Origin of the sequence: Shinella sp. G-2, from assembly GCF_050172695.1 — a bacterium.
Classification (GTDB): Bacteria; Pseudomonadota; Alphaproteobacteria; order Rhizobiales; family Rhizobiaceae; genus Shinella.
In genome coordinates this window covers 1-57671 of the sequence record NZ_JBBEYH010000006.1, presented here as the reverse complement: position 1 = coordinate 57671, position 57671 = coordinate 1, and the positions used below count along the sequence as shown (strand labels likewise).

General features: G+C 63.5%; 54 protein-coding genes (1 of these 54 running past the window's edge). 29 read left to right on the top strand and 25 right to left on the bottom strand.

The annotated features are described in order from the left end of the window. The 6 genes from V8U06_RS12550 to V8U06_RS12525 all read right to left on the bottom strand — a co-directional run. A protein-coding gene (locus V8U06_RS12550) for an ABC transporter permease (protein ID WP_427140907.1) crosses the window boundary here: on the bottom strand, positions 1-315 show its 5' end (the start). 468 nt of this gene lie to the left of the window's left edge; 315 of the gene's 783 nt are visible here — the first part of the coding sequence; it begins with the start codon at positions 313-315; the stop codon falls past the left edge of the window. Between the two features lie 2 nt (positions 316-317). Further along, positions 318-1496, bottom strand: a complete 1179-nt coding sequence (locus tag V8U06_RS12545; RefSeq protein ID WP_427140906.1) for an ABC transporter permease — start codon at positions 1494-1496, stop codon at positions 318-320. Then, the gene (locus tag V8U06_RS12540; RefSeq protein ID WP_371826673.1) at positions 1493-2566 is read right to left on the bottom strand and encodes an ABC transporter ATP-binding protein; all 1074 of its coding nucleotides are present in this window, start codon (positions 2564-2566) and stop codon (positions 1493-1495) included. The genes V8U06_RS12545 and V8U06_RS12540 overlap by 4 nt, the downstream gene beginning before the upstream one ends. A gap of 177 nt (positions 2567-2743) precedes the next feature. Then, a complete protein-coding gene (locus V8U06_RS12535) occupies positions 2744-3796 on the bottom strand; it encodes an ABC transporter substrate-binding protein (RefSeq protein WP_427140905.1) in 1053 nt (350 codons plus the stop codon). A 190-nt stretch (positions 3797-3986) separates the two neighbouring features. Then, complete coding sequence (locus V8U06_RS12530) at positions 3987-4727, bottom strand: SDR family NAD(P)-dependent oxidoreductase (RefSeq protein ID WP_226922532.1); 741 nt, start codon at positions 4725-4727, stop codon at positions 3987-3989. A 76-nt stretch (positions 4728-4803) separates the two neighbouring features. Beyond that, positions 4804-5484: a GntR family transcriptional regulator gene (locus V8U06_RS12525; protein ID WP_427140904.1), complete on the bottom strand. Its 681-nt coding sequence runs from the start codon at positions 5482-5484 to the stop codon at positions 4804-4806. A 185-nt stretch (positions 5485-5669) separates the two neighbouring features. On the opposite strand from V8U06_RS12525, the gene V8U06_RS12520 reads away from it, so the two are divergent. Then, positions 5670-6734 carry a phosphotransferase gene (locus tag V8U06_RS12520; protein ID WP_427140903.1) on the top strand — a complete coding sequence of 355 codons (1065 nt, stop codon included), beginning with the start codon at positions 5670-5672 and terminating at the stop codon, positions 6732-6734. Positions 6735-6736: 2 nt separating this feature from the next. Beyond that, the gene (locus tag V8U06_RS12515) at positions 6737-8053 is read left to right on the top strand and encodes an aspartate aminotransferase family protein (protein WP_427140902.1); all 1317 of its coding nucleotides are present in this window, start codon (positions 6737-6739) and stop codon (positions 8051-8053) included. A 52-nt stretch (positions 8054-8105) separates the two neighbouring features. On the opposite strand, the gene V8U06_RS12510 is transcribed toward V8U06_RS12515, so the two are convergent. Further along, positions 8106-9113, bottom strand: a complete 1008-nt coding sequence (locus V8U06_RS12510) for a LacI family DNA-binding transcriptional regulator (RefSeq protein WP_427140901.1) — start codon at positions 9111-9113, stop codon at positions 8106-8108. 135 nt (positions 9114-9248) lie between these two features. On the opposite strand from V8U06_RS12510, the gene V8U06_RS12505 reads away from it, so the two are divergent. After that, positions 9249-10085, top strand: a complete 837-nt coding sequence (locus V8U06_RS12505) for a phytanoyl-CoA dioxygenase family protein (protein WP_427140900.1) — start codon at positions 9249-9251, stop codon at positions 10083-10085. An 89-nt stretch (positions 10086-10174) separates the two neighbouring features. Here the strand turns inward: V8U06_RS12505 and V8U06_RS12500 are convergent, their stop codons facing one another. Genes V8U06_RS12500 through V8U06_RS12490 form a run of 3 tightly spaced genes read right to left on the bottom strand, consistent with a single transcriptional unit; the run spans position 10175 to position 13643 of the window. Next, positions 10175-10882, bottom strand: a complete 708-nt coding sequence (locus V8U06_RS12500; RefSeq protein WP_427140899.1) for a sulfite exporter TauE/SafE family protein — start codon at positions 10880-10882, stop codon at positions 10175-10177. Continuing rightward, a complete protein-coding gene (locus V8U06_RS12495; protein WP_427140898.1) occupies positions 10879-12279 on the bottom strand; it encodes an amidohydrolase family protein in 1401 nt (466 codons plus the stop codon). The genes V8U06_RS12500 and V8U06_RS12495 overlap by 4 nt, the downstream gene beginning before the upstream one ends. Beyond that, positions 12276-13643 carry a uracil-xanthine permease family protein gene (locus tag V8U06_RS12490; protein ID WP_427140897.1) on the bottom strand — a complete coding sequence of 456 codons (1368 nt, stop codon included), beginning with the start codon at positions 13641-13643 and terminating at the stop codon, positions 12276-12278. The genes V8U06_RS12495 and V8U06_RS12490 overlap by 4 nt, the downstream gene beginning before the upstream one ends. A gap of 139 nt (positions 13644-13782) precedes the next feature. Here V8U06_RS12490 and V8U06_RS12485 point away from each other — a divergent pair, with 139 nt between their 5' ends. Beyond that, positions 13783-14784, top strand: a complete 1002-nt coding sequence (locus tag V8U06_RS12485) for a LacI family DNA-binding transcriptional regulator (RefSeq protein ID WP_427140896.1) — start codon at positions 13783-13785, stop codon at positions 14782-14784. A gap of 128 nt (positions 14785-14912) precedes the next feature. Here the strand turns inward: V8U06_RS12485 and V8U06_RS12480 are convergent, their stop codons facing one another. From V8U06_RS12480 to V8U06_RS12455, 6 genes are all read right to left on the bottom strand, one after another. Beyond that, positions 14913-15659 (bottom strand): SDR family NAD(P)-dependent oxidoreductase, encoded by a 747-nt coding sequence (locus V8U06_RS12480; protein WP_427140895.1) that lies wholly within the window; start codon positions 15657-15659, stop codon positions 14913-14915. Between the two features lie 65 nt (positions 15660-15724). After that, positions 15725-16693, bottom strand: coding sequence for a substrate-binding domain-containing protein (locus tag V8U06_RS12475; protein ID WP_427140894.1), 969 nt, complete (start codon positions 16691-16693; stop codon positions 15725-15727). Between the two features lie 42 nt (positions 16694-16735). Continuing rightward, positions 16736-17722 carry an ABC transporter permease gene (locus V8U06_RS12470; protein WP_427140893.1) on the bottom strand — a complete coding sequence of 329 codons (987 nt, stop codon included), beginning with the start codon at positions 17720-17722 and terminating at the stop codon, positions 16736-16738. Next, positions 17700-19223: a sugar ABC transporter ATP-binding protein gene (locus V8U06_RS12465; protein WP_427140892.1), complete on the bottom strand. Its 1524-nt coding sequence runs from the start codon at positions 19221-19223 to the stop codon at positions 17700-17702. The genes V8U06_RS12470 and V8U06_RS12465 overlap by 23 nt, the downstream gene beginning before the upstream one ends. 42 nt (positions 19224-19265) lie before the next feature. After that, complete coding sequence (locus V8U06_RS12460) at positions 19266-20045, bottom strand: SDR family NAD(P)-dependent oxidoreductase (RefSeq protein WP_427140891.1); 780 nt, start codon at positions 20043-20045, stop codon at positions 19266-19268. Positions 20046-20209: 164 nt separating this feature from the next. Continuing rightward, positions 20210-22111 carry a sigma-54-dependent Fis family transcriptional regulator gene (locus tag V8U06_RS12455; protein WP_427140890.1) on the bottom strand — a complete coding sequence of 634 codons (1902 nt, stop codon included), beginning with the start codon at positions 22109-22111 and terminating at the stop codon, positions 20210-20212. Positions 22112-22409: 298 nt separating this feature from the next. Between V8U06_RS12455 and V8U06_RS12450 the strand changes: the two genes are divergently transcribed. Together V8U06_RS12450 and V8U06_RS12445 are read left to right on the top strand one after the other, a co-directional pair. Further along, positions 22410-23474, top strand: a complete 1065-nt coding sequence (locus V8U06_RS12450; RefSeq protein WP_427140889.1) for an SDR family oxidoreductase — start codon at positions 22410-22412, stop codon at positions 23472-23474. Between the two features lie 12 nt (positions 23475-23486). Further along, positions 23487-23870, top strand: coding sequence for a hypothetical protein (locus V8U06_RS12445; protein WP_427140888.1), 384 nt, complete (start codon positions 23487-23489; stop codon positions 23868-23870). A 96-nt stretch (positions 23871-23966) separates the two neighbouring features. On the opposite strand, the gene V8U06_RS12440 is transcribed toward V8U06_RS12445, so the two are convergent. Continuing rightward, complete coding sequence (locus V8U06_RS12440) at positions 23967-24749, bottom strand: helix-turn-helix transcriptional regulator (protein ID WP_427140887.1); 783 nt, start codon at positions 24747-24749, stop codon at positions 23967-23969. 188 nt (positions 24750-24937) lie between these two features. Between V8U06_RS12440 and V8U06_RS12435 the strand changes: the two genes are divergently transcribed. From V8U06_RS12435 to V8U06_RS12390, 10 genes are all read left to right on the top strand, one after another. Next, positions 24938-26476 carry a sugar ABC transporter ATP-binding protein gene (locus V8U06_RS12435; protein ID WP_427140886.1) on the top strand — a complete coding sequence of 513 codons (1539 nt, stop codon included), beginning with the start codon at positions 24938-24940 and terminating at the stop codon, positions 26474-26476. Beyond that, positions 26476-27522 carry an ABC transporter permease gene (locus tag V8U06_RS12430; RefSeq protein ID WP_427140885.1) on the top strand — a complete coding sequence of 349 codons (1047 nt, stop codon included), beginning with the start codon at positions 26476-26478 and terminating at the stop codon, positions 27520-27522. Before V8U06_RS12435 ends, V8U06_RS12430 begins: the two co-directional genes overlap by 1 nt. A gap of 26 nt (positions 27523-27548) precedes the next feature. Beyond that, on the top strand, positions 27549-28649 hold the full coding sequence (locus V8U06_RS12425; protein ID WP_427140884.1) for a substrate-binding domain-containing protein: 1101 nt from the start codon (positions 27549-27551) through the stop codon (positions 28647-28649). 51 nt (positions 28650-28700) lie between these two features. After that, entirely contained in the window at positions 28701-29618 is a 918-nt protein-coding gene (locus V8U06_RS12420) for a polysaccharide deacetylase family protein (RefSeq protein WP_226922519.1), read from the top strand. 50 nt (positions 29619-29668) lie between these two features. Continuing rightward, positions 29669-30889, top strand: coding sequence for an L-2-hydroxyglutarate oxidase (gene lhgO / locus V8U06_RS12415; RefSeq protein WP_427140883.1), 1221 nt, complete (start codon positions 29669-29671; stop codon positions 30887-30889). Between the two features lie 118 nt (positions 30890-31007). Continuing rightward, positions 31008-32390 (top strand): PLP-dependent aminotransferase family protein, encoded by a 1383-nt coding sequence (locus V8U06_RS12410; RefSeq protein ID WP_427140882.1) that lies wholly within the window; start codon positions 31008-31010, stop codon positions 32388-32390. A gap of 81 nt (positions 32391-32471) precedes the next feature. Further along, complete coding sequence (gene eutA / locus V8U06_RS12405; RefSeq protein WP_427140881.1) at positions 32472-33233, top strand: ectoine utilization protein EutA; 762 nt, start codon at positions 32472-32474, stop codon at positions 33231-33233. Between the two features lie 23 nt (positions 33234-33256). Beyond that, entirely contained in the window at positions 33257-34435 is a 1179-nt protein-coding gene (locus V8U06_RS12400; protein WP_427140880.1) for a M24 family metallopeptidase, read from the top strand. Positions 34436-34475: 40 nt separating this feature from the next. Then, a complete protein-coding gene (locus V8U06_RS12395; RefSeq protein ID WP_427140879.1) occupies positions 34476-35624 on the top strand; it encodes a M20 metallopeptidase family protein in 1149 nt (382 codons plus the stop codon). A 219-nt stretch (positions 35625-35843) separates the two neighbouring features. Beyond that, the gene (locus tag V8U06_RS12390; RefSeq protein ID WP_427140878.1) at positions 35844-37577 is read left to right on the top strand and encodes a caspase family protein; all 1734 of its coding nucleotides are present in this window, start codon (positions 35844-35846) and stop codon (positions 37575-37577) included. A gap of 93 nt (positions 37578-37670) precedes the next feature. Here V8U06_RS12390 and V8U06_RS12385 read toward each other — a convergent pair whose 3' ends face one another. The 6 genes from V8U06_RS12385 to V8U06_RS12360 all read right to left on the bottom strand — a co-directional run bounded on the left by V8U06_RS12385 (position 37671) and on the right by V8U06_RS12360 (position 41809). After that, entirely contained in the window at positions 37671-38408 is a 738-nt protein-coding gene (locus V8U06_RS12385; RefSeq protein ID WP_427140877.1) for an MBL fold metallo-hydrolase, read from the bottom strand. A gap of 11 nt (positions 38409-38419) precedes the next feature. Beyond that, positions 38420-39160 (bottom strand): amino acid ABC transporter ATP-binding protein, encoded by a 741-nt coding sequence (locus V8U06_RS12380; RefSeq protein WP_427140876.1) that lies wholly within the window; start codon positions 39158-39160, stop codon positions 38420-38422. A gap of 24 nt (positions 39161-39184) precedes the next feature. Next, positions 39185-39862 (bottom strand): amino acid ABC transporter permease, encoded by a 678-nt coding sequence (locus V8U06_RS12375; protein WP_427140875.1) that lies wholly within the window; start codon positions 39860-39862, stop codon positions 39185-39187. A gap of 15 nt (positions 39863-39877) precedes the next feature. Next, on the bottom strand, positions 39878-40717 hold the full coding sequence (locus V8U06_RS12370; protein WP_427140874.1) for a transporter substrate-binding domain-containing protein: 840 nt from the start codon (positions 40715-40717) through the stop codon (positions 39878-39880). 118 nt (positions 40718-40835) lie between these two features. Continuing rightward, positions 40836-41138, bottom strand: a complete 303-nt coding sequence (locus tag V8U06_RS12365; protein WP_226922508.1) for a GYD domain-containing protein — start codon at positions 41136-41138, stop codon at positions 40836-40838. Continuing rightward, positions 41135-41809, bottom strand: a complete 675-nt coding sequence (locus V8U06_RS12360) for a cysteine hydrolase family protein (protein WP_427140873.1) — start codon at positions 41807-41809, stop codon at positions 41135-41137. The genes V8U06_RS12365 and V8U06_RS12360 overlap by 4 nt, the downstream gene beginning before the upstream one ends. A gap of 108 nt (positions 41810-41917) precedes the next feature. Between V8U06_RS12360 and V8U06_RS12355 the strand changes: the two genes are divergently transcribed. The 13 genes from V8U06_RS12355 to V8U06_RS12295 all read left to right on the top strand — a co-directional run bounded on the left by V8U06_RS12355 (position 41918) and on the right by V8U06_RS12295 (position 56093). After that, positions 41918-42826 (top strand): LysR substrate-binding domain-containing protein, encoded by a 909-nt coding sequence (locus V8U06_RS12355; RefSeq protein WP_427140872.1) that lies wholly within the window; start codon positions 41918-41920, stop codon positions 42824-42826. A 31-nt stretch (positions 42827-42857) separates the two neighbouring features. Further along, positions 42858-43769, top strand: a complete 912-nt coding sequence (locus tag V8U06_RS12350; protein ID WP_427140871.1) for a LysR substrate-binding domain-containing protein — start codon at positions 42858-42860, stop codon at positions 43767-43769. Positions 43770-43967: 198 nt separating this feature from the next. Next, entirely contained in the window at positions 43968-44654 is a 687-nt protein-coding gene (locus tag V8U06_RS12345; RefSeq protein WP_427140870.1) for a helix-turn-helix domain-containing protein, read from the top strand. Between the two features lie 13 nt (positions 44655-44667). Further along, positions 44668-46254, top strand: a complete 1587-nt coding sequence (locus tag V8U06_RS12340; RefSeq protein WP_427140869.1) for an ABC transporter substrate-binding protein — start codon at positions 44668-44670, stop codon at positions 46252-46254. Between the two features lie 59 nt (positions 46255-46313). After that, positions 46314-47339 (top strand): ABC transporter permease, encoded by a 1026-nt coding sequence (locus V8U06_RS12335; protein WP_427140868.1) that lies wholly within the window; start codon positions 46314-46316, stop codon positions 47337-47339. Continuing rightward, positions 47336-48169, top strand: coding sequence for an ABC transporter permease (locus V8U06_RS12330; protein ID WP_427140867.1), 834 nt, complete (start codon positions 47336-47338; stop codon positions 48167-48169). Before V8U06_RS12335 ends, V8U06_RS12330 begins: the two co-directional genes overlap by 4 nt. After that, positions 48166-49056, top strand: a complete 891-nt coding sequence (locus V8U06_RS12325) for an ABC transporter ATP-binding protein (protein WP_427140866.1) — start codon at positions 48166-48168, stop codon at positions 49054-49056. The genes V8U06_RS12330 and V8U06_RS12325 overlap by 4 nt, the downstream gene beginning before the upstream one ends. Next, on the top strand, positions 49053-49865 hold the full coding sequence (locus V8U06_RS12320) for an ATP-binding cassette domain-containing protein (protein ID WP_427140865.1): 813 nt from the start codon (positions 49053-49055) through the stop codon (positions 49863-49865). The genes V8U06_RS12325 and V8U06_RS12320 overlap by 4 nt, the downstream gene beginning before the upstream one ends. Further along, positions 49858-50355, top strand: coding sequence for a GAF domain-containing protein (locus tag V8U06_RS12315; RefSeq protein ID WP_427140864.1), 498 nt, complete (start codon positions 49858-49860; stop codon positions 50353-50355). The genes V8U06_RS12320 and V8U06_RS12315 overlap by 8 nt, the downstream gene beginning before the upstream one ends. Beyond that, on the top strand, positions 50355-52427 hold the full coding sequence (locus V8U06_RS12310) for a hydantoinase/oxoprolinase family protein (RefSeq protein ID WP_427140863.1): 2073 nt from the start codon (positions 50355-50357) through the stop codon (positions 52425-52427). The genes V8U06_RS12315 and V8U06_RS12310 overlap by 1 nt, the downstream gene beginning before the upstream one ends. 12 nt (positions 52428-52439) lie before the next feature. Continuing rightward, positions 52440-54104 (top strand): hydantoinase B/oxoprolinase family protein, encoded by a 1665-nt coding sequence (locus V8U06_RS12305; protein WP_427140862.1) that lies wholly within the window; start codon positions 52440-52442, stop codon positions 54102-54104. Between the two features lie 58 nt (positions 54105-54162). Next, the gene (locus tag V8U06_RS12300; protein WP_427140861.1) at positions 54163-54975 is read left to right on the top strand and encodes an aspartate/glutamate racemase family protein; all 813 of its coding nucleotides are present in this window, start codon (positions 54163-54165) and stop codon (positions 54973-54975) included. Positions 54976-54989: 14 nt separating this feature from the next. After that, a complete protein-coding gene (locus V8U06_RS12295) occupies positions 54990-56093 on the top strand; it encodes a M24 family metallopeptidase (protein ID WP_427140860.1) in 1104 nt (367 codons plus the stop codon). Between the two features lie 221 nt (positions 56094-56314). Here the strand turns inward: V8U06_RS12295 and folD are convergent, their stop codons facing one another. Both folD and V8U06_RS12285 read right to left on the bottom strand, forming a co-directional pair. Continuing rightward, complete coding sequence (gene folD, locus V8U06_RS12290) at positions 56315-57205, bottom strand: bifunctional methylenetetrahydrofolate dehydrogenase/methenyltetrahydrofolate cyclohydrolase FolD (protein WP_427140859.1); 891 nt, start codon at positions 57203-57205, stop codon at positions 56315-56317. A 3-nt stretch (positions 57206-57208) separates the two neighbouring features. Further along, the coding region (locus V8U06_RS12285; protein ID WP_427140858.1) for a formyltetrahydrofolate deformylase at positions 57209-57671 on the bottom strand (463 nt) is incomplete at its 5' end.

Sequence of the window (57671 nt, the reverse complement as noted above, 5' to 3'; positions counted from 1 at the left end):
CATGGGCAAAAGGAAAAGCGTGCGCATCGTGCCGCGGAAAAGGATGATCCGGTTGCGCAAGCCGAGCGATGCGGCGGTGCCGAGAGCGGTGGCAAGGAGCGTCGTGCCCGTGCCGATGATCAGGCTGTTGACGATCGCCCGGCGCCAGGCATCGGCGAAGAACAGTTCCTCGAACCAGCGCAGCGACCAGGACGGGATCGGATAGGTGAGGATGACGCTGGAGGTGAAGGCGAGCGGCAGGATCGCAAGGAGCGGGGCGACGAGGAAGACGATCGTCAGGATGGCGAAGGTGGCCTTGGCGACTTTCATCGGCATGGTCAGCCCCTCCCCGGTTCGTCGCTGGAGAGCCGTGCATAGACGCTGTAGAGCAACAGCGTGGCGACGAGCAGCACCATGCCGAGCGCGCCGGCCATGCCCCAGTTCGCCGAGCCCGTGGCGTAGAAGGCGATGATGGAAGAAATCATCTGGTCGCCCGGCCCGCCGATCAATGCCGGCGTGATGTAGTAGCCGATAGCCGAGATGAAGACGAGCAGGCCGCCGGAGGCGACACCACGCAGGCTGAGCGGCAGAAGGATGCGCAGGAAGGCGCGCAGCGGATGGGCGCCGAGCGAAGCGGCGGCCGGCATCAGGTTCTTCGGGATGGTGATCAGCACGGAATAGATCGGCAGCACCATGAAGGGGAGCAGCACATGGGTCATGGCGATGATGACGCCCGTGCGGTTGAAGATCAGCGCCAGCGGCGCATCGATGAGGCCGATGCCGCGCAGCAGATCGTTGATGAGGCCCTGCTCCTGCAACAGGATGAACCAGGCGGCCGTGCGCACCAGAAGCGAGGTCCAGAGCGGCAGCAGCACCGCACCGAGCATCAGGTCGCGTTTCCAGCCGGTCAGCGAGGCTGCGATGATGGCATAGGGGTAGCCGATCACCGCGCAGAAGAACGTAACGAGCCCGGCAATCCAGAAGGTGCGTGCAAGGATGACACCGTTGACCGACTGGTCGGCCGGCAGGTGTTCGATTTCACCGGCGGCATTGCGGCCGAAATCAACGGCCGCGAGCAGGTTGCGATCCGTATAGGGTGAGAGCGCATCGGCGATCGCCAGCCAGAATTCCGGCTTTTCCCAACGCTTGTCGATAGAAACGAGGTCCGCGGGCGGATTTGCGGTGTCGGCAAGGGCGCTCGTCGTCTTGCCCATCAGCGTACGGAAGCCGGAGCGGGCACTGTTGAGCCGGCGTACCATGTCGCCGAGGGCCTGGTCGTCGTCGACGGCTTTCAGATCCTCCATCAGCGCGGTCTGCATGGGCATCGAGGGCGGCGACTTGCGATCCCAGTCGGCCAGAATCTCTGCGCTGCGCGGCAGGAGCTTCAGCACGGCCGGATCCGACACGGCCTGCGACATCATGCTGAACAGCGGCCAGACGAAGAAGCCGATGAGGAAGACAAGCAGCGGCGCCAGCAGGAAAAGCGATCGCCCGGTGCGGGAGGATGCCGTCGTCATGGCGCGATGACCCGGCAGTCGCCGGCGGAAAACGCGGCATAAACCTTGGTGCCCGGCGGAAACTCGCGAGACCGGCGGCCAAGCTTGGCGATCAGAGGGGAGCTGGCGTTCTGCAGTTGCACGCGCAGGTGATCGCCCTGATAGACACTGTCGGTGACTTCCGTTTCGAGCACATTGCGCGCCTCGCTCCGTTTCTCGCTGAGATCGACGCGTTCCGGGCGGATCGACAGGAAAACGGATTGCCCGGAAGCGACGGTGCCGGCCACGGCCGAGACGATCTGCGCACCCGAGGCAAGACGCACGGTCGCCTCCTGTCCCTCGACGGCCTCGACGACGCCTTCGACGAGGTTCGTCTCCCCGATGAACTCGGCAACGAAGCGCGTCGCCGGCTCGTCATAGACCTGACGGGGGGAGCCGATCTGCTCGATCTTGCCCTTGTTGAACACGGCGACACGGTCCGACATGGTGAGAGCTTCGGACTGGTCGTGTGTCACGAAGACGATGGTGAGGCCGAGGCGGCGGTGCAGATCGCGGATATCGAGTTGCATCTGCTCGCGCAATTGTTTGTCCAGTGCGCCGAGCGGCTCGTCCATCAGCACGACCCGCGGTTCGAAGACCAGTGCGCGGGCAAGCGCTACACGCTGCTGCTGGCCGCCGGAAAGCTGCGAGGGGCGACGATCGGACAGGGCCGAAAGCTGAACCATGTCGAGCGCCCGCTTGACCCGCTCACCGGCCTCGGCCTTGCCGATACCGCGCATTTGTAGAGGAAAAGCGATGTTCTCTCCGACCGACATGTGGGGGAAGAGCGCATAGCTCTGAAAGACGACACCCATGTCCCGCTTGTGTGTGGGGACGGCGTTGATGGCTGTTCCATCGAGCAGAATGTTGCCCGATGTCGGTTGTTCGAACCCCGCCAGCATCATCAGGAGCGTCGTCTTGCCGGAACCGGAGGGGCCGAGCAGGCTGACGAACTCGCCCTTCTCGATGCCGAGGTCAAGGTTTTCGACCACGCAGAGCGAGCCGTAGAATTTGGTGATGCGGTCGAAGCGAATGAATTCGGCCAAGCTCATGACTCCATCGAGACGGTTGCACGCGGCGGGTCGCCCCTCACCCGCATGCCACTCCTCTTCCCAAGGGCGGAGAAAAGGAGACGATGCACTGTTCGACACCTGTGGGTAGGCCCCGTCACGGCCCCTCCCGCTCAGGGAAGAGGCCGCGCGAGTGAGGGCCTAGCCCTCAGCGCAGCGTTACTGCGCCAGCCAGGCGTTGAAGCGCTGGGTCAGCGTTTCGGAATTGTCGATCCAGAAGTCGACATTGAGCGCAATCGCGTCCGTCATGTTCGCCGGGTCGGTCGGCAGGTCCTTGGCGAATTCCGCCGGCACCTTCGCGGCCGCATCCTTGTTCGGCAGACCGTAGGCAACGTATTGCGGCAACTTCGCCTGATTTTCCGGCAGGCTCGCGAAGGCGATGAAGTCCTGTGCCGCGTCCTTGTTCTCGGCGTCCTTCAGCACGACCCAGCTGTCGACGGCGTAGATGCTGCCCGGGAAAACGACCTTGAAATTCTTGCCTTCCGAACGATTGATGCCGGTGATGCGGCCGTTATAGGCCGAGGTCATGGCGACTTCACCCGAGGCGAGGAACTGCAGCGGCTGTGCGCCGGATTCCCACCAGACGATATTCGGCTTCAGCTCGTCGAGCTTCTTGAAGGCGCGCGCGACGCCCTCTTCCGTGCCGAGCACGTCATAGAGTTCGTCCTTGGAAACGCCGTCGGCGAGCAGCGCGAATTCGAGCGTGTATTTCGGCCCCTTGCGCAGCGAACGCTTGCCGGGGAACTTCTCGACATTCCAGAAGTCCGCCCAGGATGTCGGGCCTTCCGCCAGCTTTGCGCCGTCATAGGCGATCGCGGTGGACCAGACGATGGCGCCGACGCCACAGTCGTTGACGGCGCTGTCGAGGAACTTGTCCTTGCCGCCCATCTTGTCCCAGTCGATCTTCTCGTAGAGACCGTCTGCACAGCCGAGCGCCAGTTCCTCGGCCTCGACCTGCACGGCATCCCAGTTCGGTGCGCCGGCCTTGACCTTCGACTGGATGACGCCGATGCCGCCGTCCCAGGCCTCGTCGAGCACCGGCTTTCCGGTCTTCTCGGCGAACGGCTTGAAGTAGATCTCGCGCTGGCCGTCCTGATAGTTGCCGCCCCAGGAAACGACGGTAAGGTCCCGCGCGAAGAGCGGCGCGGCGATGCCGGCCGACAGAATGACGGCAGCCGCCGCCAGGATACCCGATTTCAGAATTGTCTTCATGGCACTCCCCTTTTCTTCTGTAGTGGAGCCAGCGGCTCCGATGACGATTTCATGCGGACCGTCGACCTCGCCTTTGCGGCGATGGCTGCGGCCTTCACGGTCGCCGCGCCCTTTCCCCTGGGCGTTTGCGACCGATTGATGCATTCCGGTCATTGCCGGTCAACGGGATTTTTTCCCTTTTTGACCGCTGTCAGACGTGCTGCCCTCCATTGATGTGGATTTCAGCTCCGTTGATATAGGAGGACTGTTCCGTGCAAAGGAAATGGATGGTCTCCGCCACTTCACGCGGTTCGCCCAGCCGCCCCATCGGCACTTCCGCGGCGACCAGTTCGTCGGTTCCCGGCGAGAGGATGGAGGTTTCAATTTCACCCGGCGCGATGGCATTGGCGCGCACGCCGCGCTTGCCGAATTCATGCGCCATCTCGCGCGTCAGCGCCGCCAACGCGGCCTTGGAAGCCGCATAGGCGACACCCGCAAAGGGGTGCACGCGCGAGCCGGCAATGGACGTGACGTTGACGATCGATCCTTTGGCCGCTTCCAGTTCCGGCATCAGTGCGCGGGCGATCAGCGCCGTCGAGACAAGATTGACATTGAGCACCTGGGTCCAGACATTCGCTTCGGTATCGATGACGCCGAGGCGGCTCCGGCCCGGCCCCTTCGGCGAAATGCCGGCGTTGTTGACGAGCGCATGAAGCTTGCCGTTCGGCAGCCGCTCGCGCACGGTTGCGGCGAGACGGTCGATCTGGGTAAGGTCTGCGAGATCCGCCTGAATATGGCTCTCGCGGGCTGAGGGCCAGGCGCATTCTTCGGAGAAGGCCTGTCGGGAAACGGTGAGGATGCGCCAGCCCTTGGACTGGAAAAGCTTCACCGTCGCATGGCCGATGCCGCGGCTTGCACCCGTCAGCAACATGTAGCGGCGTTCTTCGGTCATGCACGAGCCCTTCCATTGATGCTTGATACATCGTAATCGGCGGTGAGCGAATTGCAAGCCTCCAGTTCAGGCGCCATCAGGCGCGGCGCGATTTCCCCTCTCCGCCATGCTCGATACGATCGAGGATCGGCTTTCCGCCAAGCAGGATATCGTCGACGATGGCCATGGAGGCGGCGGCGGAATCGTGCCGCTTCAGCGCCTCGACCACCGGATAATGATGGTCGATCATTGCCCGTCCACCCGCCAGATAGGCGTCGGAGATATGCGGCCCCATCTGCAGCCAGAGCCTTCGCAGAATGGTGGTCAGCACGGAAAGGCCGGCGATCTGCGGCAGCATGAAGTGGAAAGCCTGATTGAGTTGTGTGCCCCTCAGACGGTCTCCGGCGGCAATCGCCGCCTCGTTTTCCCGCAGAATTTGCTCCAGTGCGTGGATATCGGCGCTTGTCGCCACCTGCGCGGCCGTTTCCGCGGCGAGCCCTTCCAGGCGGACGCGGATGGCGCGGATTTCCCGGTAGCGGCTTTCGCTGAGGCCGGAAACGCGAATGTCGCGCGGCGAGCGGAAGGTGATGGCCTCGTCATTGGCAAGGCGCAGGATCGCATCGCGGATCGGCGTGACGCTGGTGCCGAACTGCTCGGCGAGATCGCGGATCTTGAGCCGGTCGCCGGGCTGGAAGCGACCCTGCATCAGCGCATCGCAAAGCGCTGCATAGACCACGCTGTTGAGGTTCTCATATTCCAGTGTGGCGAATTCGGGCATGGAACTGATCCGCAAAATCGAATAGGAAGATACTTGATGCATCTTTTTTGACGTGTTTCAAGTATGACTGGCGCCATGGGTATTCTCGGAGAAAGGGACTGGCGTTGCAATGCTGGCCGACGGGCCATCAACAGTGCCTTAGCCATTCTCGATGTCCCGCGGGAGACCGCCAGAACGGAGTAGACATGACGGAACCCGCGCCCGCCGCCAGGAAACCGGATACCGAAAAGCCGGACTCGATGTCTGCGACATGGAGCATGACCGCGATCGCGGATGCCGAAGCCGCCGTCTCCGAGGCCTATGGGCTTGCCGGCGCCGTGAAACGCCTTTCCAGCGAACGCGACGAGACCTTTCTCTTCACCCGCGCTGACGGCACCGACTTCATTTTGAAAATCGCCAACCCCGCCGAGGACCCGGCGGCGCTCGAATTCCAGGACGGCGCCCTGCTGCATCTCGAAGCCGTGGCCCCTGCCGTGCCCGTGCCGCGGCTGGTGCCCACAGTGTCGGGCGAGCCGAGCCGCACGCTGTCCACGGGCGATGGTCCGCGTATCATGCGCCTGCTCACCTTCCTCGACGGTGAATTGCAATACCGCACGCCGGCCTCGGAAATGCAAAGTCGCAATGTCGGCCGGGCGCTCGCCGAGCTCGGGCGCGGGCTTGAGCACTATGACGGTCGCCCGCCGGCGGGAAAGCTGATGTGGGACATTTCCCACACGCTGGATCTTGCCGCCGTCGTCGGCGATGTCGCCGAAGAACGCCGCGCTCAGGTGCAAGCCGTGCTGGCCGAATTCGAGCGGTCGCTGCCGGCCATCGCCGCGCTGGAACGTCGCCAGATCATCCATAACGACTTCAATCCGCACAACATCCTGCTGGATCCGGCCGAGCCGACCAATGTCGTCGGCATCATCGATTTCGGCGACATGGTGCATGCTCCGCTGATCAACGACCTCGCCGTCGGCATCTCCTATCACCTGGCGACCGAGAACTGGGCGGCCCGCACCGGCGCCTTTCTCGACGGCTTCCTCTCGGCGCGCGCCCTGCAGCCTGCCGAGATCGAGCTGCTGCCGCTCCTCATGCGCTGCCGCCTCGCCATGTCGATCATCATCGCGGAATGGCGCTCGTCCCTTTTCCCGGAAAACCGGGCTTACATCATGCGCAACCACGCCACCGCCTGGCGCGGCCTGCAGAACATTGCCGATCTCACTGCGGCCGGGCTGAAACAGCTCGCGCCCAACCTGACCGAGGCCTGATCATGTCGATGGTGAATGCATTTTCGCGCGAGGATTTCGAACGGCTGAGCGAGGCCGAACGGGCGCTGATCGCCCGCCGGGAGAAAGTGCTCGGTCCCGCCTATCGCCTGTTCTACGAAAAGCCGCTCCATCTCGTGCGCGGCGAAGGCGTCTTCCTCTATGACGCTGCCGGCGAGCGCTATCTCGACGCCTACAACAATGTCGCATCGCTCGGCCATTGCCATCCGCGCGTCGTGGAGGCGATCACCCGCCAGACCGCCGTGCTCAACACCCACACGCGTTATCTGCACGAGGGCATCGTCGACTATGCGGAAACGCTGACGGCGACCTTCCCGGACACGTTGAGCCAGGCCATGTTCACCTGCACGGGCAGTGAAGCCAACGATCTTGCCGTGCGCATCGCCCGGTTCGTCACCGGCGGCACCGGCATCATTGCCACGGATCTTGCCTATCACGGCCTGACGGGCGCGGTCGCCGAATTCTCGCCGTCGCTCGGCGAGTCCGTGACGCTCGGCCCGCATGTCCGCACCGTGCCGGCGCCGGACAGCTACCGCCATTCGCCCGAGGAGATGATGGAGAAGTTCGGCCGCGATGTCCGCGCCGCCATCGCCGACCTCAAGCGCCATGGCATCAAGCCGGCCATGCTGATCACCGATACGATCTTCTCGAGCGACGGCATCTTCGCTGGACCCCGCGGCTTCCTGAAGCCGGCAGTCGACGCCATTCGCGAGGCTGGCGGCCTTTTCGTCGCCGACGAGGTGCAGCCGGGCTTCGGTCGCACGGGCGAGGCCATGTGGGGCTTCGAGCGCCACGGCGTCGCGCCCGACATGGTGACGATCGGCAAGCCGATGGGCAACGGCTACCCCATGGCCGGCATCGTGCTGCGGCCGGAGGTCGTCGCCGATTTCGGCCCGAAGGCGCGCTATTTCAACACGTTCGGCGGTAACCCCGTCGCCGCGGCTGCCGGCAAGGCGGTACTCGATGTCATTCGCACCGAAGGCCTGCAGCAGAGCGCGCTGGACGTCGGCCGCCACCTGATGGACGGCCTGAGGAGCCTTTCCGGCCGCTATGGCGCCATCGGCGACGTGCGCGGTTCCGGCCTCTTCGTTGGCGTCGAGATCGTCGCCGATGCGGCCGCCAAGAGCCCCGATGCGACCCTCACCACCCGCATCGTCAACGGCCTGCGGGAGCGCCGTATCCTTATCAGCGCCTCCGGCCCTCGCGCCAATGTCCTGAAAATCCGCCCTCCCCTCGTCTTCTCCCGCGAGAATGCCGACATGGTGGTGGATGCGCTGGGTGACGTCCTGAAGACCCTCTAGTTTGCGGGCTGCGGCTTGACGATGAAGCCCAGCCATGAGGGGCGACCCGCGCTCAGTGCGATTTGCGACCGACCGAGCCCCGGGCGACGAATGTACATCCGACTTTATGCGTGCCGCGGTGCATCGAGCGAGCCTTCCTGGCGAGTTGCTCGATGGCCCAGGCGCCCATGGGGCGGTGCGGAAGCTCCAGGGTCGTCAGTTGCGGACGAAGATGGCGTGAAAGCTCGTCGTCATCGTAACCGACGACGGAAATGTCGCCGGGGATGCGCAAACCCGCCTCACTGATCGCACCGAAACACCCCATCGCCATCTTGTCGTTTTGACAAAAGATCGCCGAGGGCGGCTCGCGAAGCGACAGAAGCTTTTGGGTCGCCTCGTATCCGGAGGTCGGCGTCCAGTTTCCCTCCACCACCAGACGGTCGTCATAGGCGAGCCCGGCCTCTGCCAGCGCCTCGCGATAGCCGGTCAGCCGGTCCTGGGCGGCCTCCATGAAGCTCTCTCCGACAATCGTGCCGATGCGTCTGTGGCCTTTCCGGATGAGAGACGCCGTCGCCATTCGCCCGCCCGTCACTTCATCGGGAACGACAGCGGGAAAGCGGTTGTCGCTGGTGTAGCAATTCAACAGAACCAGCGGCACGGGAAGGTCGTCGAAAACCGGATCGAGCGATACGCGACGGGTAAACACGGACATATAGACGATGCCCTGCGCGCCGGCCTGAAGAAGGCGCGCCAGAGCCTTGCGCTCGTGCTCGGCCCGCCCCTGCGTCTGCGCGACAAGAATGGTCACGTCCTTTTCCCAGGAGGCATGCCGGGCGCCCTCGATGGCGTTGACGGCTTCGGGCGTGGTCGCGAGCTGGTCGACGATGAAGCCGATGCAGCCTTCTCTCAGATCCTCCAGCCCGGCGCGTCGTATGGGACTTGCGAGCCCGTAACCGAGGGTTCGCGCGACATCCAGCACGCGGGCCCGAAGGTCGGGAGAAATCTTGATGTCCATCACGTTGTTGAGGACGACGGAGACCGTGGCCTGCGAGCAGCCTGCCGCCTTTGCGACATCCATCATGGTCACCCGCTTTGTTGTCTGTCGACCGCTCATGCTTCCCCCGTTCCCGTCCTTCTACACCAACTAATAAAAATCGGCCATTGACTAATAATTATTAGTCGCAGTAGCCTTGCCGGAAATCGGGAGGAGAACCGAATGAACACGAAACCGGCATTCGACTACGACATCGCCGCCCAAATGACGCAGCTGACGGCAGACGGCATCATCGGACTGAAGGGTGCTTTCAGCCCGGAATGGGCCGATGCGATGCGCGAGGACATGATGACCGCCTTCTGGGAGGCGATCCAAAGGCCCGGTGGCGCAGTCGGCCGGGGGCCGCGGCGTTGGTATGTCGAAATCCACCCGCAAGCTTTCCGCGGGTTTGTCGACCTCATCGTCCATCCATGGGTGGTGGATGTCTGCACCAACGTGCTCGGACCGGACTACCAGATCGTGGAGATCGGCCTCGACGTGCCGTTCCAGGGCGCGAAATACCAGCCCTGGCACCGCGATTTCCCCTCTCCCGTCGACACCTATCGCGACCGTCAGATCACCTCGCTCGCTTTCAACCTTACCGGTGTCGACGTCACCGAAGACATGGGTCCGTTCGAAGTGGCGCCGGGAACGCAATATGATGACGGTCGCGCGTGGAAGCACGAAATGTTCCCGGACAAGGCGCTGTGGGGGCGTTTCCAGGAGCGCGCCACGCGCAAATACCCCCAACGGGGCGACATATCGTGCCGCTCGGCCCTGACGGTCCATCGGGGCACCGAACATCAGTCCCCGATTGCGCGGCCCGTCATGGTGCTTGGGGTCGACAGGCCGGGCGCCGGACACGCAGAGCTGCACGACATGATGGTGACGCGTGACTGGTACGATGCACTTCCCGAAATCGCCAGGAAACACCTCGTCTGCCGCGTCGTCGACGAGCTCGTGCCGATCAGCCAGAAACACGACATCGAAGGTCTGGTGATGGGGGCAGATCCAAGCTGACCGATTTGGCCGCGTCGAGGCTGGCAAACCGGGGCTCTCCAAAGAGAAGGAAGGCGAAGAGCCGGCGCGAAGCCTTGGCGTCAAACGGTTCAGCGCAAGATAAGGAACAATCCGCTCACGATGGCGAATGCGAGGACGCCGAGCCGCAGCCCGCGCCCGCCGATGCGGTGATGCGCCAGCCGGGAAGCAGCGCTGCCCAGGAGGACCGGCGGCGTCAGGTAGAGAGCGGCAAGCAGTTGCTCCGAGCCGATGCGCCCCGAAAAGGCCAGCACCACCAGCGACATGATCTCGCCGACGAAGAAGCAAAGCGCGACCGTCGCCCTCAGGACGGGCGCTTTGGCATGCTGGTAGAGGAGAGCGAGCGGCGGCCCGCCGATGCCGGTCGCGGTTTCGGTGACACCCGTGAACAGGCCGACGCCCAATGCGCTCGGCTTGTTCGGCGAGAAAGGCGGGGCGACCAGCGCGGCGCCTGCGGCAACCACGGTGAAGATGCCGACGGCAAGGTCGAGCTGGTCGACCGAAAGGGCCGCCAGCAACCAGAGGCCGGCGAAGGTCCCCGCGAAACGCCCGATGCTGATCCACGTCGCGCCCGACCAGTCGACATGGTCGCGCTCGCGAACTGCGACGTGCAAGTTGAGCGGCAGCATCAGCAACAGGAGGGTGACGGGCAGGAGTTCTGGTTTCAGCATGCCGACGACAGGCGCCACGATCAGCGCGAAACCGATGCCGAGCGATCCCTGGATGAAGGCTGAAACGAAGGTGACGACCGCCAGGATGGCGATAAGATTCATGCTCATTGGTACTGTCCGAGACCTCGATGGGCTTGCGAAACGGGGTGGATACGCTGGATCGGAGCCTTGGCGATGGCCGCTGCCGTATCGCCGCGAACCTCTGCCAGAAGAGCACGCGCATCCCAGTCGACGGGCCAGCCCTGCCAGAGCCTGAGCTGCCCTGCCGTGAAGACGGCGTCGATCTGGTCGCGGTTGCCGTAACGCACGAGCTCCCACATCAGGTCGTGCGAAGGCGTGAATTCGGGCCGGTCGAGATCGACGAGCAGGAAATCGGCCGCAAGGCCGTCGGCAATCGCCCCCGTCACGCCGGAGAGGCCGGCGGCGTTCGCCGCGCCCGCCGTCGCCCGGTCGAGCCAGAGCCAGCCGCCGCCGCAGGACGAATCCCCTGTGGCGAGGCCGAAGCCGGCACGCTGCAGGCCCTCGCCCGCGTCCATCAGCCGGAAGCCGTCCGCACGCGTTCCGTCCGTGCCCAGCCCGAAGCGAATGCCGAGCGCGGCCATCTGCAGGGCCGGCGCCACCGCATTGCCCTTCCAGAGGCTCGCCACCGGATTGTAGGCGACGGCGGTATCGGTTTTCTGAAGGAGATTGAGTTCATGCGGCGTGATGAGCGTCGAATGCGCGAGCAGGACGTGAGGGCCGAGGGCGCCGAGATGCCCCAGATGCTCGATCGGCCGGCGCCCCCGCGCCACAAGCGAACGCTCGACGGCGACGAGATGTTCGTTGACATGGGTCTGGAACACCACGCCGTTCGCCGCCGCCATGTCGGATACCGCCTTCAGCATCCCGTCGCTCGCCGCTTCCGGAATGGAGATCGCCAGCGACGGATGGATCAGCGGGTCCTGCCGGTAGGTCGACAGATGTTCCCCGGCCTGGCGCAGGATGACATCGGCTTGCGGTATCTGGGCGGTCCCCCCAAGATCGTTGCAGATGAAGCCGACGACGCTGCGAAGCCCGACCTCCCTTGCGGCCCGCACCAGCGCGCCGACATGGCCCTCGGAGCGGGTGCCGGCATCGACGGCGGTGGTGAAGCCGCCGCGCAGGCATTCGAGCGCCGCGAGCTTCGCCGAAAGATAGACCATACGCTCGTCCAGGCTGCCCTCCAGCGGCACCCAGATCCGCCGGAAGATTTCGGAGGGTTCTCCGAAGACCAGCGACTTGCCGAGCGACTGGGTGAGATGCGTATGGGCATCGACGAAGCCGGGCATCAGCAGATGATCTGGCAGGTCGACGGGGATCAGATCCGGATAGTCGCGGGCCACAGCCTCCACCGTATAGACCCGGTGGAAAATCCCGGCGCGCACGAGCACCGCCATGCCGGCACGCGGCCCTTCCGGCAGCAGGACCTGACCGGGATGCAGAAGAAGATCGCCGGTTCTGGAAAGATTTTCACGGATCGCGCTCACTCGCTGGCTCCTTGGGCGGTGGATTGCAGGGAAGGCGCCGTCTCCGCGGAGTTCCGGTTGGCGCCGTGGTGGGAGAAGAAGGCGTTGACGATGACGGCCGTGATGGTGCCTGCGGCGAGCCCATTGCCGAGGATCATCTGGATCCACTGCGGGAACTGGCTGTAAACGCCGGGCACCAGGATCGGCAGCAGACCGATCGACAGTGCGGAGGCCAGTGTGAACATCGGTCCGTGCTCGCGCAGATCGACGCGGCGCAGCAGGTCGATGCCGATGACGCCGATGATGGAGAAGACGATCACCGCCGTGCCGCCGACAACGGCCTCCGGCAAGGCTGTCGCCATGCGCCCGATGGGCGCGAACAGGGCGATCACCACGAGGATCGCCCCCGCCATGGCCGTGACGTAGCGCGACTTGACGTTCGTCGCCCGCACGATACCGACATTCTCACCGCTGGTGATGATCAGCGACGTTCCGAACAGGCCGCCGACCAGCGACATCAGCGCATCGCCGCGGATCGTCGCCGGAACGATGGCGTGTGCGTCGCCGCGCCGCCCGACGATCTCGGCCGTCGCGATGGTCTGCCCCGTCGCCTCCGCCATGGAAATGATCGAGAAGACGATCAGCGGAATGGCGGCGATGAAATCGAACTTCGGCATGCCGAAGGGGAAAAGCTGCGGAACGGCGATCACGGGGCCGGAAAGCACGCCGGACATGTCCATATGGCCGAGCGCGAATGCGACGAGCGAGCCGCCGACAAGACCGAGCATGACGGCGAGCCGCTGGAGCGTGCCGGAAAAGACGCGCGCGGCGACGATGGTGAGAACGATGGTGATAAGGGCGAGGCCGACCTCGATCGGCGCGGCGAAACCCTCCGTTCCGGGCTTGCCGGTGATGGTCACGCCGTAGATGCGCACGAGGTTGACGGAGACCAGCAGCAGCATGGTGCCGACGACGATGGGCGGGAAGTAGCGCAGCAACCGGCGGAAGACCGGCAGGGCAAGAAAGTAGAACAGTGCCGTCATGATGACGGCCCCGACCGCCGTCTGCACGTCGGTCTGCTGCGCGATGGCAAGGAAGATGGCGATGGGGGCGCCGCCCGGCACCATGATGAAGGGCAGACGCGCGCCAAAACCCTTCGGCCCGAAGCTTTGCAGCATCGAGCCGATGCCGCAGACAAAGAAGGTCGCGCTGATGAGCGAGACCGTCACCGTATCGCTAAAGCCGAGCGCCTTGCTGACGAGAAAGACAGCGGTGATGGGCGAAGCGGCCATCACCAGCACATGTTGCAGGCCAAACAGCGCGAGACTGCGCAGCGGCAGCCGCTCGTCGGCCGGATCGACCAGTCCATTCAATTCATTCTGCATGATTTTCTCCTCCCGGCCTCCTCAAGCCGATTATGCAAATCGTTTTGCATGGCGCATTTCGTAGCACGGAATTTTTGTTTTGCAAATCGTTTTGCGTGATGAGCGCTTGCGTGCTAGGACGAGGGGCACTGGAGGGGCCATGGGAAAACCGACAATCGCCGACCTTGCGAAGGCCGCGGGCGTATCCGTTACCACCGTTTCGCACGCCTTCAGTGGCCGGCGCCATGTCGAGCCGGAGACGCGCAAACGCATCGAGGCGCTCGCCCGGGAGATCGGCTATCGCCCGAACCACCGAGCGCAGCGCCTGCGCACCGGCCGGGCTGGCTCTATCGCGCTTGTCTCCTCCATGCCCTTCGCCGTGGCCGCTGGCCCTTCCCGGCTGGGCTTTCTGATGGAGATCGCCGCCGCCGCCGCCGTTACGGCGTTTTCGCGCGGAATATCCCTTTGCCTCGTGCCGCCTCTCGGGCCCCGCGACAGCCTCGATGCGCTCGAAGTGGACGGCGCGATCGTTGTGGAGCCCGAACGCGACGATCCGGTCCTCGATTTCTTTTCCGATCGCGGCGTGAACGTCGTGTGCATCGGTCGCCCGCCGGGCCGGGAGGATATCCCCTTCGTGGATCTGCAGAGCGGTGCGACGGCGCAGCTTCTGCTCGACCATCTGTTTTCCGGGGACGGTCACGTGGGCCTGATCACCGGGCAGCAAAGACGCAATTCCTATATCGAGATGGAAGCCGCCTACGCGTCGCGCGCCGGCGCCTCTCCTGTCGCTATCCGCATCGATGAACGGGGTGGTGAGCAGGCTGCCGCGGAAGCCGCCGAACGGCTCCTGCGCGCGGACCCCTCCCTTTCGGCCCTGTGTGTGCCGGTCGATGCCTTCGCAACCGGCGTTCTGGACGCGGCGCGGGCTGTGGGCCGCCGCGTTCCGGAAGACCTTCGCCTCGTCACCCGTTATGACGGCATGCGCGCCAAGCTGGCGACGCCTCCCCTCACCGCGGTCGACCTTCACCTCGATCAGGTGGCCGCCGCGGCGGTCGACATGCTTCTTGCGCATCTGGAAGACGGAGCGACGGTGCCATCGGCAATCTCTCCGCCGACCCTGGTGCTCCGGTCCTCGTCAGCAATCTCGCCGAGATCCGGTTAAGCGCCCTTGTCTCGTAAGGGTTGCGTTCGAAAAACCTCAGACGCGGGGCTCGCTCGTCTCGAAAAAAAACGGGCGGCGTATGTTCGCGGCCCGAATTTTCCAGGTGTCCTCGACGCTTCTGCAGCCAGTCAGACCGCCGTGAAGCCGCCATCGACAGTCATTTCCGAGCCTGTCATGTAGGACGCGCCGTCAGACAGGAGGAAAGCCACGGCCTCGGAAACCTCCCGCGCCTGGCCGATCCGCCCCATGACGGTGACACCCACCAGCATGGCGTGTTTGCTTGGGTCTGCCTCGAATTCTGCCGTCATCGGGGTGGAAATCGTGCCGGGATGCACGGAATTGACGCGAATTCCGAACTTTGCATAGTCCACGGCGACGCCCTTGCTCAGCAGGCGGATGGCGCCCTTGGTGGCGCAATAGGCGCTCATGCCCTCCATATTCGCAACGTAGCCCGAAATCGAGGAGACGTTGACGATGGATCCGCCGCCGGCAGCCTGCATGGCGGGCAGCACGTGTTTACAGCCGAGGAAGGTGCCTTTGACGTTGATGTCGAAGAGCGCGTTCCAGTCGGCCATGTCGATTTCGGGTACGGGCTTGCGGATGAGGATGCCGGCATTGTTCACCAGCCCGTCGATCCGGCCGAAGTTTTCCATCGCCCAGGCGATGCAGGCTTTCCAGGCCGCCTCGTCCGTGACGTCAAGGGTGCGGAAATGCGCCTTGCCGCCCGCCGCGACGATATCCTGCGCGACCTCCTCCCCCCGCCTGTCCATGTCGGTAATCAGCACCGTCGCGCCCCGCTCGGCAAAGAGCCGCGCATGCGCCTCTCCCATGCCCTTGGCCCCGCCGGTGACGAAAATGACCTTGTCCTTCAGCATTCCTTTGTCTCCCTGATTTTTCCGGAGTTCAGCCGGAAGAGGCCCCTCTCCCGGCCGCGCCGCATTCAATTCTTCAAGAATTTGTCTGCATTGGCCGGGGTGACCTCGATCCACGGCACATCATATTGCTTGGCCGTGCCGCCGGCCCATGTCATGTCGGACTGCCAGATATCGGCCTTCGGCTCATAGCTTTCACCGATGACGGCGCGCAGCGCGAGATCGAGTGCACCCTGCCCCTCGTGATGAGCGGACTTGTAGAGCGTGAAGAGACCGTTCGATTTCACGGCGCGGATACCGTCCTGGATGCCGTCGATCGCCACCACCTTCACATTGGCTGTGCTGAGTCCCTTGCCCTCGATCGCCTGGATGGCGCCGAGCGCCATTTCGTCGTTCTCGGCGATCACGCCGTTGACGGCATCGCCATAGAGCGAGAGCCAGTTCTCCATGACAGCTAGACCTTCTGCGCGAGACCAATTGGCCGTCTTCGCGGCAAGCAGCTTCAAGTCGGGGTTCTTTTCCAGCACGCCGTCGATACCCTGGCGACGCAGGAGCTGGGGCGAATTGCCGATCGGCCCTTCCAGGATGACGACATTGCCCTTGGCCTTCAGCTCGCTTGCCATGTGCTCGGCGATGATGCGGCCACCGTCCACGTCATTCGTTCCGATATAGGCGAACATCTGGTCGGAATTTGCCTTGGTGACGGCTCCGACGACAGGGATGCCAGCCGCGGCGGCGCGACCGACGGGGGCCGCCGCCGCATCGGCATCGATCGGCGAGAAGATGATGGCGTCGACGCGCTGGGTAATTAACGTGTCCATCTGGTTGCTCTGCACTGAAGCGTCGAAACGTCCATCGAGCACCGTGATCTTGACCGTGCCGTCCTTGACGAGCGGGTGCTGTTCGATTTCGTTGACGAAGGTCGACATGTATTCCGGCAGCCCGAAGGGCATCAGCGCGATACGGTATTGCGACCAGGCGGCATTCGAAGACAGCAGCGTCAGCGCCGCCGCCATGAGAGTGAGTTTCAGTTTCACAGACATATCCTCCCGAGGTTCTGTGTTGGGTTGAAAGGGGAATTAGCGGCGGCGGCCAACGTCGAGCAGCACGGCGCCGACGATGATCAGGCCCTTGACGACCTGTTGGTAATAGGAAGAGATTCCCAGTAGATCCAAGCCGTTGTTGATCGTGCCGATGATCAGGGCGCCGAACACCGTACCGATGAGGGTTCCCTTGCCGCCGGAAAGGCTGGTACCGCCGATAACGACAGCCGCGATGGCATCAAGTTCATAGGCGATGCCGGCCTGCGGTAGGGCCGCGGTGGAGCGGGCCGTCAGGATGACGCCGGCCAGCGAGGCGAGCACGCCCGATACAATGTAGGTGAGCGCGGTGACACGGCGGGTCCTGACGCCATTGGTGATCGCCGCCCGTTCGTTGCCGCCGACGGCATAGACATGGCGTCCGAAGACGGTATAGCGCAGCACGAACCAGCACACCGCGAAGACGAGGGTGAGCGCCACGATCGGAACCGGTATGCCCAGCACCGCGCCATTGCCGAACCACAGGAATTCCGGCGAAAGATTCGAAATCGGCCGCCCGTCCGTGTAAATGAAGGTGAGGCCGCGCGCGGCGCTCAGCATGCCGAGCGTCACCACGAAAGAGGGTACGCGCAGATAGGCGGTGACCGTGCCATTGACGAGGCCCGCGAGGAAACCGGTGGCAACGCTCGCCACCAGCGCGACACCGATGAAGGCATTGTCGGGCGTCACGGCAAAACTCGCCGCCACCGCGCCGCACAGCGCCATGACTGAGCCGACCGACAGGTCGATGCCGCCCGCCAGGATGACATAGGTGACACCGATCGCCAGGATGCCGTTGATCGCCGTCTGCCGGATAATGTTCGTCCAGTTGTTCCAGGTCAGGAAGAACTCGCTGGACAGGCTGAGCCCTATGCACAACAGCAGGAAGACGATCAGGATACCCTGATTGTGCAGGACGTTGCGGGCGATGCTCGAAAACTGGAATGCAGCGGGATCGCCCGCCTTACGGATGGTTTGACTGTTCATGGGTGGTCTCCTCCCCCTTGAAGCCGACGCTCAGGGATGCTTCGTGCAAGAGCGTTCGCAGGTCGGATTGGGCTGCGCGAACGAAACGCTTCAGCCGGCCTTTCTTGAAAATCGCGATGCTGCCGCAGAGCTGCAGCAATTCCGGCGCCTCGGAAGAGCAGACGAGCACTGCCCCGCCATCCGCCGCGAAATCGCGCAGGAGCTGGTAGATCTCCTGCTTGGCGCCCTCGTCGATGCCGCGGGTCGGCTCATCGCAGATCAGCACCTTGGGATGGGAGGCGAGACACCGCGCCACCACGACCTTTTGCTGGTTGCCACCGCTGAGCGCCCCGGCCTTGAGGCCGTCACCGGCGGCGCGCACGGAAAGACGGCGCATCAGGCCGGCGCTCAGCGTCTTCTCCCGTCCGCGCGCGATCATGCCGAAGCGCGCCAGCCCACCGAGCACCGGCATCGAAATGTTGTGCCGAATGGAGGCCTCGAGATTAAGCCCGGTCTCTTTGCGGTCCTCGGTCACCATCGCAAGACCATTCGCAATCGCGATGTCAGGGCGCTGGGCCGGCAGGACGGTTCCACAGAGCTTGACCACGCCGTCGCTGCGCGCGCCGATGCCGTAGACGGCATTGAGGAATTCACTCCGGCCCGACCCCATCAGCCCGTAAAGGCCGGTTATGTCGCCGGCGCGCAGTTGCAGGCTGATATTCTGGAACTGATGGCGATGCGTGAGGCCCTCCACATCGAGCAGGATCGGCGCGTCTTCCTCCTTGGCAGCCGCGATGTCGCTGCGTGCCGGCAAGTCGTGGCCAACGATGAGTTCCACCAGATGCCGGCGGTCAATATCGGCCATTGCGCCACTGGTGATGTAGCGGCCATCGCGGAAGATCGTGTAGCGATCGGCGATCTCGAACAATTCCTCCAAACGGTGGCTGACATAGATGACGCCGACACCACTGGCCGTGAGACGCCGGATGGCGTCGAACAGGATTTTTGTCTCGTGTTCACCGATCGCCGACGTCGGCTCGTCCATGATGAGGATGCGTGCATTGCGGCTGATCGCACGCGCAATCTCGACGAGTTGGGTCTGGGCGAGCGAAAGCTGCGCCATCTTCTTCGCGGCGTCGACGTCGAAGTGGAGCTCGGCCAGGAGTTGGCGCGCCGACCGCAACATCGCTGCATGATCAACGAGACCGCCCCGGCGGGGCTCGCGTCCGAGAAAGATGTTCTCGGACGCGGTCATGTCGGGCACGGGCGAAAGCTCCTGCGTGATGATGGCGATGCTTTCCTGCAAGGCCTCCGCCGGAGAGCGGAAATTGACCTCCCGGCCATGCACGCTGATGCTCCCGTCATCCCGCTGGAGAAGGCCCATCAGGATGTTGAGGAAGGTTGATTTGCCCGCGCCGTTGCCACCGCACAGTGCAAGCACTTCCCCGGCCGCCAGCGTGATCTCGCCGTTGACGAGAGCGGGCACCCCGTCGAAGGATTTGGAGACGCCCCGCGCCTCCACCAGTAACTGGTTCATGGCAGACCTCCGCTGCGCCTTGATGGATCAGCTTGCGAGGTAGCCGCCGTCGATGACCAGTTCGCTGCCGGTCATGTAAGAAGATTCATCCGAGGCGAGGAACAACACGCCATTGGCGATCTCCTCCGCCTTGGCCGGGCGGCCGAGCAGAGAGGGCCCGAGCAGCGCCTTGGTGGCGACCGGATCGGTGACGATATCCTTCGACAGATGCGTGATCGTCAGGCTCGGATGCACGGAGTTGACGCGGATGCCGTCCTTGGCCACTTCCGTCGCCGTCGCCTTGGTTAGGAGGCGGACGGCGCCCTTCGAGGCAACATATGCGACGGCGTCGGGAAAGCCGACAATGCCCCAGTTCGAGCTGATGTTGATGATCGAGCCTCCGCCGGCTTTGCGCATCAGCGGAATGGCCGCGCGCGAGCCAAGGAAGACGCCCTTGGCATTGATGGAGAAGGTCTTGTCCCAGGCGGCGCCGTCCGTGTTCTCCGTCGTGCCCGAGAGATAGATGCCAGCGTTGTTGACGAGGATGTCGACCTTACCGAAACGTGCCTCGATCGTCTCCCGCAGTTTTGCCCAATCGGTTTCCGAGGCAACGTCGAGGACATGGAATTCCGCCTTGCCGCCGGCCGCCGCGATCTCGGCGACCACCTTCTCGCCGTCTTCCCGGTTGATATCGGTTACGATGACCGTCGCGCCTTCCGCCGCCAGCCGCAGCGAGAACGCGCGCCCCATACCGAGCGCACCCCCGGTCACGATCGCCACCTTGCCTGCAACGCGGCCGTGGACTGTGGTGTTTTCATTGTTCGACATCGGATGCTCCTCCTTGCTTGCCTGACGATGATCGCCAGCCTCGCAAGAAACACAGCAGGAACCGTGCCAAATTGGAAAACTATTTTATTTCAATAACTTATTGGAATTTCCCGTGTCGCAGGCAAAAGCGGAAGAAACAGCGGCGTGTCGCAGCTGCGACACGCCTAGGGAGCCGAGGCCATGCGGATGAGACCGAGTGCCGCAATCCGGCGGTGCAGCGTCGCGCGCGAAATGCCGAGCCGCTGGGCGGTCAGTTTTACGTTCCAGCCGCTCTGCTGCAACGCAAGCTCGATGATCCGACGCTCATCGCCAGCCGCGTCAACGGCCCCTGTGCCGTTGGCATTGAAGGGCGGCGGCAGGTCGCGCACGGAAATTGTCGCCGTTTCGGCCAGCGTTGCCGCGAAACGCGCCACATGCTTGAGTTCCCGGATGTTGCCGGGCCAGGGATAGGCGAGCAGGATCTTCAGAACGGCCGGATCGATGTTTGCATCGGGAATGCCGGCTTCGGCTGCCTCACGCAGCAGGAAGCGTTCCACCACGGCATGTTTGTCTGAACGGGCCCGGAGCGGCGGAACGCTCAAGGTCGCACCGCTGAGACGGAAGAACAAATCCTGGCGGAACCGTCCCTCGTCAACGAGTTTCGGGATATCGTGCAGGCTCGCCGAGATGAGCGAGAACTGCACCCTCGTCTGCTCCGTTGCGCCAACGGCGACGAACTCGCCATCGGACAGCACCTGCAAGAGGCGCGTCTGGAGCGCAAGCGGCATGTCGCCGATCTCGTCGAGGAAGAGCGTGCCGCCATCCGCCTCGGCGATCCTGCCCTTCGATCCATGTCGGGATGCTCCCGTAAAGGCGCCGGGGCGATAACCGAACAGCTCACTCTCGATCAGTTCCGGCGGAATAGCCGCGCAGTTGATCGACACGAAAGGCCCTTTCGACCAGGCGCCCGCCTGATGCAGCGCCTTGGCGAGTGCCGTCTTGCCCGCGCCCGTCTCACCCTGCAACAGAACCGGTAAACGGCGGTCGACGAGTTTCTGCATGCGCGCGACCTGCAGCATGATCGCCGGATCGTCGCCGACCAGCACCTTCAGATCCGGCGTCGCTGAAGCCGTCTTGGGAAGGACACGCGAAGATGTCGCGGCGAGCGCCGGCCGCTTGTCGCTATCGGCGAGGCGGATGAAGAACCGGTTGCCATTCACCTCGATCGCTGCCGAGTCGCCGCTCGAAAAGACGTTGCGGCCCGCCCCGGTGACATCCATCAGGGACTGTCCGATCAGCGCCGTGTTCTTGCGCGACATGAAGCGCAGGACATCCGGGGTCGCGTCGACGATGCGCCCGGACGGATCGAGCGCCATGCGCATCTCGTCGCCGACATCGGAAAAATCTTCGTATTGCGAGACGCGCAAGAGCTCCCGCCCCGTATTTCGCCGGGCAAAGAAACGGTTCTCGATCCGTCGCGCTGCACGGCGCACGACCTCGCTGACGATCGCCTGCACGGAATGATCGCTCGGCCGGCCCGTGCTGAGATTGAGCGCGGCCGCCACCTTGCCGCCGCCCCCGAAGATAGGCGCCACCGTGCAGCTGAAGTCTACCAGCCGCTCGTCGAAATGGTTGTCCATGACGATGGACACCGGCTTGGCCTCCGCAAGACAGGTGCCGATCCCGTTGGTGCCCTGCAATTCTTCCGACCAGATTGCCCCGAGGATCAGGCCGGAATCGGCGCATTTTCCCCCGGACGGATTTTGCGAACGGAACAGCACTGTGACACCGCGCCCATCTGTTAGCGAAACGATGTAGTCATGTGCGACGAAGCGGGTGAAAAGACGCTCCACCTCCGGCATCGCCACCGCAATCAGGTCTTCCACCTGTTCCTGATAGCTCTTCAGCTCGTTCTGGGTGACGATGGTCGGAAAGGCCACCCTGTAGGGGTCGAGGCCATAGCGTTCGACACACCGTTCCCAGGAAGCGACGACGCGTGACAGGTGCGGCTGGTTGGCACCGTGTAGCCTGCCGGATTGGCCAATCGCCGAGATGATCGTCTTCGAATGGTTCGTTGTGGCGCTCATGAACGTCCTCCCGACGCGCGCAACAGGTATCTTGCGAGCCTTGCGCCTCACGCGCGGATTGTCAGCTTCCTGTTCGCGGCGTCAACAGCCTTCCTCTTGATCCCCAATACCATGCGGAAGCGGTCTTCGCCATTTCACATGTCGCTCATATGGGCTCACCGCCCCCTGCAACACGGACTGTGTCGCAGGAGTGTCGCGCTGCGACAGCGCTGGCCGCGGCGCGCCCTCATTTTCCGGCGGCGAAGGAGTTGGCACGGAACCTGCACTGCCAACGGCAGTATTGCCTTGGAGGAAATGCATGTCGAAGAAGGCCCTTGTCGTCGGCGCCAGTGGCGTGATCGGCCACGCCGTCATCCGATATCTCGAAACCTGTTCCGATTGGGACGTTGTCGGTGCCGCCCGAAACGGTGCGCCTCCCTTCATGTCGGGCGTCACCTGGCTCGAAGCGGACCTGACGGACCGGGCGGCCGTTCTTGCCCACCGGAGCGCTCTTTCCGGGATCACGCACGTCTTCTACGCGGCCTATGTCCCCGACCGCGACCTTGCCGAGGAGGCGCGCCGCAACGCGGCGATGCTGGCAAACCTGCTGGAGGCTCTGGCCATCGTCGATGCGCCAGTCGAAAGGGTGGTGCTCTTCCAGGGCGGCAAGGTGTATGGCCTGCATCTCGGCCCGGTCAAGACGCCGATGCGCGAAGACGATCCACGCCATATGCCGCCAAACTTCTACTACGATCTCGAGGATACCCTTGCCAGCCACTGCGCCCGCCAAGGCTGGACCTTTGCCTTGCTGCGGCCGGACATCGTGCTCGGCGCCATTGCCGGCAAGTCGCTGAACCTTGCCATGGTAATCGGCGCCTATGCGGCGCTCTGCCGCGAACTTTCCGTGCCTTTCCGCTTTCCGGGCTCGCCTGCCGGATACCGTGTGCTGATGCAGGCGACCGACGCCGATCTTCTGGCGCGGGTCAGCATATGGGCCGCAACGGCTCCGATCGCCGCCGGCCAGGCCTACAACGTGACGAATGGCGATCTCTTCCGCTGGGAGCAGCTCTGGGCGAGCCTTGCGGACCACTATGGCCTCGATATCGGCCCTCCGCTCTCGATCCGGCTGGTCGACCATATGCGTGACAAGGCTCCGCTCTGGTCGGCAATGACGCAGCGCTACGCCCTCAATTCAACGCGGTACGAGGACGCCATTCCCTGGAGTTTCGGCGACTGGGTCTTCCACACGGGTTTCGACGTCGTCTCCGATCTCACCAAGCTTCGTATTCACGGCTGCCATGACATCCGCTCGACCGAGGCGACCCTGATCGAAAAGATCGGTCAGCTCCAGGCCAAGCGTCTCATTCCCCCTCTTCAACGCTAAAAGGAACCGAACATGCAGAACACCTTTGCCGACTGGCCGGAAGCCCTGGTCGAAGAACTTGCCGCCAGCCAGCAAAATGGCCGCGTGGGCAGTAAACTCGTTTCCGAGACGGATACCTTGCGCGTTTGGCACCTTCACATTGCGCCGGGCGAGCGGCTGAAGTTCCACCGCCACGTCCTCAACTATTTCTGGACCGCTCTGACAGCGGGACGTGCTCGCAGCCACTACGGCGACGGACGCATCGCCGAGGCAGTCTATGCCGCCGGCGATACGAAACACTTCAGCTTCAATAGCGGTGAATCGATGATCCACGATCTTGAAAACATCGGGACGGAAGATCTCGTTTTCGTCACGGTTGAGTTCAAGCTCGGCAGCAATTCCCCTCTGACACTCTGAAGGCCTCGTTTCGCCTTCCGGCCTATAGCGCAATCGGCGCGCACGGAACTGGCCGTGTGGAGGGCGTGACCGATGCATGGGATGGTATACGCATGCTTATTGAACAGAAACAGGCGCTTCGGCTCCGCGGTCCGAATTCCGGTTGAACGCCTTTGCATAGACGGACGGTGTCTTGCCGACATAGCTGAAGAATGCACTCGAGAAGGCCGAGCTGGAGGAAAATCCTACCTCGAAGGCGGTCTCCGTAATCGAGCGGCCCTCCTTTCGAAGTAGCTCCATCGCCCGGTTCATCCGCATCTCGCGGATGAACTCGCGCCAGCTCTGGCCGAGCTCGGCCTGGAGATGGCGACGCAGCGTGCGCTCCGACATGCCGGCATGATCGGCGACCTCGGGTAGCGTGACACCCGGCCCGCGGCGGGTCGCGAAATCGATCACCTTCTGGATCGAGGAGTTTTCCGCATAGGGTGTCCACAGGATACGCTCATGGCGGAACCAGTCCGGCAGCATCTCGCCCAGCGTCACGAAGAAACAGCGCGCCCTCTTGTCGCGGGCAGCTGCTTCCGCGCTCCAGTGCAGGGCATAGTCTATCATGCCGCCGGCGAAATCACCGACGGCGCCAACCCAGCAACCGTTGTGCAGCCACGCGACTTCCCTGGCGCAGAATTTCGCGACGACGCCGGCCGACGGGATTCTGGCGCGCAGGCGAAACATGCGGGATGGTGGAATGTAGACCATATGGTCCGCCGGTATGATCCATTCGCCGGCATGCCCGAAAAGCTCGAGCTCCCCCGTCGTGCACCGCACGAGCTGCCCGCCCGCCTCTCCTTCGCTGGCAAAATCGAAGCGCCCCGGACCAAAGGCCCGCGCATGGCTGACCATGCCGGTCGAAACCTCGAAGTACCGTTCGCCGCTTCCCTTCCCTGCCATGCCGCGCCTCCGTCCGATTGGCCGATTATCGCATAAAAATGGCCGATTATCGAATGCAGGACAAGTCCGATTTTGGCACTTTGCTCTCGTAGCGTCGAAAAACGGACAAAGCTGAAGCGACGTTGCGCGGGAGGAAGATCATGACCATTGCACTTACCGACGCATGGGCGGCGGCCGACGCCGTCTTGTCGATCGATGGGCTGAGCAAGCGTTTCGGCGGCACGCAGGCGGTCAGCGGCGTCGGCTTTTCCGTCAGGACAGGCGAGATCCTTGCATTGCTCGGCGAGAACGGCGCCGGCAAATCGACGCTGATCAAGATGCTCGCCGGGGTGTATGCCGCCGATACCGGCTCATTCCGCTTCCGTGGCGCGCCTTTCGATCCGCGCGAGGGGCATCCCGGCATCGCCTTCATCCATCAGGATCTCGGTCTTGTCGAATGGATGACGGTCGCGGAAAACATGTGCCTGATGCACGGCCGCTATCCGCGCCGCTTCGGCCTCATCGACTGGCAGGGCGCACGACGCCGCGCGGCGGCGGCGCTTGCGCTTGTCTCCGAAGAGATCGATCCGGACGCGCGGATCCAGGATCTGACGCGCACGGAAAAATCCCTCGTCGCCATCGCCCGGGCCCTCGCGCGGGACGCGCAACTCCTCGTGCTCGACGAGCCGACGGCCAGCCTGCCGCAGTCGGATGTCGACATGCTGCATGGCGTATTGATGCGGCTTCGCGCCCGCGGCGTGGCCATCATCTATGTCTCGCACCGGCTGGACGAGGTTTTCGCCATCGCTGACCGCGTCGTCGTGCTGCGCGATGGTTACCTCGTCGCCGACGAACCGATCGGCAGGCTCGATGGTGGCCGCCTGATCGAGCTTATCATCGGCGGCCGGTTGAAGGACGTCTTTGTGCGCCCGCCGGTCGCGGTCGATGCCCCTGTCGCGCTGACGCTGGAAAATCTCGTCGCCGGCGATGTCGGGCCGGTGTCGCTCACGCTTCGGCGTGGTGAAGTGCTTGGCCTCGTCGGCCTGCGGGGGGCCGGCCAGGACGCGATCGGTCAGGCGTTGTTCGGCCGTTGCGCCATCCATTCAGGCAAGGCTCTGCTGGGCGGCGGGCAGATGCTTACAGGCCGGCATCCGCAGGCCGCGATCCGCGCGGGCATCGCCATGGTGGCGGGCGACCGCAACGCGGAATCTGTGGCGCGCGGCCTTTCGGTGCAGGAAAACCTCTTTCTCAATCCGGCGCTCACCGGGCGGCGTCTTGCCGGTTTCGCCCGTCCTGACACGGAGGCGAAGGCGACCGCCGCCATCGGCCGGACCTTCGACATTCGCCCCAACGATCCCGCCGCGGCGATCGAAACGCTTTCCGGCGGCAACCAGCAGAAGGTCGTCATGGCCCGCTGGATGCAGATCGGCGCCCAGGTGCTGATCCTCGAGGATCCGACCGCCGGCGTCGATGTCGGCTCGAAGGCCGATATCTATGCGCTGCTTGCCGAGGCGCTCGCGCGGGGCCTCGCGGTGCTGCTGATCTCGACGGATTTCGAGGAGGTCGCGGGCATCAGCCACCGCGCGCTGGTCTTCCGCAACGGGCGCGTCAGCGCCGAACTTTCAGGCGACGATCTCACGGTCGAGACCCTGCTCAACACCGCATCCCTGGAACCGATTTCAAGGCAGGAGGAGGCCTGATGGAGTCCCTACGTTCAAACGCCCTGGAGCCGACGCGCTCGGAACTCGCGAGCCTTGCCGGCGGCGCCCGCCTCGTGCGCCTGCTGCCGGTCTACGGCCTGCCGCTCCTGACGCTCCTGCTCATCCTGGTCTTTTCGCTGCTCCTGCCGGATACCTTTCCGACAGTGCTGAACCTTCGGTCCGTGCTCGGCGAGAAGGCGGTGATCGCCCTGCTGTCACTGGCCGCGATGATCCCGATGATGACCGGCCGCATCGACCTTACCGTCGGCTATGGCATCGTCATCTGGCATGTGCTCGCCATCAGCCTGCAGACGGTCTACGGCCTGCACTGGTCCGTCGCGGTGCTGATCGTGCTTGCCGGCGGCTGCCTGCTCGGGCTCGTCAACGGACTGCTCGTCGAGGTCGCGCAAATCGACAGCTTCATCGCGACGCTCGGCACCGGTACGCTGATCTATGCCGCCGCGCTCTGGCACACCGAGGGACGTCAGGTCATCGGCCTTCTGCCGCCCGCCTTCACCGCCCTCTATACGACCCAGCTCTTCGGCCTGCCGATCGCCGCCTTCTATGTGCTCGCCATCGCGGTGGCGCTGTGGCTGGTTTCCGATTACCTGCCGATCGGCCGCTATCTCTATGCCATCGGCGCGAATTCCCGCGCGGCGGAGCTGAACGGCATCCGTACCCGCCGCTTCGTCATCGGCGCCTTCGTTGCCTCCGGCCTCATCGGCGCCTTTGCCGGCGTGGTGCTCGCAGCAAAGCTGCGTATCGGACAGGCGAGCGTCGGCCTCGAATTCCTGCTGCCCGCCCTTGTCGGCGCGTTCCTGGGCTCCACGACCATCAAGCCCGGCCGCGTCAATGTCTGGGGCACGATGATCGGCGTCGTCATCCTCGCCGTCGGTATTTCCGGCATCCAGCAGATGGGCGGCGCCTTCTATGTCGAGCCCCTGTTCAACGGCGCGACCCTGCTCGTGGCGATCGGCATTGCCGGCTACGCCCAGCGCCGTCGCGGCTCGGTGCGCCACGCGCGTCGCCCCACCCCGAAATCGTGAAACCGTCTTCAAGGAGGAGAGAAGACATGAAAAGACTGCTTCAGACGACCGCGCTTGCGCTGCTTGCAACGCTCGCCGCCAAGGCTGCCCTGGCCGATGCCGTCGCGGACGCCAAGACCTATATCGCCGAGATCACCAAACCCAACCCCGCCTGGACCGGGCCGACGACGGGGCCGCGCGCAGAGAAGGACAAGTCGATAGTCTATGTCGCGGCGGACCTGCGCAATGGCGGCGTGCTCGGTGTCTCCAAGGGTGTCGAGGAGGCGGCCGCAGCCATCGGCTGGACGGTCAGGGTTCTTGACGGCCAGGGCACGGTCTCCGGCCGCTCCGCGGCCCTGCAACAGGCGATCGCGCTTTCGCCCGACGGCATCGTGCTCGGTTCCGTCGATGCCAACGAACAGGCCGAGGCGATCAAGCAGGCGGCGGCCGCCGGCATCAAGATCGTCGGCTGGCACGCCACGGCGACGACAGGGCCCTCCGACAAACACGCCGTCTTCACCAACATCACCACCGATCCGCTGGAGATTTCCAAGGCGGCGGCCTCCTTCGTCGTGGCGGACAGCGACGGCAAGGCCAATGTCGTGATCTTCACCGACAGCATCTACGATATCGCCATCGCCAAATCCGACGCCATGGCCGAGGTGATCCGCGCCTGCACCACCTGCAAGCTCCTGACGATCGAGGACACGCCGCTCGCCGAAGCCTCCACCCGCATGCCGCCACTCACCAATGCGCTGCTTCAGAGGTTCGGTGACGAATGGACCTATTCGCTGACGATCAACGACCTGCCGATCGACTTCATGGCATCGGCCCTGCAATCCGCCGGCAAGGCGGCGGATGGTTTCCCGCGCAACGTCTCGGCCGGTGACGGTTCGGAAGCCGCCTTCCAGCGCATCCAGCAGAACTACTTCCAGACGGGCACGGTCGCCGAGCCCCTGTCGCTGCACGGCTGGCAGGCCGTCGACGAACTGAACCGCGCCTTCGCCGGTGAGAAGGATTCCGGCTACGTCGTGCCGGTGCATCTCTTCCTGCCTGAAAACGTCAAGGAGGACGGCGGCGCGCGTTTCACCTTCGATCCGAACAACGGCTACCGCGACGCCTACAAGAAGATCTGGGGCGTCAACTGATCCTTCCGGCGGGCGTTCGGTGCGCCCGCCCCCTATCCCATGGAGAGCAAGATGACCAAAACCTTTTGGCCGGACGACATCCGGCTCGTGATTTCCATTTCCATGCAGTTCGAGGCCGGCGGTGAAGCGCCCTATGGCCCCGGCGGCCCCTTCTCCGGCTTCATCGACATGGACCCCGCCTATCCGGATTTCCCGACGAAGAGCTGGTATCGCTACGGTTATGTCGAAGGCATCCAGCGCATGCTCGATCTCTGGGACAAACACGGCGTCAAGGTGACCTCGCACATGGTCGGCTCCGCCGTCGACCGTAGTCCCGCCGTCGCGCGCGAGATCGTCGAGCGCGGTCACGAGGCCGCCGCGCACGGGCGCGACTGGATCCTCCAGGTCGATCTCCAGGAGCCCGAAGAGCGAAAATTCATCCGCGACAACGTCGACTCGATCAAGCGGGCCACCGGCGTCGCCCCCGTCGGCTACAACGGCGCGGCCATGCGCGGCACGGTGAACACGCTGAAAATCCTGCAGGACGAGGGTTTCCGCTACCACATCGACGATGTCAGCCGGGACGAGCCTTTCCTCATCCCCGTTCGCGGCAAGGATTTTGCCGTGGTGCCCTATTCGCTGACCCTTAATGACATCGTGCAGTTCGAGGGCTACAAGTTCACCAACACGGAATACGAGCGGCAGCTGAAAGACGAGTTCGACGTGCTCTACGAGGAGGCTGCGACGCGGCGGCGCATGATGTCGATCTCCACGCACGACCGGGTGCAGGGCCGGCCTTTTCGCGTGCGCTCGCTCGACCGTTTCCTCGACTATGCCCTGAAGCACAAGGGCGTCGTGTGCCTGCGCAAGGATATCATCGCCGACTTCGCCCTTTCGGAGCCGACCATCCTGCGCGATCCCAATGCGCATGACGAATGGGCCGATTGGGAACGCCGCAACGGCGACCAGAAGATCCGGCCGATCGCCTGAAGCATGGAGAGGCGGGCGGCGACAACGCCGCCCAAGCCAGGGAGACGCTCTTGACCGACATCACCATCATCGGCGGCGGCATCGTCGGCATCGCGACGGCCCACGAATTGCTCAGCCGCTTTCCCGGCCTTTCGCTCGAAGTGCTGGAGAAGGAGGGAAGCCTTGCTCTGCACCAGACGGGGCGCAACAGCGGCGTCATCCATGCCGGCATCTATTATGCGCCGGGCAGCCTGAAGGCGGAATTCTGCCGTCGCGGCCTTGCCGCCACGCTGCGGTTTTCCGCCGAGCATGGCATCGCGCACGAACAGCCGGGCAAACTCCTGGTGGCGACCGCGCCCGTCGAGATGGAGCGCCTCGCGGCGCTCGAGGCGCGCGCGACGACGAACGGCCTCGATGTCAGGCGCGTCAGTCCGGCGGAGCTACGGGAGATCGAACCCAATATCGTCGGGCTCGGCGCGTTGCTGAGCCCCGCGACCGGTATCGCCGACTACGGTGCGATCGTGCGCCGGATGGCTGCGATCGTCGGCGAGCGTGGCGGGCAGGTGACCCTGGGCGCCGAGGTCCGCCACATTGAGGAACGGGCGAACGACGTGCGCCTCACGCTTGCGGATGGCAGCGTGCGCATCACCCGCCATCTCGTCGTCTGCGCCGGCCTGATGGCGGACAGGCTCGCGGCCCTGTGCGGGCTTGGCGACGATTTCGCAATCGTGCCCTTCAAGGGCGAATATTTCCGCCTTGCCCCGCGCCACGACCAGGTGGTGCGGCACCTCATCTACCCCGTGCCAGACCCGGCCCTGCCCTTCCTCGGTATCCATCTCACCCGCATGATCGGCGGCTACGTCACCGTAGGTCCGAACGCCGTGCTCTCCCTGGCGCGCGAGGGCTACGGCAAGCTTGCCGTCGATTTCGGCGACGTCAGCGATATGGCGCGCTTCCCGGGCTTCTGGCGCACGCTGCGGGCAAACCTCTCGTCCGGTCTCAAGGAAGCGGCAAATTCCGCCTTTCGTCGCCGCTACCTGAAGGCCTGCCAGCGCTACTGCCCTTCGCTGACACTCGCCGATCTCCTTCCGCACCCGCCCGGGATCAGGGCGCAGGCGGTGATGCGCGACGGTACGCTCGTGCACGATTTCCTGATCCGCAGTTCGGCCCGAACGATCCACATCTGCAATGCCCCGTCGCCCGCGGCAACGTCCGCGATCCCGATCGCGGAACATATCACCGACCTTGCCGCCGATGCCTTCTCCCTTGGTGCACGAAGGGTCGCCACCTGAGATCGCGATGGCGGCTTTCTGGATGTCGAGGCTTGCCTGAACGGTTTGCGCTTGGCGCGGCGCAGTGACCGCTGCAACGCGCTCTTGAAATTGTCCTGCATTTGAGCCAGAAAAATGCATGACAAAATGGCAACCCGATGCCGGCGCGCTGCGGCGCCCGGCCTATATTTCCCTGGCAGACCAGTTTTCCGCCGCGATCAAGAACGGCCGCCTTGCGCCGAATGAGAAACTGCCGGCACACCGGGACCTCGCCTATGATCTGAAGCTTTCCATCCAGACTGTCAGCAAGGCCTATGACATTCTCGCCCGGCGCGGTCTCGTGTCGGGCGAGGTGGGTCGCGGCACCTACGTCAAGCCGAGCGGACCATCGTTCCAGCCGCCCTATATGGCCGAAGGCCACGCTGATGTGATCGACCTTTCCATCGTTACGCCCGTCTGCACCACCATGCAGCTCGAGCATATGAAGACGGCGCTTCGCCGGCTCGGTGACGTCGTCACACCCGCCTCCGTCCTGTCGTTTCGACCAAACACGATCTTTCCCCGACACAATGACGCCGCGAGCGCGTGGCTCGCCACCCTTGGCGTGCATGTTTCGCCTCAGAACGTGCTCTTGACCAACGGCTCCTCCTCCGCCTTCACGATGGCGCTCATGACTGCGGTCGGTCCAGGCGCGATCCTCGCTGTCGAAGAGGTCTGCTACCACGTCGTCCGCCCGCTCGCGGATTATCTCGGCATCCGGGTTCGCGCGATACCTGCCGATGCCGACGGCATGCTGCCCGAGGCTTTGGACGAGGCCTGCAGCCGCGACCAGATCCGCGCGATCACCCTGCAGCCGAACCTCGCCAACCCAACAGCCGTCCTGATGACGGAGGACCGGCGGAGAGCCCTTGTCGATGTGGCGCGCAGACACGACGTCGCGATCGTCGAAGTCGATGTCTTCGGCCCCCTTCTCACCGATCGTCCGCGCCCGATTGCAGCGCTCGCCCCGGAGCGGACGCTCTATGTCACCGGCTTCAGCAAGGTGGCGATGCCGGGCCTGCGCATCGGCTATGCGGTCGCACCGGATCACCTGGCCGCCACCATCGCCAATCGTCAGCTGATGGCAAACTGGATGGCAACGCCGGTGATGGCCGAACTCGCCACGCTCTGGCTTGGCGACGGCACAATCGAGACACTGGTCGGCTGGCAGCGGAAGGCTCTGCGCGCCCGCCACAGGATCGTCGCGCAATGTCTGAATGGCCTTTCCTATCGCGCCCATCCGGAAGGGCTGCATGTCTGGCTGCCTCTGTCGCCCGAACACGACGAAGTGGCTTTCACGTCGCAGGCCCGGGCGCGCGGGGTGGCAGTCGCGCCCAGCACGCCTTTCTGCCTTTCCGGCTCGCCCGTCGGCGCGGTCCGCGTCTCGGTCGCGGCAACCGAGGAAGATGCGTTGCGTGCCGGTCTCGATACGCTCGCCTCCCTGTTGCGGGCGGCGCCGGACCGGAACGTGCTTTCGCTCTAGCAAATTGACACGTATCTTTTTCTCGGATTGACATGCTTTTGTCTGCGCGGCTCAATAGGTTTCGAACCCCGCGGAGCGTGCATGATCGACGAAATTCAGCCACGCCAGATCCTGGACGAACGGCCCTCCACCCGGCGTGTCGGCCTGATCGCGCTTGCGACCGATCATACTGTCGAGGCGGATTTCCGGCGTCTGGTGGCAAACGACGAGATTGCCGTCCATGTGACGCGCGTTGCCTATGCCAATCCGACCACGCCGGAAAACCTGCGCGCCATGCAGCCGCTTCTCACCGAGGCCGCATCGCTCATCCTTCCGGGTGAGGAACTGGATGCCATCGTCTATGGCTGCACCTCCGCGTCGGTCGTCATCGGCGAGGATGCGATTGCCGCAGCGCTCGCTGCCGGCAAGCCGCACACGCCGGTCATCACCCCTGCGGGCGCCGCGGCCCGGGCCCTTCACGCGTTGCGCGCCAGGCGCATCGTCATTCTGACACCCTATGTGCGGCGCACTGCCGAACCCATGCACGCCTTCTTCTCCGACCAGGGCTTTGCGGTCGACCGTCTCGTCTGCCTCGGCATGGAAGACGATCGCGTCATGGCGCGCCTGCCACGCGAAGAGATCGTGCGATTGGCCATGGAAACCGTCACGCCGCAGACGGAAGCGCTGTTCATCGCCTGCACGGCGCTGCGTGCCGCGCAATGCGTGCCGGAAATCGAACGACAGACGGGACGTCCCGTCGTCACGAGCAATCTGGCGGCTGCCTGGGCCATTCTCCGACAGTGCGGCATCGCACCGGACCCACTGGCGCCCTGCCGTCTCCTCGCACTGACCAAAACCTCATAACCCGCTCACAGGATGTGTTCTTCATGATCGAACTCCCCTTCGCGCTTTCGGAATACAAGGCCAGGCTTCACGCCATTCGCACCGAGATGGCGCGCCGCAACCTCGATCTTCTGATCGTTAACGACGTTGCCAACCAGCACTACATCACCGGCTACGATGGCTGGTCCTTCTATACGCCGCAGGCCGTGCTCGTGCCGCTCGCCGACGAAGAGCCGGTGTGGATCGGTCGTGCCATGGATGCCGCGGGCGGCCTGCTGACGGCCTGGATGAAGCCGGAAAACGTCGTCGGCTTCCCGGAAGACCACGTACAGCGCGCCGACCGCCATCCGATGGACTGGATTGCGGCCTGGATCACCCGCAAGGGCTGGGGTCGCGGCAATATCGGCATCGAGCTCGAAGCCTACTATTATTCGCCCAAGGCGCATGCCCGCCTGACCGCCGGCCTGCCGAACGCGACGTTCCACGATGCGGATCTGCTGGTGAACTGGATCCGGAGTGTGAAATCCGAGGCCGAAATCCACTATCTGCGCAAGGCGTCGCGTCTTGCCGAAGCAGCCGTAACCGCCGCCTATGACGCGATTGCACCCGGCGTGCGCGAATGCGACGCCATTGCCCGCATCCAGGCCGCGCAGGTTGCCGGTTCACCGGATTTCGCCGGCGATATCACCGCCCTTCCCCCGACCATTCTCGCCGGCGAGAATGCATCGGCCCCCCACGTCATGTGGAGTGATCGCCGCTTCGGCGAGAACGAGACGGTGGCGCTCGAACTTGCCGGCGTCGTCCGTCGCTATACCGCGGGCCTCGCCCGAACCATGCAGCTCGGGACGATGCCCGCCAAGGTCAGCGACACAAGCAAGGCGGTGCTGGAAGGCATGGAGGCCGTGCTGGCGACCGTCAAGGCGGGCGTGACGGCCGAGGACGTCGAGGCGAGCTGGCGTCAGGTCATCCAGCGTTACGGCCTGAAGAAGGTATCGCGGATCGGCTACTCGATCGGCGTCGCCTATCCGCCGGATTGGGGCGAACACACGATCAGCCTGCGGCCCGGCGACAAGACCATCCTGAAGCCCGGCAACGTGCTGCACGCCATTCTCGGCATGTGGATGGACGGCTGGGGCATCGAGATCAGCGAGACCTTCCTGGTGACCGAGCGCGGCTGCGAGACGCTCACCAATTTCCCGCGGGATATCCATGTCAAAGCCTGATCATGACCCACTCGGAGTGGAGCCAGAGCTCGAACGCCGGATGGTTGACGTCCGGCGTCACCTGCACCGCAACCCTGAACTCTCGAACGAGGAGCGCGAGACACAGGCCTATCTGAAGCAGGTGCTCGAAACGGCCGGCCTGAAGGCCGTCCGGCCGGTCGCGGGATTCGGGCTTGCTGTCGATATCGTCGGCACCGCCGGCCCGTCCAACCGCAAGGTGGTGATCCGCGCCGATATCGATGCCTTGCCGATCAACGAGACGTCGGGCGTGCCGTTTACATCGGAGCGGCCGGGCGTGATGCATGCCTGCGGCCATGATGCCCATGCAGCGATGGGCTACGCGGCGGCGGTTCTGCTCGAGAGTCAGAAGCAAAGCTTCAGCGGCACCGTGCGACTGATCTTCCAGCCCGCGGAGGAAGCCGAGCCGCTTGGCGGCCGGCGTGTGATCGCGGAAGGCCTGCTGGATGATGTGGATGCTGCAATCGGCATCCATGTCGATCCCTATACGCCAGCCGGGCGGATTGCGGTTGGCGCGGGTCCCTATACGCTTGCCTGCGACACCTTCGACGTCGTGGTTACCGGCAATTCCGCCCATGCGGCAAAACCTTCGGACGGCGTGGACGCGATCGCCGTCGCCTGCTCCATGGTCACGGAATTGCAGAAGATCGTCTCGCGCGAGATCGATCCCTACGATCCGCTGGTCGTTTCCGTTACCGGCATCGAGGGCGGTGGTGCGTACAATGTCATCGCTCCCGAAGTCCGGTTGAAGGGCACGATCCGCAGCGGCCATGAAGAAACCCGGCAGAAGGCCTGGCATCGCCTGCGCCAGATCCTCGAAAGCCTTGCCGCGGCCCACGGCGCCGGCGTCGATATCAACCTCCATCGCGGTGAGCCACCCGTCGTCAATTCACCTGACATGGTTGATATCGTCCGGCGGGCTGGCGCCGAAGTGGTCGGGCGGGACAATGTTCTCAATGCCCCCGGCTGGACCGCCGCGGACGACTTCGCCTTCTACAGCGAGAAGTGTCCCTCCGTGTATTTCCGGCTCGGCATTCGCAACGAGACCATCGAGGCGGTCTACCCCCTGCATCATCCCAAGTTTCGTGTCGACGAACGAGCCCTGCCGCTTGGAGCAGAGATCCTCGCTCGGACTGCAACCGCATTCCTTATGGAAACGAGGGAAATATAGGAGAGCAACGCTTGCGACGGCAGCTTTTGCATCTTGGCTTTGCAGTTGCGTGGAATCGAACCGGTGAAACGTCGTACCGGATGAGCGTTTGCAAGTCTCAAGCCAGGTAGAGCAGATGGATGCAGGCCTTCTGTCATCAAGGCAGGCGGACCTGACCCAAAAAACAATTGCAATCGCTCATGCGACGCGGAAAATGCAATCGCACGCTGGGAGATATGAATGTTGTTTCGCGCAATACTGGTCGGCATCATCTTCTTGATCGCCGGGGCGGCGGCCGCCGAAAACAAGGTCGCTTTGCTGATTGCGAACGCAAACTACACCTCCGTCACGCCCCTGAAAAATCCGCCCAACGACATTGCCGCCATGCGCGCGACGCTGGAAACCGCGGGCTTCAAAATCACGACGCTGGAGAACGGTACGCGTGCCGAGATGTCGGCTGCGTTGGCCGCCTTTGAGGAAAAGGTGGGCAATGCCGACATCGGCTTGGTTTATTACTCCGGGCACGGCGTTGAAGTGAACGGCGAAAACTTCCTTATTCCCGTTGATGCCACGCTGCGCTCGGACCGTGACGTCAAATACGAAGCAATCGTTTTGAGTGACGTCCTTGGCGTTCTCTCGAAAGCGCGTAGCTTCAAGCTGGTCCTTTTGGATGCGTGTCGCGACAACCCATTCCTGAAAACCATGAAGCAAGGCTTGACCAAGGGAGCGCCGACACGCGGCCTTGCCCGCGTAGACTCGGCGGAAAGCAACATGCTGATTGGATACGCAACGGCGCCTGGCGATGTTGCGACGGATGGCGACGGCGCCACCAGTCCCTATGCGAAAGCGCTCGCACGCCATATCGCCTCGCCCGGATTGGAGATCGAGACCGCTCTGCGCGCCGTTGCCAAAGAGGTTTTCGAGGCGACCGGAGGCAAGCAGCGGCCTTATAAAACAGGCTCGCTGTTCGACACCGTGATGCTTGGTCCAACCGAAACCGCGCCCATAGCGAAAGACGATGTGTGCCGCGATGCGGCAACCCATTGGGCCGCAATCAGCGACAGCACGGCGCGTGCGCTTTTCGAAGAGCATCTTAAGAATTTCTCGACCTGTGCCTTTGCTTCACTGGCCCGCATGAAGCTGGCTTCGCTGGAGCCAGATCAGGGCACGGAACGCATGACCATCGCGATTCCGACGCTGTCGGCTGAGGAGAGTGAAAACGACACGCCGCAAACCGATTGTGACCTGCTGGCGGCAGCACCGGACGACCGAATGAAGCTCGCGTCCGTCCCCGGCGTTCCTTTCACGGAGATCGCGGTCGATCGAGCTTTGGAGGCGTGTCAGGCGGCCGTCGATCAGTACCCGAGGACAGCGAGGCTTTGGTACCAGCTTGGAAGAAGCCAGCACAAGGCAGGTGAATATGCCAAGGCTTCCGAGGCTTACATCGTTGCCGGAAACTACGGCAGTGCTGCCGCGGTGAACGGGCTTGGGCGGCTTCTGGCGCTTCTGGCACGCGAAGGCAAAACGGAAGACTTTGTGCCGGTACTCGCCTGGTTCCAGGAGCACGTCACGAAGGAGCTGGCGTCGACCGCAACGGAGTTGGGAAGCGCATTTGAAGAAAAAGCGCAGCTGAAGCGCGCGATCGATGTCTACAGCGTCGCCGCAAAATTCGATGAACCAAACGCGCTCTATAAATTGAGCTGGTTTGCCGACAGGGGTACGTTTGGAGCAAGCGATCCGAAATTGGCCGCCACCTACATGATCAGATCGTTGAAGAGTGGTCTGCTGACCCATTTCCAATCCGACGTCTGGTATGGATCGCCACGCATCATCGAGGAGAACCAATGGTCCTTCGATTTTCGCCTCGCTCTGCAAAGGGAAATGATTTCCGCCGGAGTGTATAGCGGCAAGGTTGATGGGCGACTTGGCCCGTCAACGGTCAAGGCCGTAGAACGCCTTCGCAAAAAGCTATGACGCCCGCTGTCCGGAACGCTGATGGTGAGCCGCTCTGCATCGTGCCGTCTGTTTGCGGTAGGCCCGAATGACGTCAAGCAGGCCTCTCGCCCCTCATTGCGGCCCTTGGCCGCCATCCTTCGATGTCAGGTAGCCCACGGCGATCTCTCGCATCCGGTCTCTCCCGAAAAGGGCGCCGTGACCGCCATGGACGACGCCGACGTCAAGTTCCGCCAGGCGCGCCATGGTGACCTTGTAGGCGTCGACGTCGCATCCTGGCAGATCATCCACGAGACCGCCTTCGTAGATGGCATCCCCGCTGAAGAATTCTCCCGTCTTCTGGTCGAGCAGGCCGATGGAACCGGGAGAGTGGCCGGGAAGGTGCAGGACCGTATAACAGGCGTTTCCGATGTCGATGACATCGTTTTCCGCCAGGACCCTGGTGAGCGGTGCCGGTGAAATTTTGTAGGTTTGCGGCGTCGTACCCGTCGGCGCCGCGCCGGTCAGGGCGTCCGGCTGCGTGCGGAAATAATCGGCGAGCGTGTTTTCGTCCGGCATGAGCGCGAAGGCCGCGGCTTCTGCCGCGTGACCCAGCCGGGTCTCGAATTCGTGGAACGAACCGACATGATCGACGTGAACATGGGTCGCCACCGCAAGGACGGGCTTGCCCGCGGGAACGGACAACGCGCTCCTGAGATTAGCGAGGCCCATTCCGAAGTCGATGACGAGGTCGGCATCCTTGCCGACGACGTGGAACATGTTGGCCTGGAAAAAACTATGGACATGCGGCTCCCAGATGCGGGTGAGCCGGTTCGACAGCGCTTCCTTTGAAAACCATTTCGTGTTCTTCAAGATTGCCTCGCTCAATGCAGCAGCTTGCCGAGGAAGCGCTTTGTGCGCTCGTGCGTCGGGGCTGAAAACAGGATGTCGGGCGTGTTGCGCTCGATGATCTGGCCGCCATCCATGAAGACCACTTCGCTGGCGACCTCACGCGCGAAACCCATTTCGTGGGTGACGCAGACCATCGTCATGCCGTCGGCGGCAAGCGAGATCATCGTGTCCAGCACCTCCTTGACCATTTCGGGATCGAGCGCCGAAGTCGGTTCATCGAACAGCATGATGCTGGGGTTCATGCAAAGGGCACGCGCGATAGCGACGCGCTGCTGCTGGCCGCCGGAAAGCTGGCCCGGATACTTGTCTGCCTTTTCCGGAATGTGCACGCGTTCAAGATAAGTCATGGCGATCTCGGCGGCCTGCTTCTTCGGCAGCTTGCGTACCCAGCGCTGGGCGACCGTGCAGTTTTCCAGCACCGTCAGGTGCGGAAACAGGTTGAAGTGCTGGAAGACCATGCCGACGTCGCTGCGCACGCGATCGATGCGCTTGAGCTGGCTGGTGAGCTCCACGCCGTTGACGGTAATCGCTCCCTCCTGATGCAATTCCAGACGGTTCAGGCAGCGGATCAACGTCGATTTGCCCGAGCCCGACGGACCGCAGATGACGATGCGCTCACCCTTGTTCACGGTCAGGTCGATGTCCTTGAGGACCTGGAAGGCGCCGTACCATTTGTTGACGCCGGCAACCTGGATTGCGGTTTGCGTGTTCATGTCCAATCCTCGGGTTCGTGGCGGTCAGCGGTAGCCGCGCGAAAGCACATGTTCGATGCGGTTCTGGGCGAGCGTCAGCACCGAGACGATGACGAGATAGTAGACGAGTGCCGCACCGTACCATTCGAGAAAACGGAAGCTGGTGGCGATCGCGAACTGCGAGACCGTCATCAGTTCCTTCAGCGAGATCACGGTCGCAAGCGACGTGGTCTTCAACAGCGAGATGAACTCGTTCATCAGCGCGGGAACTGCGATCCTGAGTGCTTGCGGCATGGTGATCACCAGAAAGATCTGCCAGCGATGCATGCCGAGCGCGGCCGCGCCTTCCCGCTGCCCATGTCCCACGGCGGCAAAGGCGCTGCGGAGGATTTCGGCCAGATAGGCGATCTGGATCAGGGAGAGCGCCAGGAACGCCGCAAAGAACGGCGTGAACCAGCCGGCCCGGAAAATTTCGGAAATCTGCGGCAGGCCGTTCCACACGAACAGCAGCACGAGCAGTGCGGGTGCGCCGCGGAACAGCCAGACATAGAGCGTCGCCAGCCATCGGGCAGAGCGACGCGGTGAGCCTGCCATGGAGCCAAGCCCCATGCCGAGCACGAGGGACACGGCCATGACGCAAAGGGAGAGGCCGATCGTCAGGAGTGCCCCCTTGAAAAGGGGGGCACTGAAGATTGCCTGAAGGAAGAGATCGAGCTGGAACAACGGGATCGCCGATCGTCAGTTCACGTCGTGGGAAACGTCGGTCGATGTTTCCGGCAGGTTCCACTTCTTGAGGAATGCCTTCATCTCGCCGCTCGCCTGCAAGGCCTCGATCGCATCCTTCAGCATCTGCCGATCGCCATCGCTCTTGCGCAGGTAGATGCCGTAGTTCTCGCTTTCCTCGTAGGTATAGGGGATGGCCAATCGGCCGGGCACCTGGAGCATGCGATAGGCAGCGGTCGTATCCTGCGTGATCGTCGCGGTCGCGCGGCCGACCAGGATCTGCTCGATGACGCCGGATGCGGACGGGTAGGTCTGCGCCTCGATCGGCGCCTTGCCGGCAGCTTGCAGTTCGGCATTGAGATCGGCGACCGTCTTTTCGTAGGTCGTGCCGGCCTCGATCGCCATGATCTTGCCGCTGACATCGGCCGGGACTTTCGTCTCCGTGTCGCTCGCCGCGGTGACCAGCACGACGTGAGAGCCGAAATACGGAATGCCGTCATATTTTTCGAGGCGGGCCGGCGTGATCATGATGCCGCTTGCGACAAGGTCGCAGCGCTTGGAATCGAGCGACGGCAGCAGGCCCTTGAAGTCACCGACGACATATTCGGCCTTCGCACCCCACCGCTTGGCAATGGCGTCCATGACGTCGATCTCGAAGCCCACGAGATCCTTGTCGCCCGGATTTTCATAATATTCCATCGGCGGAAATTCGCCGCTGGTGCAGATCTTCAAGACGCCGCCCGATACGAAATCGGGCTTCTGGTCGGCGGAAAGAGCCGTGCCGGCGCTGAGCAGAGCGGCAAGCATGCTGCCTGCGAGGAGCGAGATTTTCCTTCCCGGTTTTGCTTTCATCATGATCGTGTTCCCTTGTTGTGGTTTTTTGCATCGCGGTTTTTGAAGTCGTATAGAAACGCCTTTCGCAGACAAGCTAAATGTTTTGCTTGTCAAGGCGCAGAAAAACTAAATTATGGGGCTAGTTGAAGGCGTTGAGAATCCGGCCGTAGGTCTCGGTGTCGAAGGCCGGGAGGATGAGCGGCTCGACATGTCCGTCCCTGCGCGCCGTGAGCACGTACTGCATCATGGCTTCGTTGCTCGGCATCTCGAAAACCTGCATGAAATCGTAGATGCCGAGCAAGGCGTAGAAGGCGATCGATCTCCCGCCGAGTTCCGCAACGCGATCCTCGCTGACCTTCCGGCGCTTCGCGCTATCCGTCAGCTCGGTGAGCCCCTTTTGTGTGAGACGCATAAGGGAAACGTATTTATGGGCCTCGCTCATGTCGCGGAATTTCCCAGTTTCTTCAGGCCCTCGAGCACCGCTGCCGTATCGGTCAGTGCACCGAAGATGCCGTTCTCGACGGTGACCATGTGGAGGGCGGCCTCGTGGGCATATTGATCGCCACTTGCGCAGGCGTCCGAGATGGTCAGGCACTGGAAGTTCCGGTCGCAGGCTTCACGCAGCGTCGTGTGAACACAGACGTCGGTGGTGCAGCCGGAAAACAGCAGATGCGTGATGCCCTGCGCGCGCAGAACATGCTCGAAATCGGTGTAGGTGAAGGCGCTGTTGCAGGTCTTGTCGACGATGATGTCCTGCGGACGCACGTCAAGTTCCGGAACGATCTGGAAACCGGGGCTTGAGCGCAGCAGAGCCGTCGTTCCCTCGAGGCCCGAACGCTGGCGGCGCCATTTTTCGTAAGGGGTCATATCCGCGAGATCTTCGCGGTAGCCTTGCCGGGTGTGAATGATCTGGATGCCCGCCTGACGGCAGGCAGCGATGAGCTGGTTCACTGCAGGAAGGATCGCGCGAAGCGGCGCGGGGTCGTAACCCTGTCGCGCAAAATATCCCGTGGTCGAGAGGAAATCCTCCTGCAGATCGATGACGATCAGCGCCGTTTTGCGGGCATCGAGATTGCCGTCATAGGGGTAGTCGAATGGTCTTGCCGAGATCATGAGCGTTCTCCTCTTTCTCAAGGGGATAGCACTCTTAACAGTTTGAAAAAATCAATTTAATATCACCGATATCGTTCTATTATGCTAAACGATTATCTGGATACGAAGATGAGCCGCCTCCCACCCTACCTGCAATATCTGCCCGCTTTCGAGGCGACGGCCCGGCTCGGCGGTGTGCGGCAGGCGGCGGAGGAATTGAACCTCAGTCCGAGCGCGATTTCGTTGCAACTCAAGAAGCTGAGCGATGCAACGGGCATCACTCTGTTTCAAAAGTCGGGTCGGAATGTCGCCCTTACCCAGGCGGGCCGGGATTTTTCGCAGACCGTGGCTCTGTCCCTAGGTCAACTCGATACGGCGACGCGGGCATCGCGGAAACTGACCTCCGGCGACCAGCCTGCATCGCTGTCGGTTTCCGTGCCGACTGCGCTCGGGATCGCCTGGCTGACGGCGACCATCGTCGATTTTGCGCAGTCGCACGGCATTTCCAATCTCACCATCAATGAGGCGATCACAGCCACGAACGTGGATTGGGCGGACAACGACATGGCGATCGTCTACGACAACCCGCCGTTCACCGGAAAACACTGGCGCTCGCTGAGCGAGGTCCGGCTGTGCGCCGTATGCTCGCCGACCTTGTTTCCGCGGCTCGACCTGCGCAATCGCGACAGGAAGCTGAGCGGCGTCGCGCTGCTGCATGAGGACGACGGCGGGGAATGGGCGAAATGGTCCGTCGCAGCCCGCATCGCCCTCGAGGGCAATACCCGTGTCCGGGTGAACTCGGTGGCGCAGGCGATCGCTTCCGCCGTTCAGGGGCGTGGCGTGGCACTCGTCTCGGACGTGCTGACGCGAAACTATCTGAGCGAAGGGCGGCTTATCCAGCCGTTTTCCACCACGATCAATGCGGCGCGGGAATATTACATCGTCTGTGCTGTCGATCGCGCGAATGACCCCGTCCTGCGTGCACTGGCCGATCGTATCCTCGAGCAGCTGCGCCCGGGGCGGGACCAGAATGCCTGACCCGTTGAACGTCAACTGAGGAAAGAAACCGATGGCGCTGCCACCCCTTCATGCATTTCGCGTCTTCGAAAGCGTCGCGCGGCTCGGCAATGTCGGTGCGGCGGCAGCGGAGCTGCATGTGACGCCCGGCGCCGTCAGTCAGCAAATCCGCGCGCTCCAGGTATCGCTTGGCGTCGACCTCTTTCAAAAGCGCGGCCGGCAACTGGCTCTGACCCCGAGCGGAAGCCAGCTCCAGCGTTCGGTGGCAAGCGCCATGGACGCGATCCATACCGGCGTGCGCCAGCTCTCGGCGCATAGATATGGCGGAGCGCCAAAGCAGTCCCTGACCATCTCCATCCCGCAGGTGCATGGCGTCACCTGGCTTGCCACCCGCCTTTTCACCTTCATGGCGGAAAGCCCCAATTTTCAGCTGAAGGTTTTGACCTCCAGCCATTTCCACGGCGTCGACTGGCGCAAGACGGATGTCGCGATCGTCTATGGCATGCCGCCGTGGCCAGGCTTCTGGTGGCGCCTGCTACACGGCATTCACATGACGCCGGTTTGCAGCCCCCAGCTCCTGCGTGGTCCGAACGCCATCCGCCAGCCCTCAGACCTCGCCTATCACAGGCTTTTGCATGAGGATGACGGCTCGCAGTGGCGGCGCTGGCAGGCCGAAGCCGGGATTCCTTATGCCGGTGAATCCGACGTGCATTTCGACGACTTCGGCATCGTGCTCCAGGCCGCCCGGGATGGCTTTGGCGTGGCGCTCAGCGATGAAGTCGTGTCTGCCCGCGATCTCGACGAAGGCCGGCTGGTGCAGCCGCTGCGCCTGAGCGTGCCGGCCCTGCACAACTACTATTGCATCTGCCCGGATACGAAACGTGAGACCGCCGAGGTCAGCGCCTTCATCGCCTGGCTCATAGAGGAAGCGGCATCACCGGCAGGATCGCAGGCCGATCCGTAACCTCCACGGGCTTCGTTTCGCTGCGTGAACATCCATCCGTTCGAAGACGGCTTCCAGACCTGGGTTCTCGATGGTCTGATCCCTTCAAGCGGGGATGCGTGGAGCGGGTCGGGCGTCTTTTTTAGGCTGGCTAAAAAAATGTTGACAACGCTCCGCGCCCGCGCTCTATTGAAGTAATACTAAAAAACGGGTGAACATATGGCAAGTGTCGAACGGCCCAACGCAGGAACAGATCCTGCTGTGGGCGAGCGTCTGCGCATGCGACGTCGGGAGCTTAAGATGACATTGCAGGAGGTTGCGGATAGTGCCGGATTCTCGGTCGGCTTCATCTCGCAGATCGAGCGTGGCATCACCGTGCCCTCGCTGACGTCGCTGGTCGCCGTCTGCCGCGCCCTGAAGACGGATGTCGGTTCGTTCTTCCAGACCCCCAAGGTCGATGCGCCGATTACCCGTCGCGAAGGCCGCCCCGTCTATGCCGTCGGCGGAACGCCCGGAAACACCGTCACCTATGAACGCCTTTCCGCTTCCTTTCCGGGCAATGTGCTGCGCTCCACGCTGATCCACGAGCCGCCGGGTTTTCGAAGCGAGCCGATGTCGCACGAGGGGGAGGAAATCTTCTTCGTCGTCTCCGGCTCGCTGACCATCGAAATCGACGGCGAGCGCACGATCCTCGACGCAGGCGACTCCGCGCATTTCCCCTCCCGGCTGACGCACGTCACCTGGAACCACACGGCCGAGCCGACGACGATCTTCCACACCTGTACCATGGACGTATTCGGCGACGAGGGAATGCCCGACGAGGCGCAGCCAAGCCTCGTCGTCAAGCGCTCTGCGGCCCGTCGCAGCGCGCCCAAACCGCTCAAGACAACCAGATCCTCGGGATAACAAGGGAACAGCAATGACATCCGTATCGAAGACAATCGCGGCAGCCCTGCTCGCCGCAACGGCCTTCTGCGCCCATGCGAATGCCGAAACGGTCCTCCGCCTTGATGAATCACCGGTCGGCGAACTCGACCCAGCAAAGGCGTCGGACTATGCCGACAGCATCCTGATGTACAACGTCTACGACACACTGGTCATTCCGAAGCAGGGCCAGCCGGGCTACGATCCGTTCCTGGCAACCGGCTTCGAAACGACCGACGGCAAGACCTATACGTTCAAGCTGCGCACCGATGTGACGTTCCAGAGCGGCAACGCGCTGACGGCCGACGACGTGGTCTTCTCCTTCGAGCGCACGAAGGCGCTCGGCCAGGGACTTTCCTATCTGTTCGAGAATGTCGAGAAGGCGGAAGCCGTCGATCCCGCGACCGTGAAATTCACGCTGAAGGAAGTCTACGCGCCCTTCATTTCCGCCCTCACCCGCCTGCCCATCGTCGACAAGGCGCTGGTCATGCAGAATCTCGGGGAAGGCGACGGCGAGATGAAGGACTGGGGACAGGCCTATCTCTCCACGCATGCGGCCGGTTCGGGCGCCTACAAGCTCGTCTCGCACAATCCGCAGGAAGAGACGGTGATGGCGAAGAACCCGGACTTCTTCCTGAAGGTGCCCGCCGCCGCGCCCGACACGGTGCGCCTGCGCTACGGCCTCGAAGCCGCGACCGTCCGCACGCTGATCGCGCAGGGCGAACACGAGATTTCCTCGCAGTGGCTGCCGCCGGAAGTGCTGAAGTCGCTTGCCGCCGACGGCGCCCAGCTTCTCACCGAGAAGGGCACGACCGAGTTCTACATCAAGCTGAACACGGCAAAGCCGCCCTTCGACGACGTGGAATGCCGCTTCGCCGTATCCTACGCCTTCGACTACGAATCCGGCGTGCGCATGGTCGCCGTGACCGATCAGGTCTCGCAGGGCAGCCCGGCGACGGGCGCTATCCCGGTCGGCATGCTCGGCGCTCTCTCGGGCGAACCGATGAAGCGCGATGTCGAGAAGGCGAAGGAACATCTCGCCAAATGCAAGTACAAGCCCGAGGAAATGAAGGTCGACCTCAGCTGGATCGGTGAAGTGCCGCTCGAGGAGCGCTTCGCCCTTCTCATGCAGGCGAACTTTGCCGAGATCGGCATCAAGGCCGAGGTGAAGAAGCTGCCCTGGGCGCTCTTCACCGAGCAGGTCGCCAAGCCGGAGAACACGCCCGCGATCAGCCAGATCTTCGTCAACACGATGTCGGGCGATCCGGATTCGCTGCTCTACACCATGTATCATTCGAGCGCGGCCGGCACGTGGATGTCGCCGGAGCACCTGAAGGATGCGGAAGTCGACGCTCTCCTGGAAAAGGGCCGCACGACGCTGGACGAGGCGGAGCGCGCCAAGGTCTATGAAGCGGCAAACAAGCGGCTGATCGCCATTGCCCCGTCGATCTTCGCGCAGGACCAAACGGCGGTCTTCGCCGCTTCCAGCAAGGTTTCCGTCCCGGCGCTCAGCGATCCGTCCAAGGCCTTCGCCCTTGCCGGCTTCGGCTTCACCTTCCGCCTGATGGAAATGAAACAATAACCGACGACGCAGGCCGGGCCGCGCGGTAGCGGCCCGGAACCGTCCACAGGGTTACAGCCATGTCTCCGTTCCTCCGCCTCCTCGCGAAGCGGCTGGGTACCTCTTTGATCGTGCTGATCGGGGTATCGCTGCTGATCTTCGCCATTGCCCGGGTCATTCCCGGCGATCCTGCGCGCATCGCGCTCGGGCCGAATGCAACGCCGGAAGCCGTCGCCGCGCTGCGCGACAAGCTGCATCTCGATGCATCCTTCTTCGCGCAATACGGCTACTTCCTTGCCGATCTCTTCCGAGGCGACCTCGGCGTCTCGCTCTACACGAACCGTCCGGTCATGGCCGATATCGCACAGTTCCTGCCGGCAACGCTGGAACTGGTCGTCATCTCCGGCCTGATGATGATCGCCATCGGCCTGCCGCTCGGCATCCTCTCGGCCCGCCATCGCGGAAGCTGGGTGGATCACACGATCCGGCTGGTGACGATGCTCGGCGTCTCCGCGCCCGCCTTCGTCTGGGCGGTGGTGCTGATGCTGCTCTTTGCCTATTTCATCAAGCTCTTCCCCATTGCGGGCCGTTTGTCGGACAGCATCACGGTAGAGAACGTCACGGGCTTCATGCTGGTCGACACGCTGCTTGCCGGCAATCTCAAGGCCTTTGCCGATGCCGTCTGGCACCTCATCCTGCCGGCCTTCGCACTTGCGCTTTCCGGCATCGGCCAGGCCGCCCGCCTCGTGCGCTCCAACATGGTGGAGACCTATGAGCGGCCCTATATCGAAATGGCGGAGGCCTATGGTTTCCCCGAAAAGCGCATCGCCAGGTGCTATGCCTTCCGCCCCTCGCTGATCCCCTCGCTCACCATCATCGGCCTCGATTTTGCCGCCATGCTCGGCAGCGCCTTCCTCGTGGAAGCCGTCTATGCCTGGCCCGGTCTGTCGCGCTACGGCGTCGCCGTCATCCTGCGCAAGGACCTCAATGCCATCGTCGGTACCGTGCTGATCATCTCGGCCATGTTCCTCATCGTCAACATCGTCGTGGATATCCTGGTCTCGATCATCAATCCGCGCATCCGGCTTTCGCAGAGGGCATCATGAAAAAGACCCTCGTCATTCTGGCGGGAAATCCCCTGTCGCTGATCGGCCTCGTCCTCGTCGGGATCGTCGTGTTCTCGGCCATCTTCGCCGATTTCATCACGCCCTTCCCCGAGCATGTCGGCGCCGTGGTGGACTTCGCCAATTTCAACCAGCCGCCGCACTGGCCGAACATCTTCGGCACGGACCTCGTCGGCCGCGATCTCTTCACCCGCGTCGTCTATGCCTACAGGGTCTCGCTGGTCCTCGGCATCGTCGTGCTCGTCATAGCGGTACCGGTCGGCGTCGCCATCGGCCTTGCCGCCGGCTATCTCGGCGGCTGGACGGAATATCTCCTGATGCGGCTCACCGACGTCTTCCTGTCGATCCCGCCGCTCGTCCTCGCCATGTCCATCATGGGTCTCCTGGAGCCGACGCTCACCAATGGCATGATCGCGGTGACGGTCATGTGGTGGCCCTGGTATACCCGCCTCGTCTACAATATCGCCCGCTCCGAGAAGGAAGAGGGCTATGTGCTGGCGGCGGAAGTCATCGGTGCCTCGAAGCTGCACATCATGTTCCGCGAAATCCTGCCGAACTGCGTGCCCTCGATCATCACCAAGATGACGCTCGACTTCGGCTTCGTCATCCTGATCGCCTCCTCGCTCTCCTTCCTCGGCCTCGGCGTGCAGCCGCCCACCCCGGACCTCGGCTCCATGGTGGCGGAAGGCGCGAAGTACCTGCCGGACAGCTGGTGGCTCACCGTGTTCCCCGGCCTTGCCATCCTGATCGCCGTCTTCGGCTTCAACCTGATCGGCGATGCGCTGCGCGAAATCCTCGGAGTGGATCAATGACGGCCCCTACCCTCAGGATCGACGATCTCCGCCTCGGCTTCAGGACCTGGTCCGGTACGATCGAGGTATTGCACGGCATCTCGCTGCACATCCGGAAGGGCGAGCGTGTCGCGCTCGTCGGCGAGTCCGGTTCCGGCAAGTCGGTGACGGCGCGCATCGTGCTCGGCATGCTCCAGCAGCTCAAGACCGCCCGCATCTCCGGCACGGTGGAGTTTGAGGGCATCAATCTCGAAACGCTGAAGCCCGCCTCGCGCCATGCCCTGCGCGGTACGGCGATGTCGATGATCTTCCAGGATCCGACCTCGTCGCTGAACCCGGTCTACCCGATCTTCACGCTGTTCCGCGAAGTGCTGCAGCGCGCCGAGCCGGGCATCGACGAGGAGAGCGCCCGTCGCAAGGCCATCGCGGCGCTTGCGGATGTCGCCATCAACGAGCCGGAGCGCGTGCTGGAATCCTATGCCTTCCAGCTTTCGGGCGGCATGAACCAGCGCGTGATGATCGCCATGGCGCTTGCCAACAATCCGGCGTTGCTGCTTGCCGACGAACCCGGCACGGCGCTCGACGTGACGGTTCAGGCGCAGACGCTCCGGCTGATGTCCGAGCTTGTCGAGAAGCACAAGACCTCGGTGCTCTTCATCTCGCACAATCTCGGCGTGGTGCGTGAATTCGCCGACCGGGTCTATGTCATCTACAAGGGCAACATCGTCGAGCAGGGCCCGACCGCCGCGCTCTTCGACGACCCGCGCCATCCCTATACACGCGCCCTGCTCTCGGCCGTGCCGCGTATTACCGGGGGCGGCATTCCCGATCTCGACGACGACCCGGCGCAATTTCTGGCACCCCTCGTCGTCCATGAAGGTTTCAGCGAGAAGGAACTCCTCCCGTGAGCACGCTTCTTTCCGTTTCCGACGTCTCCAAGCATTTCGAGGTCAACGGGCGCACAGTGAAGGCGCTCGACAGCGTCTCCTTCACTGTCGAGAAGGGCGAATGCCTTGCCATTGTCGGAGAGTCCGGCTCGGGCAAGTCGACCATCGCCAACATCATCCTCGGCATCTACGGTGCGACGACGGGAAGCCTCACCTTCAAGGGCGATGCGCTGCCGGCGAAACGCACGCAGGAACACCGCCAGGCGATCCAGCTCGTTCAGCAGAACCCGCTTTCCTCGCTCAATCCGCGCAGATCCATCGGAGCCTCGCTGCGCCTGGCGCTCGATGTTCACAATATCGGCGAAAAGGCAGGCCGCACCGCGCGCACCGGTGAATTGCTGGAGGAAGTGGGCCTTCCCGCGGAATTCCGCACCCGCGCACCGTCAGCCCTTTCCGGCGGCCAGCGCCAGCGCGTCGCGATCGCCCGGGCGCTCGCCTGCCAGTCGGAACTCGTCGTGCTCGACGAGCCGACCTCCGCGCTCGACGTGCTGGTACAGGCGCGCGTGCTGAAGCTTCTGAAGACGCTGAAGGAAAGCCGCGGGCTGACCTATGTCTTCATCACCCACGACCTTTCGGTCGTGCGCAACATCGCGGACCGCGTCGCCGTCTTCGAAAAGGGCCGGCTGGTCGAGCTCGCCACGACCGACGCGATCTTCACCCGACCCGAAAATCCCTACACGCGCCGGCTCATCGGCGCCGTTCCCGTCGTCAGCTCAGAAGAAGCGGCGCTCCGGGATCACATCATGGAGCAAGAGAATGGAAATGCCTGATTACACCGCCTTCGTCGAAGCCGTTGCCGCCGCCGGCGGCCAGCCGGCCAAGGCCTATGCGGCGCTGGAGCAACTCGTGAAGGACGTCGTCGGCGTCAAGCTCTTCACCATCATGACCTCGGATACGACCGACAAGCTGTCCGAACGCATCTATTCCAGCATGCCGGATGTTTACCCGGTCTCCGGCACCAAGCCCTACAACGAGACCGAATGGTCGGAGATCACGCTGAACCGCAAGGAGACCTTCGTCGCCAACACGATCGAGGATATCGCCAAGGTCTTCGACGACCATGAGCTTATCCTCTCGCTCGGCTGCCAGTCGGTCATCAATGTGCCGATCATCGTCGACGGTGAGGTCATCGGCACGCTGAATTGCCTGCATGACCGCGACTACTACACCGAGGACCGCATTCGCGCCGCCGACGCGCTGAAACTGCCCGGCGCCGTCTGCATGCTGCTGCACGCTCAGCAGAAGAGGGAGGAAAACTGATGAGCCAGAAGACCATACGTGTCGCGACCGATGTCGGCGGCACGTTCACCGATCTCGTCTGTTTCGAGACGGATCATGAAACGGGTGAATCCCGCATCACGACGGCCAAGTCCGACACCACCCCGCCCAATTTCGAGCAGGGGGTGCTGAACGTTCTCGACAAGGGCGGCGTCGACCCGAAGACGGTCGACTTCCTCGCCCATGGCACCACCGTCGTCATCAACGCGCTGACCGAGCGCAAGGGCGTCAAGGTCGGGCTCATCACGACGGAAGGCTTCCGGGATTCGCTGGAAATCGCCCGCGGCAACCGGCCGGACTTCTTCAACCTGCACTACCGAAAGCCGGAGCCCTTCGTTCCGAGATACCTGCGCCGCGAACTGCCGGGGCGCTTCGACTACCACGGCACGGAGATGAAACCGCTCGATCTCTCGGGCCTGCCCGCCATTCTCGACGACTTCCGCGCCGATGGTGTCGAAGCCATCGCCGTCTGCTTCCTGCACTCCTACGCCAATCCTGGCCACGAGCGGGCGACAATCGCCGAGATCACGCGGCTGTGGCCGGAAATCGCCACCGTCGCCTCGCACCAGATCACCCGCGAGTGGCGTGAATACGAGCGCACCAACACGACCGTCATGTCCGCCTATGTGCAGCCGACGGCAGAACGTTACCTGTCGCGCCTCAATGACGGCCTCGCCGGCAAGGGGTTCGACGGAAACCTCTTCGTGATGCAGTCGAACTGCGGCGTGGATTCTCTTGAATCCGTGAAGAAAATTCCGATTACCATGGTCGAATCCGGACCCGCGTCCGGCTTCTGGGGCGCGGCCGAACTCGGCAAGCTGATCGGCGAGCCGAACGTTCTGGCCCTCGATATCGGCGGCACCACGGCGAAGTGCTCGCTGATCGAAGACGGCCAGGTCCGCATCATGACGGACTACTGGATCGAGCGCGACCGTACCTCGGCCGGCTATCCGATCATGGTGCCGGTGGTCGATCTCGTCGAGATCGGCAATGGCGGCGGCTCCATCGCCTGGGTCGACGACTTCGGCAAGCTGCATGTCGGCCCCAAGTCGGCCGGCGCCATGCCCGGCCCCGCCGCCTATGGCCGCGGCGGCACAAATGCCACCACCACCGACGCCAATCTCTGGCTCGGCCGCATCAACCGCGATTACTTCTGCGGCGGCTCCGTTGTCGCGGACATGGCTGCGACGGAAAAAGCGCTGTCGGATGTCGGCACCAAGCTCGGCGTCTCGGCCGACGACGTCGCGCGCGGCATAGTGCGCATCGCCAACAACAACATGGTCAACGCGCTGAAGCTCGTCTCGCTCAATCGCGGCTTCGACCCGCGCGACTTCACGCTCGTCGCCTTCGGTGGCGGCGGTGCGATGCATGCCGTGGCGCTCGGCACGGAACTGGGCGTGAAGAAGGTCGTCATACCCGCAGGCGCCTCGGTGTTCTCCGCCTGGGGCATGATGATGTCGGACCTGCGCCGCGATTATTTCGTGACCAAGCTTGCCGATCTGAAGACCGGCGCGGCCACCGCCATAGACGCGCTCTTTGCCGAGACCGAAACCCTGGCCCACCAGCAGTTCGGCGAGGAAGGCGTCGACACGGCGAAGGTCCGCTTCCTGCGTTACGGCAAGTTTCGCTACCAGAACCAGGAGCACACGACCGAAGTCCTCATCGAGGGCGCGATCACCGATGAAAGCCTTGCAGCCATCGAGGCCGCCTTCCACGAAACCTACCAGCGGGAATATACCTACCGTCTTGACGCTCCCGTCGAGCTGGTCGGCATCCACCTCGTCGCTTCGGCCGAGGTCGGCAAGCTGAAGATGCAGGAAAGGCCGCTCTCGGAAAGGCCCGCCTCCGCTGCGCAGAAGGGCGAGCGCAAGGTCGACTACGCGCTCGAAGGCATCCACCCGGCCGCGATCTACGACGGCGAGAAGCTGGAACCCGGCATGGCCTTCACCGGTCCCGCGATCATCGAGGATCCGGGCACGACGATCGTCATCCACCCCGGCAATCGCGTCGAGATCGACGGTTTCGGCAATATCCATATCAATCTGAAAGCCTGAGGAGTGCGGGACATGACGACAGCTTCCCACGACCCGATCACGCTCGAGATCATCCAGAACTCGCTGCAGGCGACCGCCGACGAGATGTTTGCGGCCATGCGCAAGACGGCGATGAGCTCCATCATCTACGAAGTGCTCGACATGGGCACGGGCATCACCGACGCGGCAGGACGCCTTGCCTCATCGGGCGCCGGCATTCCCGGCTTCATCGGCGTGCTCGACAAGTCGGTGAAGGTTCTGCTGCAGAAGTTCTCCAGGCCGGGCGACATCCAGCCCGGCGACGTCTTCATCACCAACGACCCCTATTATGGCGGCGTCACCCATCTCAACGACCTCGTCGTCTGCATGCCCGTCTTTGCCGGCGAGCGGCTGATCGCCTGGACCGCCAACATCGCGCACAACTCTGATGTCGGCGGCAAGTCGCCGGGGTCGCTCTCGGCCGATGCGACGGAAATCTTCCAGGAAGGCCTTCGTCTTCCCGCCATCAAGATGATCTCGAAGGGAGAGGCAATCCCCGGCATCTTCGACATCATCACCGTCAATTCGCGCATGCCCGACTTCCTGGAGGGAGACCTCTGGGCGGCCATCGCTTCCGTTCGCATCGGCGCCAAGCGCCTTGCCGAACTTGCGGAAAAATACACCGTCGCCACCTTCGAGGCGGCCATGGCGAGCTTCATGGACCACGGTGAGAAAATCGCGCTCGCCGAACTCGCGAAGCTCCCGCACGGCACCTTCGAGCTGACGGAGGAGCAGGACGACGGACGCATGTTCAACGTCAAGGTGACGATCTCGGAGACGGAGTTCCTCATCGATCTCAGAGACAATCCGGACCAGGACACCGGGCCGTCGAATGCCGGCTACGATGACACGCTCGTCAGCATGCAGGTCATCTTCAAGGCGCTCACCGACCCGACGTCGCCCGCCAACGAAGGCTCCTTCCGCCCGCTGAAGGTGCTGACACGCGAAGGCTCGTGCTTCCACGCCAAGGAGCCGGCGGCCGTCGGCTTCTATTACGAGATCGGCATCCGCGGCTACGACCTCGTCTGGCGCTGCCTTGCCCCGCACATGCCGGAAAAGCTGCCTGCCGGGCACTTTTCCTCCATCGCCGGCACTTTCATCGGCGGCATCCACCCCGATACGGGCCGGCAATACACGATCATCGAGCCGCAGATCGGCGGCTGGGGCGCTTCGAACGGCTGTGACGGCAATTCGGCGATCTTCTCCGGCGTGCACGGCGAGACCTACAATTGCCCGGCGGAAATCTCCGAGGCGCGCAACGGCCTCGTCGTCGACCGCATGGAGCTCAATACCGATCCGGGCGGCGAAGGAAAATGGACCGGCGGCTACGGCATCCGGCTCGACTACCGCATCCGCCGCGACGATTCCTTCCTGACGCTCGGCTATACCCGCTCGCGCATCCTGCCCTGGTCGCTCGACGGCGGCAATGAGGGTTCGGCCAACTATGCGCTCGTGCTGCGCAAGAACGGACAATCCGAGCGCTACGCCTTCGCCTCGGGCATCCGCGTCGACAAGGACGACGTGATCCGCGTGATCACGGGCGCCGGCGGCGGCGTCGGCAATCCTAGGGAGCGCGATCCGGCGCGGGTGCGCGAGGATATCAGGAACGGCTACATCACCGCCGAACGCGCCCGCGAGGTCTACGGCGTCAGCCCCTGAAATCACAAGGATCTCCGGCCTGCCGGCCGGGGATCGGAACCCTACGGAGGAGGAACGCATGGGTGCCCAACCGCTCAAGATCATGTATCTCAATCCCGTCGGCGAGAACGACGCTGTCGATATGATCTTCGCTGCCATGGCACGCGATCACAAGCTGCCCGGCTCGGAAGTGCATGTGGCGGCGCTGCCGAAAGCCCGCTACGGCTTTTCCCATATCGAGTTCCGCACCTATGAGGCGCTGGTGACGCGCGGCATCATGCGCGCGGTGCGTCAGGCGGCGCTGGAAGGTTTCGATGCGCTTGCCATCGGCTGCTTCTACGATACGGCGCTGCACGACGCCCGCGAGATTTCCGGCGCGATGGTCGTGACGGCGCCCTGCATCGCCTCCTGCGAGATCGCCGCCAGCCTTTCCAACCGTTTCGGCATCATCGTCGGCCGGCGCAAATGGGTCCACCAGATGCAGACGACCGTGCATGGCTACGGCCATGCCGACCGCCTTGCCGGCTTTTACGATGTCGGCCTCGGCGTGGACGATTTCCAGAACGATCATGCCGAGACCAGCCGCCGCCTGATGGCCGCCGGCCGCAAGGCCGTGGAGGAGGACGGGGCGGAGGCCCTGATCCTCGGCTGCACGATGGAGATCGGCTTTTACAAGGAGATCGAGAGGGAACTTGCCGTTCCCGTCATCGATCCGTCCATTGCCGCCCTGAAGCGGGCGGAATATGCCGCGCTTCTCAAGCGGCAATGCGGCTGGGTGCCGAGCCGCAAGGGCTCCTGCGAGGCGCCTTCGGAAGCCGAGCTTGCCGCCTTCGATGCCTTTCCGGACGACGGGCCGGTCTTCGGCAGCCGCATCGTCATTCCCGCCGCCTGAATAAGGAGAAGACAATGACCGAACAAACCACCGCGCGCCTGAAGGCTCTGCGCCAGCGCATGGCCGAGACCGGCACCGGGCTCGTCGCCATCGCGCCCGGCTCCCACATGGACTGGATGCTTGGCTTCCATCCGCATCCCGATGAACGCCCTTGTCTGCTGCTTGTCGGCCGCGAAAAAGAAACCTTCCTGATGCCGGCGCTGAATACCGAAGGTACCCGTGAATTCACCGACATCCCCTTCCACAACTGGGCGGATGCCGAAGGCCCGGACGCCGCCCTCCGCGCGGCGCTGTCCGCCATCGGCGCTGAAGCGCCCGGCCTCGTCGCACTGGACGAAACGATGCGCGCCGACTTCGCCCTGCTGCTGATTGACGCGCTGCCCGCCGATACCCGCCGCGATTTCACGCCGGCAACGCTTGGCGGCCTGCGCATGCGCAAGGACGACAGCGAATATGCCAAGCTGAAGATGAACGCCGGCATCGCCGACCGCGCCATGCAGGCGGCCTTTGCCGCCCTCCGGCCCGGCATGAGCGAGAAGGACGTCGCCGCCGAGATTCGCGCGCACTTCGCTTCGGAAGGCGCCGAGCCGCAGTTCTGGATCGTCGGCGCGGGCGGCAACGGCGCTTTCCCGCACCATTCGGCAAGCGACCGCCTTATCCAGGAAGGCGATGCGGTGGTGATCGACATCGGCGGGCGCAAGCAGGGTTTCCCCTCCGACATCACGCGCATGGCCGTCGTCGGCGACCCACCGGAAGGCTATGGCGAAGTCCACGCCATCGTCGAGAAGGCCGTGCAGGCCGCGCTGAAGGCTGCCCGTCCCGGCGTCGTTGCGCGGGAGGTGGACGAGGCTGCCCGCAAGGTCATCGCTGATGCGGGTTATGGCGAGTATTTCGTGCACCGCACGGGCCATGGCATGGGCATCGACGCCCATGAGCCGCCCTATATCACCGCGACCTCGGAAACGGTGCTGGAAGAAGGCATGGTCTTCTCCATAGAACCCGGTATCTACCTGCCTGGCCGCTTCGGCATTCGCCTCGAGGATATCGTCATCCTGCGCGAAAATGGGCCCGAGATTCTCTCCAGCCTTCCACGATCCCTTCACGTTGTGGAGATCTAGAGTTTGTCAGGGAAAAGTGGGAACCGGTTTTCCCGAAAAGACAAACGAAAACAAGAGAATTTAGAGCATGTCTGGTTCAATCTGAACCTGACATGCTCTAGTTGGGTGAAACCATAACAGTGTGTGCGTTTGGATCCTCGGCATCGAAGGGATTCGGAGCGGCTCTTCCGGCGCGGAAGACATGAAACCAACGGGTTGCGCTGTTCGACGCTGAGCGCTGCTCAGAACTTCGGCGGCGTGCGACCGGCCTTGCGATAGGCGGCGATGACGGTGTTGGCCATCAGCATGGCGATGGTCATCGGGCCGACGCCGCCCGGAACCGGCGTGATGACGCCGGCGACCTTTGCGCATTCCTCGAAGGCGACATCGCCGACGAGGCGCGACTTGCCCTCGGCCGTGGTGATGCGGTTGATGCCGACATCGATGACGGTCGCGCCGGGCTTCACCCAGTCGGCCTTCACCATTTCGGCGCGGCCGACGGCGGCAACGAGAATATCGGCGTTGCGGCAGACGCCCGCGAGATCCTTGGTGCGCGAATGGGCGGTGGTCACCGTCGCATTAGTGGCGAGCAGCAGGGCCGACATCGGCTTGCCGAAGAGGTTGGACCGGCCGATCACCACGGCATTGAGACCGGAAAGGTCGTTGCCATGGGTGCGGCGCACGAAGACCATGGCGCCCGCCGGCGTGCAGGAGACGAGGCCGCCATCGAGATCGCCCGTCGCAACCTTGCCGGCATTGACGACATGCAGGCCGTCGACGTCCTTCTCCGGTTTGATCGACTGGATGATCGGATCGGAATCGAGGTGTTTCGGCAACGGCAGCTGGACGAGGATGCCGTGGATGCTGTCATCGCCATTCAGCGTCTCGACGAGGCGGGCCAGCTCTTCCTGCGTCGTCTCCTCGGGCAGCGTGTGCTGGACGGAGGTGAAGCCGCATTCCTTCGACATACGGCTCTTGGCGCCGACATAGGCGTGGCTCGCCGGATCATCGCCGACGATGACGACGGCAAGGCCGGGCTTGACGCCCGCGTCCTTTTCCAGGGCTGTCGTGGCCGACTTCACGGCCTCAATCACGGAAGCGGCAACCTGCTTCCCATCGATAGTGGTCGCCACCGTTCACCCCATGCGCTCGGAGGCGTAGGAGCCCGGCGACGGCGGGAAGACGATGGTCTTGTTGCCGTTCATGAAGGTGCGGTGGTGGATGTGGGCGTGCACGGCGCGCGCGAGAACCTGGCTCTCCACGTCGCGGCCGATCGAGACATAGTCCTCGGCCGACTGCGCATGGGTGATGCGGGCAACGTCCTGCTCGATGATCGGACCTTCGTCGAGATCCTCGGTGACATAGTGCGCCGTCGCGCCGATCAGCTTCACGCCGCGCTCGAAGGCCTGCTTGTAGGGATTGGCACCCTTGAACGACGGCAGGAAGGAATGGTGGATGTTGATGATGCGGCCCGACATGCGCTTGCAGACGGCATCCGAAAGGACCTGCATGTAGCGGGCGAGAACGATGAGTTCAGCGCCGGACTGCTCGACCACTTCCATCAGACGGGCTTCGGCCTGCGGCTTGTTCTCCTTCGTC

Bases quoted from the DNA above. Each gene is read 5' to 3' on its own strand.
- V8U06_RS12545 (WP_427140906.1), bottom strand. From the start codon at position 1,496: ATGACGACGGCATCCTCCCGCACCGGGCGATCGCTTTTCCTGCTGGCG.
- V8U06_RS12540 (WP_371826673.1), bottom strand. From the start codon at position 2,566: ATGAGCTTGGCCGAATTCATTCGCTTCGACCGCATCACCAAATTCTAC.
- V8U06_RS12535 (WP_427140905.1), bottom strand. From the start codon at position 3,796: ATGAAGACAATTCTGAAATCGGGTATCCTGGCGGCGGCTGCCGTCATT.
- V8U06_RS12530 (WP_226922532.1), bottom strand. From the start codon at position 4,727: ATGACCGAAGAACGCCGCTACATGTTGCTGACGGGTGCAAGCCGCGGC.
- V8U06_RS12525 (WP_427140904.1), bottom strand. From the start codon at position 5,484: ATGCCCGAATTCGCCACACTGGAATATGAGAACCTCAACAGCGTGGTC.
- V8U06_RS12520 (WP_427140903.1), top strand. From the start codon at position 5,670: ATGACGGAACCCGCGCCCGCCGCCAGGAAACCGGATACCGAAAAGCCG.
- V8U06_RS12515 (WP_427140902.1), top strand. From the start codon at position 6,737: ATGTCGATGGTGAATGCATTTTCGCGCGAGGATTTCGAACGGCTGAGC.
- V8U06_RS12510 (WP_427140901.1), bottom strand. From the start codon at position 9,113: ATGATGGATGTCGCAAAGGCGGCAGGCTGCTCGCAGGCCACGGTCTCC.
- V8U06_RS12505 (WP_427140900.1), top strand. From the start codon at position 9,249: ATGAACACGAAACCGGCATTCGACTACGACATCGCCGCCCAAATGACG.
- V8U06_RS12500 (WP_427140899.1), bottom strand. From the start codon at position 10,882: ATGAGCATGAATCTTATCGCCATCCTGGCGGTCGTCACCTTCGTTTCA.
- V8U06_RS12490 (WP_427140897.1), bottom strand. From the start codon at position 13,643: ATGCAGAATGAATTGAATGGACTGGTCGATCCGGCCGACGAGCGGCTG.
- V8U06_RS12485 (WP_427140896.1), top strand. From the start codon at position 13,783: ATGGGAAAACCGACAATCGCCGACCTTGCGAAGGCCGCGGGCGTATCC.
- V8U06_RS12480 (WP_427140895.1), bottom strand. From the start codon at position 15,659: ATGCTGAAGGACAAGGTCATTTTCGTCACCGGCGGGGCCAAGGGCATG.
- V8U06_RS12470 (WP_427140893.1), bottom strand. From the start codon at position 17,722: ATGAACAGTCAAACCATCCGTAAGGCGGGCGATCCCGCTGCATTCCAG.
- V8U06_RS12460 (WP_427140891.1), bottom strand. From the start codon at position 20,045: ATGTCGAACAATGAAAACACCACAGTCCACGGCCGCGTTGCAGGCAAG.
- V8U06_RS12455 (WP_427140890.1), bottom strand. From the start codon at position 22,111: ATGAGCGCCACAACGAACCATTCGAAGACGATCATCTCGGCGATTGGC.
- V8U06_RS12450 (WP_427140889.1), top strand. From the start codon at position 22,410: ATGTCGAAGAAGGCCCTTGTCGTCGGCGCCAGTGGCGTGATCGGCCAC.
- V8U06_RS12445 (WP_427140888.1), top strand. From the start codon at position 23,487: ATGCAGAACACCTTTGCCGACTGGCCGGAAGCCCTGGTCGAAGAACTT.
- V8U06_RS12440 (WP_427140887.1), bottom strand. From the start codon at position 24,749: ATGGTCAGCCATGCGCGGGCCTTTGGTCCGGGGCGCTTCGATTTTGCC.
- V8U06_RS12435 (WP_427140886.1), top strand. From the start codon at position 24,938: ATGACCATTGCACTTACCGACGCATGGGCGGCGGCCGACGCCGTCTTG.
- V8U06_RS12430 (WP_427140885.1), top strand. From the start codon at position 26,476: ATGGAGTCCCTACGTTCAAACGCCCTGGAGCCGACGCGCTCGGAACTC.
- V8U06_RS12425 (WP_427140884.1), top strand. From the start codon at position 27,549: ATGAAAAGACTGCTTCAGACGACCGCGCTTGCGCTGCTTGCAACGCTC.
- V8U06_RS12420 (WP_226922519.1), top strand. From the start codon at position 28,701: ATGACCAAAACCTTTTGGCCGGACGACATCCGGCTCGTGATTTCCATT.
- V8U06_RS12410 (WP_427140882.1), top strand. From the start codon at position 31,008: ATGACAAAATGGCAACCCGATGCCGGCGCGCTGCGGCGCCCGGCCTAT.
- eutA (WP_427140881.1), top strand. From the start codon at position 32,472: ATGATCGACGAAATTCAGCCACGCCAGATCCTGGACGAACGGCCCTCC.
- V8U06_RS12400 (WP_427140880.1), top strand. From the start codon at position 33,257: ATGATCGAACTCCCCTTCGCGCTTTCGGAATACAAGGCCAGGCTTCAC.
- V8U06_RS12395 (WP_427140879.1), top strand. From the start codon at position 34,476: ATGGTTGACGTCCGGCGTCACCTGCACCGCAACCCTGAACTCTCGAAC.
- V8U06_RS12390 (WP_427140878.1), top strand. From the start codon at position 35,844: ATGTTGTTTCGCGCAATACTGGTCGGCATCATCTTCTTGATCGCCGGG.
- V8U06_RS12380 (WP_427140876.1), bottom strand. From the start codon at position 39,160: ATGAACACGCAAACCGCAATCCAGGTTGCCGGCGTCAACAAATGGTAC.
- V8U06_RS12370 (WP_427140874.1), bottom strand. From the start codon at position 40,717: ATGATGAAAGCAAAACCGGGAAGGAAAATCTCGCTCCTCGCAGGCAGC.
- V8U06_RS12365 (WP_226922508.1), bottom strand. From the start codon at position 41,138: ATGAGCGAGGCCCATAAATACGTTTCCCTTATGCGTCTCACACAAAAG.
- V8U06_RS12360 (WP_427140873.1), bottom strand. From the start codon at position 41,809: ATGATCTCGGCAAGACCATTCGACTACCCCTATGACGGCAATCTCGAT.
- V8U06_RS12355 (WP_427140872.1), top strand. From the start codon at position 41,918: ATGAGCCGCCTCCCACCCTACCTGCAATATCTGCCCGCTTTCGAGGCG.
- V8U06_RS12350 (WP_427140871.1), top strand. From the start codon at position 42,858: ATGGCGCTGCCACCCCTTCATGCATTTCGCGTCTTCGAAAGCGTCGCG.
- V8U06_RS12345 (WP_427140870.1), top strand. From the start codon at position 43,968: ATGGCAAGTGTCGAACGGCCCAACGCAGGAACAGATCCTGCTGTGGGC.
- V8U06_RS12340 (WP_427140869.1), top strand. From the start codon at position 44,668: ATGACATCCGTATCGAAGACAATCGCGGCAGCCCTGCTCGCCGCAACG.
- V8U06_RS12335 (WP_427140868.1), top strand. From the start codon at position 46,314: ATGTCTCCGTTCCTCCGCCTCCTCGCGAAGCGGCTGGGTACCTCTTTG.
- V8U06_RS12330 (WP_427140867.1), top strand. From the start codon at position 47,336: ATGAAAAAGACCCTCGTCATTCTGGCGGGAAATCCCCTGTCGCTGATC.
- V8U06_RS12325 (WP_427140866.1), top strand. From the start codon at position 48,166: ATGACGGCCCCTACCCTCAGGATCGACGATCTCCGCCTCGGCTTCAGG.
- V8U06_RS12315 (WP_427140864.1), top strand. From the start codon at position 49,858: ATGCCTGATTACACCGCCTTCGTCGAAGCCGTTGCCGCCGCCGGCGGC.
- V8U06_RS12310 (WP_427140863.1), top strand. From the start codon at position 50,355: ATGAGCCAGAAGACCATACGTGTCGCGACCGATGTCGGCGGCACGTTC.
- V8U06_RS12305 (WP_427140862.1), top strand. From the start codon at position 52,440: ATGACGACAGCTTCCCACGACCCGATCACGCTCGAGATCATCCAGAAC.
- V8U06_RS12300 (WP_427140861.1), top strand. From the start codon at position 54,163: ATGGGTGCCCAACCGCTCAAGATCATGTATCTCAATCCCGTCGGCGAG.
- V8U06_RS12295 (WP_427140860.1), top strand. From the start codon at position 54,990: ATGACCGAACAAACCACCGCGCGCCTGAAGGCTCTGCGCCAGCGCATG.